This is a genomic window from Nesterenkonia maliinae (genome assembly GCF_051262655.1).
Lineage (GTDB): Bacteria > Actinomycetota > Actinomycetes > Actinomycetales > Micrococcaceae > Nesterenkonia.
The window spans coordinates 1-54317 of the sequence record NZ_JBIMEY010000004.1; the positions used below are offsets into that span (position 1 = coordinate 1).

Genomic DNA, 54317 nt, shown 5'->3' on the forward strand with positions numbered 1-54317 from the left:
GGAACATCTCTGATACTCCACACATTTCGAGAGTGAGGCGGGAGCACCGCATGGCGAATGCACCCCTGCACATCATCACCCTGGTCAAATGGGTCCCCGATGCCCAGCTCGAGCGCCGGTACAACGCCGAGGGGCGCATCGACCGCTCCGAGGGCGTGCTGAGCGAACTGGACGAGTACCCGCTGGAGGCCGCGTTGCAGCTGCGCGAGGCCGCGCAGGACCGGGAGGTGCGGGTCACCGCGCTGACCATGGGTCCCGCCGGATCCAGCACCGCCGTGAAGAAGGCCCTGCAGATCGGCGCCGACGACGCCTACCAGCTCACCGATGAGGCCCTCATCGGCGCCGATATCTGGGCCAGCTCAGTGGCGCTGAAGGCCGCCGTCGAGGCCGTGGCCGGCGCCAGCGAGTTCGACTCCGGCGAGCCGGAGTACCTGGTGCTCACCGGCATGGCCTCCGAGGAGGGGGAGTCCGGCGCGATCCCCGCCCAGCTGGCCGAACGCCTCGGCGCCCACGTGGTCACCTACGCCACCGGCCTCGAGCTCGAGCCCGAGCGTCTGGTGGTCACCCGCTCCGGCGGCACCGAGTCGCAGAAGGTCGCGGTCCGCATGCCTGCCGTCGTCTCGGTCACCGACCAGGCCAACGACCCGCGCTACCCCAACTTCAAGGCCATCATGGCGGCGAAGAAGAAGCCGCTGACCCGCTTCAGCCTCGCCGACCTCGGGCTGCGCGCCGAAGAGGTCACCGCGAAGGTCCGCGTGCTGACCACCACCGCACGCCCACCGCGCACCGCGGGAGAGATCATCACCGACGAAGGGGACGCCGGTCTGAAGATCGTCGAATTCCTGGCGAAGGAGCGTCTGCTGTGAGCAATGCCCTGGTCTTTTTCGATGTGCTCGGCGAGGCGCTGAGCCCCTCCCAGCGTGAGCTGATCGCCCAGGCGCAGTCCCTGGGCGAGGTCCACGTCGCCATCGGCGCCTACCAGGGGGACCCCACCCCGGCACTGGCGATCAGCGGGATCGGGGAGGTCTACCTCGCCGAGACCAGCCTGCCCGCCCCCGAGGTAGCCGTGGTGGACCTGCTCGAGACCGCCGTCGCCGAATGCGACGCCGGGATCATCCTGGGCTCCGCCACCGCGGACATCACCGACGCCCTGGCCCGGCTCGCCGTGCGGCTCGACACCGGGATCATCTGCGGCATCGCGGCGCTCAACGGTGAACTCGTCGCCACGAAGTCCGAGCTGGCCGGCTCCTACACGACCATGTCGCAGCTGATCCCCGCCCCGGGTCGGCCGCTGGTCGCGACCTTCAAGCCGAACAACCTCGACCCGGAGCGGGTCGACGAGCTCCTGGAGACAGGCGATGCGCCCGACGGCACTGTGCTGCCGGTGCGCCCCTCCGTGGGCGGGGTCGAGATCCTCGAGCGCACCGCGCTGGAGGTCTCCGCCCGACCAGCACTGGCCGAGGCGCGCGTCGTCGTCGCCGGCGGCCGCGGTGTGGAGGGCGACTTCACCCCGCTGGAGGAGCTCGCGGACGAGCTCGGCGCCGGACTGGGCGCCTCCCGGGCGGCCACCGACGCCGGCTGGATCGAACACGCCGCCCAGGTGGGCCAGACCGGGGTCACCGTCTCCCCGCAGCTCTACATCTCCGCCGGCATCTCGGGTGCGATCCAGCAGCGCGCCGGCATGCAGACCGCCGGGACCATCGTGGCGATCAACAAGGACGAGGATGCTCCGGTCTTCGAGATCGCCGACTTCGGCGTGGTGGGGGACCTGCACGAGGTCATCCCACAGATGATCGAGGAGCTGCGCCGACGCAAGGGGTGACCCTGTCCGCGCGACCCGCCCCAGAACAGGCTCTCCCACCCGAGAGTCGACACGCCCACCACACTCGGAGCACAGACATGTCTCACCCCACCAAGGCCCGCTTCGGGCTGGGTCCCGCCCTGCTGTTCTGCCCGGCCAGCCGGCCCGAGCTCTTCGCCAAGGCTGCCGCCGTGGCCGACGCGGTGATCATCGACCTCGAGGACGCGGTGGTCTCCGGGGAGAAGGAGATCGCCCGCAACAATATGGTGCAGGCACTGAACTGGGGCGAGGAGTCCATGGACCCCGCGCGCACCCTGGTGCGGGTCAACGCCCCGGCCTCCGGAGAGCTCGAGGCGGACCTCCGCGCCCTCGCAGGCACGGAGATCAGCTACGTGGTCATCGCCAAAGCTGAGCGCACCGAGGTCCTCGACCAGGTCGCCGCCGCCCTGCCCGGCGTCGGACTGATCCCGCAGATCGAGACTCCGATCGGGGTGCTCAATGACCTGGCGCTGACTCAGCACCCGGCCACCGCCGCCCTGCTGTGGGGGACCGAGGACCTGATCGCCGGCATCGGCGGCACCACCTCGCGCAACAACGACGGCTCGCAGCGCGAGATCATCCGGTTCACCCGCAACCGGCTGCTGCTCACCGCGGGCGCCGTGGGCGTGCCCATCATCGACGCGGTGTTCACCCGAGTCCCCGACCTCAATCGTCTCGCGGTGGAGACCGAGGACGCCTGCGCCTCGGGCTTCATCGGCAAGGCCTGCATCCATCCCAAACAGATCGACGCGATCCGGAAGGCCTACACGCCCACCGCCACCGACCTGGAATGGGCCAAGGGCGTCATCGCCGCCTTCGAGAACAGCGCTGGGCTGGCACCGGGCGCCGGGCATCGGGCCGACCCGGAGCTCGCCGGTGCGTTCAGCTTCCGCGGTGAGATGATCGACATGCCGGTGATCATCCAGGTCCAGCGCATCCTCACCCGCTTCGAGTCCATCGGCAAGGTCGCCTGAGCCTCCCGGCACGCCCGCTGAACCCGACTCCGCGTCTCCCGAAAGGTCACCAGCCCCCGATGTTTGCCGGCTTCTACGACGAGATCCACGAGGAGTTCCGCGAGGTGGTGCGCGAATTCGTCGCCCGCGAGATCATTCCGCACTACCAGGCGTGGGACAACGCCCACATGATCGAGCGGTCGATGTGGCTCGCCGCCGCGGAGAACGGGCTGCTCGGACTCGCCGTGGAGGAGGAGCACGGGGGCATGGGTCTCGGGGACTACCGCTTCCGGATGATCCTCGACGAGGAGCTCGCCCGCGCCGACGCGCTCGGCGTCGCCCTCGCGCTGCACCTCCACGACGACTGGGTGCTCCCGGCGCTGCTGAAGTTCGGCTCCGCCGAGCAGCACCAGGCGTGGCTGCCGCGCTTCATGGACGGCTCCTTCGTCTCCTCGGTCGCGTTCACCGAGCCCGGGGCAGGTTCTGACCTGCGCGCCGTGCGCACCAAGGCGGTCAAGAACGACGACGGTGGCTGGACCCTCGACGGGCAGAAGACCTTCATCGGCAACGGCATCTCCGGCGACGGAGCCCTGGTCCTGGCCCGCACCGACGGCTCCGACGTCCGCCAGCGCGGCGCCGAGAGCTCCTTCAGCCTGTTCCTGGTCGAGAAGCAGGACAACCCGGGCTACCAGCCCGGACGCCAGCTGGAGAAGATGGGGCTCAAGGCCTCCGACACCGCCGAACTGTTCTTCGCCGGGGTGCAGATCCCGGCCGCGAACCTGATCGGCGAGGAGGGCCGCGGACTGGCCTACGCCAAGGCGATCCTGCCGCAGGGCCGACTCGGCATCGCGACCTCCGCCGCATCGATCACCGCGGAGGTGCTGCGCCAGACCCTCGGCTACGTCGCGGAGCGGCAGACCTTCGGGCAGCCGGTCAGCGAGTACCAGAACACCCGGTTCCAGCTCGCGGAGCTGCAGGTCGGACTCGAGGCCACCCAGCGCTACGTCGCGGCGGCCGTGGGCCAGTTCAACGCCGGAGAGCTGGACCTGGTCACTGCCTCGAAGGCGAAGCTCTGGGCCAGCGAGCAGGCCAAGGAGTCAGTGGACACCTGCCTGCAGCTGCACGGCGGCTACGGCTACATCCTGGACTACCCGGTCGCCCAGGCCTACCTCGCGGTGCGCCTGCTCACGATCTTCGGCGGCACCAGCGAGATCCTGAAAGAGACGATCGCCGCCGAGCTGCGCTGACGCTGCAACTCGGGAGGCAGCAACCGCCCCGCTCAGCCCAGGGTCCGGGTCATAAACACGCTGTTGGGATCCGGCACGTAGCTGCCGAAGGGCGGACATTCGGTGAAGCCGTGCCGTCGGTAGAGCCGGCGGGCCGCGGCGAAGTAGTCCTCCACGCCGGTCTCCAGGCTCAGCCGAGCGTAGCCGCGGGCACTCGCCACGCCGAGCAGGTGTTCCAGCATCGTGCTGGCCACCCCACGCCCGCGCGCCGCCACCGAGGTGCGCATGGTCTTGATCTCCCCATGCCCCGGGTCCAGCTCCTTGAGGGCGCCGCATCCGGCCAGCACCTCCCCGGGCTCCAGCCACGCGCTCCAGAACGTCATCCCCGGTCCCGCCAGGGCGTCCAGGTCCAGGGCGTGGATGCTCTCCAGAGGCGAGGTCGCATGCATGTCTCGCAGATGCTCCAGGATGAGCTCCCGCACGGCAGGATGGTCCAGGGTCCCCTCGGTGATGCGCATGCTCGATATTCTGCCACCGGTGAGTCCACGGACTAGTCTGATCTGGGTCCATGCGCAGGTCAGCGCCTGGGGCCTGGAACACAGCAGGGGAACGGAACAGCATGAGCACAGCAGCACCCGCCGGCACTCGAGCACGCCGCGGCTCCACTCTGATCTACCTCTTCGGCGCCCTGGGCGGGCTGAACTGGGGCTATGACACCGGCGTGATCTCCGCGGCGCTGGTGTTCCTGCGCCGAGACTTCGAGCTCAGCAGCTGGGCCGAAGGTGCGATCGTCACCGGCCTGATGGTCGGCGCCGCGATCGGCGCCTGCCTGGGCGGGCGGCTCTCCGACCGCTACGGCCGACGGGCGGTGCTGCTGGTGACCGCCGCACTGTTCCTCATCGCCCCGCTGGGCATGGCCTTCGCGCCCAACGCCGAAGTGCTCTTCGCCGCCCGGCTCGTGGTCGGTCTCGGCACCGGCCTGGCCGCCGTCGTCCTTCCGGTGTACCTCTCCGAGATCGCTCCGGCACGGATCCGCGGACGCGTCACCGCCTCCTACGTCCTGGCCATCGTGATCGGGCAGTTCCTCGGGTTCGTGGTCGGAGTGGCCTTCGCCCCGGTGGAGTCCTGGCGCTGGATGCTGGGACTCTCCGTGGTGCCGTCGGTGCTCTTCGCACTGGGACTGACCGTGGTCCGCGAGACCCCGCGCTGGCTGGTCCACCGCGGCCGGGAGGCGGAGGCGGAGCAGATGCTGCTGCGCGACCGGACCCCCGAGGAGGCCCGCCGCGAGCTCGGTGAGATCCACGAGGTCCATGAGGCGGAGAAGCGCGACGGCGTCTCAGGTCTGCGCGCGCTGCGCCGCCCCTGGGTGCTCTCGATCCTCGGGGTGGGGTTCGGCCTGGGCGTCTACCAGCAGGTGATGGGCATCAACGCGGTGCTCTACTACGCGCCCACCACGTTGCAGAACGTCGGCTTCTCGGATGAGGGAGCGATCGGCTCCAACCTGATCATCGGGGCGCTGAACATCGCCGCGGTCTGGATGGCGATCACCTACACCGACCGCTGGGGACGCCGCCCGATGCTGCTCGTGGGCGCCCTGGGCACCTCGCTGGCGCTCGCGGTGCTCGCCGTGGTGAACCTGGTCATGCCCGCTCCCGACGGGCTCGGGGCCCTGGGCATCGCGACCCTGGCCTGCCTCGCGGTGTTCATCTTCATGTTCCAGGTCAGCTGGGGCGCCCTGGTCTGGGTGGTGCTCGGGGAGATCTTCCCGCTGGGCGTGCGCGCGGCCGCCATGGGCGTGGTCACCACCGCGCACTGGCTGGCCAACGGCCTGGTCTCGCTGCTGTTCCCCACCGCGCTCGCCGCCTTCGGCGTGGGCTGGATCTTCGCCGGATTCTCGGTCATCTGCTTCACTGCGTTCGTCTTCACCGCGAAGAAGGTCCCGGAGACCAAGGAGCGCACGCTGGAGCAGATCGAGACCGCGTTCCGCCGCGCCGGCTGAGCCCACCCGACGGCTCAGATCGCGGCGGGCGTTCAGATTCCGGGCTGGTGCGGATTCCCGGGCATGGAGTTGGCCCATGGGACCCTCGGCCCGGAGGAGTCGCTGTTCACCAGCGACTCAAGCACCGAGTCCTCGGCCTCCCCAGAGGCTCGGTCAGAGACCCTGCGGATGTAGGCGCTGCTCGTGCGCGTCCAGAGCAGCACCAGTCCCGCCAGGGCCGGGACGACGGTCACGACCATGATCGGACCGAACATCAGCAGCGCCGGGGTCAGCACCAAGATGCAGGTGGCCAACACGCGCCCCCTCCGAGCGCCGCGGCCCCGGCGAGCAGCTGCACAGTGAAGCTCAGTCGCATCGTCCTGGGCTTCGCGGTGAAGGTCTTCGGCTCGGTCAGTCGCTGCTGGGACATCGTCAGAACTTCTCTGGTCCCGGGGGTCGGTGGATATCTCAGAGAGATGTTTATGTGTTGAGGGTCACTATTCTGCCAGTTGCGCCGTGGTTGGTTCGGGTGGAGGCCCATCGCGCCGCCCTGTGCACCTGCCAGGCTGGACGGCAGCCTCTTGACAGCCCAGGTGTTCCACATCACATAATGTCGTTCGGACAGTTGTCCGCATATTCCGCAGTCCTCGCACCTGCGGTCCTGACTCCGCCGCAGCGCGGGAGGAGAGACATCTATGACCATGAGCTTCAGCCACCAGACGCTGGGTCAGCGGGTCCATTTCGGCGTCGGGAATCTGACCACGGATGTGCGGACCGAGGCGAAGCGGCTCGGGGCCCAGGAGATCCTGCTCATCGCCTCACGCAGCGCGGAGCCCGCGGCCGATGATCTCCATGCGACCCTGCGCATCGCACACCGGCTCGACGGCGCGCGGCAGCACGTTCCCGTGGAGGATGTGGAGCTGGCCTGCGACGCCGCCACCCAGGCTGGGGCGGACCTGATCCTCTGTGTGGGCGGCGGCTCCGCCATCGGCCTCGGCAAGGCGGTCGCGCTGAAGACCCGCGCCCCGATCATCGCGGTGCCCACCACCTACGCCGGCTCCGAGGCGACCAACGTCTGGGGAGTCACCGAAGCGGGCGCCAAGACCACGGGGACCGACGAGGCGGTCCTGCCCCGAAGCGTGGTCTACGACGCCGAGCTGGTCCGTGATCTCCCCGCCGCGCTGGCGGGCGCCTCCGGGATGAACGCGCTGGCTCACTGCATCGACTCGTTCTGGGCGCCGGGCGCGGACCCGCTGAACAGCCTGTGGGCGGAGGAGGCCATCCGAGCCCTGCGACGGGGGCTGGCGCAGCTCGCCGAGGGGTCGATCCACAGCCTGGAGGGGAGCCAGCAGCTCCAGTACGGCGCCTATCTCGCCGCCACGGCCTTCGCCTCCGCCGGCTCGGGCCTGCACCACAAGATCTGCCACGTCCTGGGCGGAGCCTTCGGGCTACCCCATGCGCAGACCCACGCCGTGATGCTGCCCCACGTGCTGGCCTTCAACCTGCCGTCCGCGCCGGAGGCAGGGGAGCGCATCGCTGCGGCGCTGGGTGCCGCGGACTCGACCGACGGCCGGAGCGGCGACCCGCTCGCCGGCCTGGATCGGCTGCGCACCCAGATCGACGCCCCGCGGGCGCTGCGCGACCACGGACTCAAGGAGGCGGACCTTCAGCGCGCCGCGCAGCTGACCCTCGACGTCGTCCCGGACAGCAATCCGCGCCGGATGACCCTCGCGGACGCGACCGCGCTGATCCGCGCGGCCTGGTCCGGAGCGGATCCATCCGCATCGGCCGACAGTCCCCATCAGTCATAGATCGCAGCAGTCACCCCCACAGAAGGGCATCATCATGACGTATCTGCTCGGCTCCCACCACGTGACGCTCTCCGTCGGCAAGGCGCAGGAGGACGTGGACTTCCACACCAAGGTCCTGGGCATGCGGTTCATCAAGAAGACCGTGCTCTACGACGGCTCGATCCCGATCTACCACCTCTACTATTCCAATGCCAACGGTGACCCCTCCGCTGTGGTCACCACCTTCCCCTGGGCCCAGCAGGGGCTTTTCGGCACCCGGGGGACCAATCAGGCCCGCGAGGTGATGCTCGCGGTCCCGGCCGGCTCCATGGACTTCTGGGCGCAGCGGCTGAGCTCGATGCAGATCGAGCACCAGCAGTCGGAGCTCTTCGGCGAGCGGCGACTGGCGTTCAACCACCCCTGCGGACTCGAATATGTGCTGGTCGGAGTGCACGGCGATCCCCGGGTGGGCCATCCTGGACACGGCGTTCCGCCGGAGCATGCGGTGCACGGGATCTATGGGATGGGCATCCATGTCTATGACCAGGACCGGATGGTGGACTTCGCCAAGGATGTCTTCTTCCTCGGTGGCGAGATCGCCGAAGCCGGCGACGTCGCCCGGTTCAAGGTCGGCTCCGACGAGTTCGGGAACTGGGTGGAGCTGCGCGGGAATCGCACCGATGACCAGGGCACCTGGCGGTTTGCAGCCGGGACCTATCACCACTTCGCCTGGAACTTCGACACCCTGGAGAACCAGGAGGCCTCGAAGTTCGCGATCGAGGGCGCGGGCTATACCGACATCTCCGAGCTCAAGGACCGGACCTACTTCAAGTCCCACTACGTGCGCACACCCGGAGGAGCACTGTTCGAGCTCGCAGTGACCCACGCCGACGGCGGTTGGGACTGCGACGAGTCTCCCGAGGAGCTGGGCCGCAAGTTCATGCTGCCCCCGCAGTTCGAGCATGAGCGCGAGCACATCATGTCCCAGCTCGAGCCGCTGAGCGTGGACGACTGATCGCGGTGCCCAACCATGACGAGATGGACCTCGTGCATTACGGCGCCGCCCCCGAGGACGCGCGGCTCGTGGTGTACGGGGTCCACGGTCGCACCCAGAGCCCGCAGTTCTTCATCGACTTCGCCGCACGCCTGGAGCTGGAAGGGATCTGCTGGTGGCTGCCGAGCGCGGCAGAACACTCCTGGTATCCGGGGAAGTTCATGGAGCCGCCCGAGTCCAACCAGCCGCAGCTGGACCAGGCGCTGGGGGTGATCCACGATCAGCTCTCAGGCCTGCTGCAGACCCGCGACGCCGGCGGCGCCCCGGTGGTGGTCTTCGGATTCTCTCAAGGCGCCTGCCTGCTGACAGAGCATCTGCTCACGATCCAGCCAGCGGTCGACGGCGTGGTGCTGCACACCGGCGGATATCTCGGGCCGCGGCCGCGCAGCTTCGCCCCGGCCGCTGCGCCCGGTCTGCGCGGACTCGCGGTGGAGCTCTTCTGCGCCGATGAAGACCCCTGGGTGCCGCTGCACCGGGCGAAGGACACCGCCGCGGCGTTCGAGGGGCTGGCCGGGGTGACCACGCTGAGCGTCTACCGCGACGAGGAGCACCACATCACCGACGACGCCGTCGCCCGGATCCGCCACTGTCTGAGTCGGCTGTCCCGGGACTGAGCCGCCTCCCGGGACTGCGCCGCCCCGAAGGCCTCAGCGCAGCTCGCGGGCCAGACGCTGGATCGCGGCCGGACCCACCAGGTCACCGGCGAGCAGCGGCAGCGTGTCCACCGCGACCCCGGGAAGCAGCTCGGCCAACGACTCGAGGTGGCGCTGCTCCTGCTGTCTGCGCGCGGCCAGATACTCCCCGGCGTCGGTGGGGGAGAGCCGGTTGACCACCAGGCCGCCGACGTCGACGCCGGCCTCGCGCAGCTGGGCGCAGAGCTCCACGGATTCCAGGACCGGGAGTCGCTCCGGGGTGAGCACCACCACGAAGCTGCAGACCTCTGCGTCGGCCAGGACCTCACGCATCATCTCGAAGCGCGCCTTCCGGCGGGTCAGCACCTGCCGGATCCGCTGGTCCCGGTTGGTCGAGGAGGTCTTCGCGGGGTCGTCGTCGCCGTCGAGGACGCGCACCGCTGCACCAAAGCGCTCGGCCTTGCTGCGCCGGGTCAGCAGCCCCGACATCCAGGTGGACATGATCTCGGGCAGCGCCATCAGTCGAGCGGTGTGGCCGGAAGGGGCGGTGTCGAACACGATCAGGTCATGGGAGTCGAGGCCGTATTCGATGAGCACGGCGATCCGTTCCAGGATGGCGGACTCATGGGTGCCCGGCGACTGGGCGGAGAGCTTGAGATGCGCCGCGACCTGCGGGTGGAGGTGTGCGGGCATGAAGTCCCGCAGATTGGCCCCGACCTCGGCGAGGTGCTCGTCGATGGTGCGCTGCGGGTCGATCTCGATCCCGCTCAGCACCCCGCCGGTGGCGTCATGGCGGTAGAGCTCCACCGCGTCATCGCCCACGGCCTGGTCCCATAGGTGGCCCAGATTATGCGCCGGGTCCGTGGAGACCAGCAGCACCCGTCGGCCGGCGGCCGCCTGGTGCAGCGCCAGCGCCGAGGCGGTCGCAGTCTTGCCGACTCCGCCCTTGCCGCCGAGGAAGAGCACTCGGCGTCGTTCAATCAGGTCCAACAACATGCGCGCAGAGTCCTTTCAGCAGCAGCCGAGTCCGTCCATGGGGGAGTGCTCCAGCCCCTGGCGGGTGTGCCATTCATGCATCCGGTCCAGCATCTCCGGCAGCAGCTCCAGCGTCATCCCAGAGGCGGGGTTCGGCAGGCCTAACGCCTCGGAGAGCACCAGCATCATGAACAGGTCCTCCTCGTCGCGCTTGGCGCGGGCGAAGACCCGTCGATACGGGGCGACGTAGAACTCGTGGAGCCCGGCGTTGAACCGCTTCCACAGGCTCGCCGGCTCCCCAGGTCCGAGGCCATCGCTGCCGCGGGAGCCGGGCTGACCGGATCGGGGGTCATGGGCGTGAGGATCGCGCCCGGATGAGCGTGTGACGGGGTCCCCCTTCCCCGCAGAGCGGGTCATCTCCTGTGAGGCACCTCATGTTACGCGAGGCTGGCCGGGCCGTGCTGGAGCCCTTGACGAAGATCGGCTGCCGGGCAAGACTGGTCATAAACGGACATGCGTCCGCTTATTGAAAGGTGATCATGGACATCGGTCTGCTGCTGCTGCGCCTGGTGCTGGCGCTGATCCTCTTCACCCACGCCAGCCAGAAACTCGCGGGCTGGTTCGGCGGCAACGGGCTGCGCCGCCAGGGGGAGATCTTCGCCTCGCTCGGGCTGCGCCCGGGCCGCGGCATGGTCCTCGCGGCGGGACTCTCTGAACTGATCGCCGCGACCCTGCTGCTGCTGGGACTGCTCACTCCGGTCGGCGCGCTCCTCGCGGCAGGAACTATGGTGGTGGCCGGGGTGACCATGCAGCTGAACTCCGGAAAGTTCTGGAACATCGCCGGAGGCGGAGAGTATCCCTACGTGCTCGCGGCGGCCGCCGCCGTGCTGGGCTTCACCGGAGCCGGGGCCCATTCGCTGGACGCCTGGTTCTCCGGAGAGGCCTGGAGCACGCTGATCCATGAGCCGGTGACCTGGGTGGGCACCCTGATCGTGCTCGCAGCGCTGGCGGCCGCGGTGCCCTTCGCCCTGGTGGTCCGCCGCGCGGCCGTCTCCCGCTGATCCCGGAGCCGGAGCCGGAGCCGAGGCGGGGCCGGAGCCGAGGCGGGGCCGGAGCTCGGAGTCGGATCTGCCGCCGCGCGGCCTCTCGGCAGGCCCTCGGCACCGCCCGGGCCGCGGACCCAGGAGGCACGACTGGGGCTGCGCTCCCCTCGAGCGCAGCCCCAGTTCTGCATGCACGTGACCGGTGCGAGGGATCACGTGCAGGTATTCTGCCGGCTCAGGCGTCAGGACCCCGCCCCTGCGCAGCATGGGTCTTCTCCGTGCGGTACTCGGTATAGGTGTAGGGGTTGTCCAGGATCTTGGTCTCGGGCACCTCTGGGCTCATCCCGGCCTCCCACTCCTGCTGACCCAGCTCCGCGGCGATATGGTCCACGGTGGCCTCCACGGTCCTCCGAACCTTGGCCAGGTCCACATCGACCAGCTTGTGCTCGTGCTTCACGATCCTGCCGTTGACCATCACAGTGTGCACATCCCCGCGCTGGGCCTGGAAGACCACGTGGCCGTGCGGGTTCAGGATCGGGAACATCGCCGGGGAGTCGTCGTTCTTGATCAGCACGATGTCGGCCTTCTTGCCGACCTCGAGGGAGCCGATGGACTTCTCCATCCCCAGCGCCTCAGCGCCGCCGTGGGTGGCCCAACCGACCACCTGATCGGCGCGCAGGCCCAGGTTGGTGCAGGTCTCACCGGTGGCATGGTGTTCGAAATGCTCCCGCGCCCGGTCCGAGCTCAGCGTGGAACGCATGGCCGCGAACGGATCCGCGCTCCACCAGACCGAGGTGTCCACCGAGAGGGAGACCGGGATCCCATGCCTGCGCAGCTGCCAGGAGGAGGGGTATCCCTGACCGCAGCTGGACTCGGACTCCGCCGAGACCGAGGCCGCACCTCCTGTGGCGGCGATCCGCTGATAGGAGTCCTGGTTCAGGGTGGCCGCGTGGACGTAGACGGTCTTCTCGTTCATGAACCCGTGCTCGTGCATGAGTCGGATCCCGTCGTCGTTGGTCGCGCCCCAGACGCCGGCGTGGGTGGTGACGCCCACGCCCAGGTCCCGGGCGACCTCGAAGGCCTTCTTCTCCGGGAACTCCGGGTCACCGGTGACGTCGAAGGCCATCTGGAAGCCGAGCATGTCGTCGCCGAGCTGACCGCCTGCGCGGGGGATCCGGCGGTCCACGAAGTCGCGGAACTCAGGGGAGGCGGACCACTCCCAGGGTCCGGCGTGGATGTTGCCGTAGGCGAAGACGAAGCGGCCGGCGACCTCTTCGAGGGCGTCCACCGCGGCGTCGGCGTGGTCCACGGTGGAGAGCCCGTGAGACCAGTCCACCGAGGTGGTGACGCCGGAGTCGATGGCCTCCACGGCGGAGAGCAGGTTGCCGGCGTAGATGTCCTCGGGGCGGAACTTCTTGCCGTGTTCGAGGTAGTTCCAGACGAAGTACTGGGTCAGCGTCCAGTCGGCCCCGTAGCCCCGCATGGCGGTCTGCCACATGTGTCGATGCGTGTCGATGAACCCAGGAGTGATCATCCCGCCCTCGGCGTCGATCACCCGAGCATGCTCGGGGGCCTGGAGATCCGGACCGATGGCCGCGATGGTGTCATCCACCACCAGGACATCACCCCTGGTCAAGACGCTGTGCTGCTTGTCCATGGTCAGCACGATCCCATTCTTGAAGAGAACGGGCGCGCTGGTGCCGTTGGATGCGGCGTCAGAACTCATGTCAGCCTCCTGTGAAGATGTCTGTGATGGCCCTCACAATAGCGCGCGTTCGCACAGTGGACAAGAGTCCGATTACTTTGTGACGCCGATCTCGTCAGGCTCATTCTAGGAAACCGCGACCAGATGCACCTGGGGTTGACTGCCGCGTGTCCCCGGTGTGAAACTGATCACGAGATACGCGGACGACTGTCCGCTTGACGACGCACAGTGCGGAATGCCGGCGGTGCGGAAATCGTAGAAAGAGGACTCCGTGATGAGCCAGAACAGTCCCCATGGCGCCGCCGCCGCGCAGTCTGGACGCGAGACAGGTTCACCCGCCGGCCTGCCGCTGGAGGGGGTCCTGATCGCCGACTTCTCCCGGGTGCTCGCCGGCCCCTACGCCACGATGCTGCTGGGAGACCTCGGTGCCGAGGTGATCAAGGTCGAGAACGCCGGCGGCGATGACACCCGGACCTGGGTCCCACCGCGCCGTCCGGACGGGGTCTCCACCTACTATGCAGCGATCAACCGCAACAAGAAGTCGATCGTGTTGGACTTCAAGGACGCCGATGACCTCGCCGCCGCCCAGCAGCTGGCCCAGCGTGCCGACGTCGTCATCGAGAACTTCAAGCCCGGCGGACTCAAGAAGTTCGGACTGGACTATGACGCGGTGTCGAAGACCAACCCCAGCGTCATCTACTCCTCCATCACCGGATTCGGCACGGAGGGGGAGGGCGCGAAGTACCCGGGCTATGACCTGATCGTGCAGGCGATGTCGGGGCTGATGAGCCTCACCGGCTCCCCGGACGGCCCGCCCTACCGCGCCGGGATCAGTGTGTTCGACGTGATGGCCGGGCTGCATTCGACCATCGGCATCCTCGCCGCGCTGCGCCAGCGCGACCACACCGGCGACGGCGCCCACGTCCAGGCGTCCCTGATGGCCTCGGCCATGTCCGGGCTGGTGAACCAGACCCATGCCTACGTGGGCGGCGGCACCACCCCGATGCGCATGGGCAACGCCCACCCCTCGCTCTACCCGTATGAGGCCATGCCCACCGCCGACGACGACGTGATCATCGCGGCCGGCAACAACACCCAGTTCAGCAGGCTCTGCACAGTGCTGGGGATCCCCGAGATCGCGCAGGACGAGCGCTTCGCCGACGTCGGAGACCGCACCGACCGCCGCGACGAGCTGCGCCCGATCCTGGAGGCCGAGCTGGCCAAGCACACCGCCCAGGAGCTGTTCGAGAAGCTCAACGACGTCGGGGTGCCCTGCGGCCCGATCAACACCATCAAGCAGGGCGTGGAGTACGCCGAAGCGCTGGGATTGGAGCCGGTGGTGCAGGTGGGCAGCGGGGAGAACGCTGTCCCCGGCGTCCGGCACCCGCTGACGTTCAACACCATGACCCCGCGCTACGAGCTGGCGCCGCCGGAGCTGGGGGAGCACACCGAGGAGATCAAGGCCTGGCTGAAGACCGAGGAAGGGGCCCAGCGATGAGCACCGCAGACAACGATGGTCAGGCGCCGAGCTACCCCACATCGCTGGGGACCTCCACCGCCGAGGAGATCAGCCTCATGGGGCAGTCCCTCTCCGAGGACCTGATGGGCAAGGTCGGGTTCGCCGAGCTTGCCTTCTGGATGACCGCCACCCGCCGACCCACCCCCGGTGAGCTGCGGACCTTCGAGGCGGTGCTGGTCGCGCTGGCCGACCACGGCTTCACCCCCACCGCGATCGCCGCCCGGCTGACCTACCTCTCAGCACCAGAGTCCATCCAGGGTGCCATCGCCGCCGGCCTGCTCGGCGGCGGCTCCCGCTTCCTCGGGGTCACCGAGGACACCGGCAAGTTCCTGCACCAGGTGCTTGAGGCCGACGACGGCGAGCGCAGCACCGACGCGGACTATGACGCGTTGGCGCGTGCGGCGATCACCCGGGCACGGGCGGCCAAGCAGATCGTCCCCGGACTGGGCCATCCGGTGCACAAGCAGGGCGATCCGCGCACCCCACGACTGATCCAGATCGCCGAAGAGGGCGGCACCCGCGGGGAGCACCTGCGGCTCTTTGAGGCCATGGGTCGGGTCAGCGAGGAGGTCCTGGGCAAGAAGCTCCCGCTCAACGGAGCCGGGGTCTGCGGGGCAGCCCTGGCCGACCTGGGGCTCCCGGTGGACTTCCTGCGCGGCTTCGCCCTGCTCGCGCGGACTGCCGGGCTGCTGGGACAGATCGCGGAGGAGCGGCGGAACCCGATCGCCAATGACATCTATATGCACGTGGACCGGAATGCGACGTTCGTTCCGCTGGTCCCGGATGAGCCCGCGGACACTGATCCGTCCACGGCGCCAGACCAGAGCGGCCACACCGATCCGGCAAGGGAGAGCTGAGCATGGCAGAGCTGACCGCGGTGCTTGCGAGCACCCACCACCCGTTCTACTACAAGGCCACCACCTCCCCGGAGGATCAGCGCCCGCCCTACGCCGCCGACTGGCAGCGCAAGGTCGAGGCCTACCGCGAGACGCTCACCGCCGCGGAGCCCGACATCCTGGTGATGGTCGGAGCGGATCACTTTCACCAGCTCTGGCTGGACAACTATCCGCAGTTCCTGATCGGCAAGCAGGAGACCTACGACGCGACCTTCTACAACGAGGAGCGCGAGTTCGGGATCCCGAAGTACACCCTGGCCGGCGACATCGAGCTCTCCCGCTACATGCACGAGGAGCTGCTGGGCAAGGACTTCGACTTCTCGGTCAGTCACGAGCTGAAGATCGACCACTCGATCATCTGCCCGATCATCACGGTCCGCCCCGACGCGGACCTGCCGATCGTGCCGATCTACACCAATATCTTCGTGCCCCCGCTGCCCTCACCGCGCCGCTTCTATGCTGTGGGACGGGCGATCCGGGAGATCATCGACAGCTTCCCCAGCGACAAGAAGGTCGCCGCCATCGGGACCGGGCACCTCTCGCTGGAGCTCGGCGGACCGCGCCAGTTCGGCGAGCACGGCCCGGACCCGCTGTTCGACGCCGATGCCATCGAATGGCTCTCCACCGGCAACATCGACGCGATCCTGGACAACGTCACCCACGAGTCCATGGCCGGGGCGGGCAACGCCACCCACGGCTTCATGGACCTGCTGCTGATGATGGGCATCGCCGGCCCCGGAGTCCACGCCGACTACGTCGATCACCTGGACCTGTTCCACACCCGGGAGATGTACATGACCTGGTACCCGAACAAGACCCAGGACCAGCTCGACGCCGCCGCCCGCGCGGCCGCGACCGCGAACGCCAGCACCGGGCCGATCTACGCGTCCGATCCGGCCTGGGAGAAGTTCCGTGTGACCCAGGAGCAAGCATGAGCAAGTACTACGTCAACAAGTTCCTCTTCACCATCGACCGGGACCCCGAATGGGTGGCCCGCTATCGCGAGGACCCTCGGGCCACAGTGGACCGCTGGGAGAAGGAGGTCGGGCGCTGGCTGAACTCCGTGGAACAGACCAGCTGGCTCGAGTTCAGTCCAGAGGAGCGCGAAGCCCTGTCCACCCATGACTACGTGTGGCTCTTCGAGCACGGGGCTCACTTCTTCCTGAACCTCACCCTCTTCATCGCGCTCTTCGACGAGGAGTATGCCGCCGCCAAGGGGCCGCTGGCGTTCCAGACCGAGATGGCGCAGAAGCTGGGCCACTGGACCGGACGGGACTACCCCTCCGTGGCCATGTGAGCCGTCGGGCTCAGCTCAGCGCGTGACCGTATGCCGGGTCGCGTCGAGCGCAGCCCCGAGCAGTGACGTCCCGGGTCTACTCCTCCGGCGAGGCCAGCAGCGGGATGCGTCCGACAGCGTCGGCGTCGCGCTCGCGGACGTCGCTGGGCAGCGACTGCCAGCGCGTCCAGTCCTCGGTGACGGCGTCTGCGGCCTCGCGCAGCGGCGGCAGATGCTTCGTCAGCAGGGTCTCCACGCTGGTCTCGGCCGCATGGACGGTGGTGTTCATCGAGGCGAGCACCCGGCCATGGGAGTCCCGGACCGGGACGGCGATCGAGCGGATTCCGCGGGCCAGCTCTTCATCGGCCAGCGCGTAGCCCTGTTGCTTCACTCGGTCCAGCTCCTCGAGGAACGACTTCTGGTCCCACTGCACCACCGGGATCACCGAGGAGCGTGAGGGGTCGGAGAGCCTCTGCAGGATCTCTCGGCGTTCCATGTCGGCCAGCAGGACCTTGCCCTGAGAGGTCGGGGGCGCCGGGAACCGGGTTCCGATGTCGACCCGCAGCCCGATCAGCTTCGGCACCGCCACGCGGGCCACATAGACGATGTCCGGACCGTCCAGCTGGGACATCGACGCAGACTCGTGGGTACGGGTCACCAGCGCCTCCAGGTGCGGCTTCGCCACATCCCAGAGTCCGAGCGAGCCCACATAGGCCATGCCCAGCTCCATCACCCGGGGGGTCAGCGCGAAGAGGCCCTTGTCGGCGCGCACGTACTCCAGCTCCTGGAGGGTCATCAGGATCCGTCGCGCGGTGGGTCGGGCGAGATCGGTGGCCTTGGCCACCTGGCTCAGGGTCAGGCTGGGGTACTCGGGCGTGAATGCCGTGATGACGGACAATCCGCGTGAGATGGCCTCGATGAATTCGGGACTTCGCTCCGGTGACATCTGATTCCTTTCAGTGGAGCTGGGTCTGGGGCTGGTCGAGGCGGGCTTCGCGCAGTCTGGTCCAGGTCCGGACGAGCTGGCTGAACTCCTTGACCTGCACCAGGACGTGATCGCGTGCGGTGTTCTCTGCGGTCTCGCCGTCTCCGGCGCTGATCGCGTTCACGATCGCGAGGTGCTCCGCCAGCGAGCGGCGCATGCGGTCGGGCGCGCGGAGCTGGAGTCGCCGGTAGGGCTGCAGCACGCGGCGCAGGTGGTGCGCCTGCTGCTGCAGGTAGCCGTTGCCGCAGGAGTCATAGATGATCCCGTGGAACCAGGCATTGGCGTAGTAGTAGCCATCGGCATCCCCTTGAGCTTCGAAGCGCTCACATTCTTTCAGCGCCTGGCCGAGTTCCGCCAGGGCCTCGCGCTCGATCCGCCGGGACGCCAGCCGGGCGGCCATGCCTTCGAGCTCTGCCATGAGCTCGAAGCGCTCGGCGAGCTCAGGGAGGCTCAGCTCGGTGACGTAGGTGCCCTGCTTGGGGCGGATGCGGACCAGCCCGGAGCGCTCGAGCGCCTGCAGGGCCTCTCGCACCGGCGTGCGTGAGCAGCCGAATTCCTGCTGCAGCTTGGCAGGGTCCAGCCGCTCGCCGGGACCGTACTGTCCGTCGACGATGGCGTTCTCCAGCGCATCGCGCACGCGCTGGGATTCCGGGACTCTGACCATGACACCTCCTGCCACGAGCATATCGCCAGCCACCGAATGTGGCGTGGGTCACGTTTATACCCTATAGTCCCTGTTATATACATCACGGTCATTGATATACACGGAGGGAGGGATCATGGCGACCACCCAAGGCTGGCTCCTCGCCGACCTGCTGCGCAGCCTCGGCGGACACAAGGCCCCGCAGGGCATCGAGGCCCACGAGCCCGCGGCCCTGAATCAGCTCACCGCCGCCTGCGCGGTCCTGATGGGGGACCTGGGCGAGGCGTCCATGCGGGCCGTGGCCGAGCGCGCCCTGGCCACCTACCGCGAGCTCGACGATAAGGCGCGCATCCAGTTCTTCACGCACATGCTCCATGCCTACGCGGTGGAGCAGGACGATCTGCGCCGGGCCTACGCGAGGTGGGACGCCAGCGAAGGTCAGGCCGAGCTGGCGGACCTCTTCGAAGCCAGCGAGCCCCGCCGCCAGGCGCTGCTGCGCCGGCTCAACCACGCCCCGGACGGCACCCTGCACCTGGTCAACATGCGCGCCGATCTGCGCCGCGTGATGCGAGATCACACCGCTCTGGCTCCCTTGGACCGGGACTTCCGGCACCTGCTGAGCTCGTGGTTCAACCGCGGGTTCCTGCGCATGGAGCAGGTCGGCTGGGACGCCTCCCGGGAGATGAAGAATCATCTGCTGCGCTATGAGAAGGTCCACCCCATGCGGGACCTGAACGACCTCAAGCGTCGCCTCCGGCCCAAGGACCGCACCTGCTACGCGTTCTTCCACCCCGCCACCGGGGACCTCCCGCTGATCTTCGTCGAGGTGGCGCTGGTGAAGGGGATCCCCGGTGCGATCGAGCCTCTGCTCAGCGCCACCGAGGCGCTCAACCCGGCGAAGACCGACACCGCGGTGCTCTACTCGATCAACAACTCCCTGGACGGTCTGGCCGGCATCTCCTTCGGAAGCCTGCTGATCAAACAGGTCATCGACCAGGTCTCCACCGAGCTGCCCCACCTGGCGAACTTCGTGACGCTCTCTCCGATCCCGGGGTTTCGGCGCTGGCTGCGCGAACAGGCCCGCACCGCGGCGTCCCAGGAGCTCGCCGCGCTGCACATCGACCTGGCGGAACTGGGCGGCCCGGGACAGACCGTGACCGCGGAGCTGCGCGCCCGGCTCTGCACGGCGCTGGCCCGCTACGTCGCCGTCGAGCGCCGCGCGGACGGCCAGCCGCTGGATCCGGTGGCGCGCTTCCATCTGGGCAACGGGGCCACCGCCTGGCAGCTGCACTGGCCGGCCAGCGGAGCGGACTACATGTGGGAGCAGTCCTACGGGGCGATGATCAACTACCGCTATGACCCCTCCCTGGTGGAGCAGCGCCACGAGAACTACGTCCGGCACGGGGTCGTCGCGCTGGGAGACCAGGTCTCCGGCCTGCTTCCGGCCGGCACTGCCGATACAGCCGGCACAGCAGATGTGATCAGCACCCCAGACACCAGCTCAGCAGACATCCGCAGCGAGAAGGGAACCGCACCAGTGGAGAACCACACCGACGGCATCTACCAAGGCTTCATCCAGCAGGCACAGGCTCACCCTGAGAAGCCGCTGTTCCACCTTCCCGAGGGGCGCACGCTCACCTACGCGCAGGTGCTCCACACCTCCCGCCGGATCGCGACGAAGCTGATCGGCGACGGCGTCGTCCCCGGCGACCGGGTCGCCGCGCAGGTGGAGAAGTCCCCCGACGTCATCGCGCTCTACCTCGCGACCCTCCAGGTCGGTGGCGTGTATCTGCCGCTGAACACCGCCTACACCGGGTCCGAGATGGACTACTTCATGTCGGACGCCGCCCCGCGGGTCCTCGTCTGTGACCCGAGCCAGGCCGCCGAGCACGTCAGGCGCGGCAAGGACGGCATCGTCGTCGAGACCCTCGGTGCCGCAGGGGAGGGCACGCTGCTCGCCGCGGAGCAGGAACACACCGAGATCGCCCAGCTGCGCCCCACGGACCCTGGCGCGATCCTCTACACCTCCGGGACCACCGGCCGCTCCAAGGGTGCAGTGCTGACCCAGGGAAACCTGGCCGCGAACTGCGCCTCACTGATCCAGTCCTGGGAGTACACGAGCGAGGACGTGCTGATCCACGCGCTGCCGATCTTCCACATCCACGGGCTCTTCGTCGCGGTCAACATGACCCTGGTCGCCGGGGCCTCCATGATCTGGCTGCCGAAGTTCGACCCCGACGCCGTGCTCGACGCCATGCCCCGGGCCACCGTGCTGATGGGCGTGCCCACCTTCTACACCCGGCTGCTGGGCACGCAGCGGCTCGACGCCGAGGCGTGCGCCGGGATCCGACTCTTCGTCTCCGGCTCGGCTCCGCTGCTGGCCAGCGACCATGAGGCCTTCGAGGCCCGCACCGGGCATGCCATCCTGGAGCGTTACGGGATGACCGAGACCGGGATGAACACCTCCAACCCCTACCGCGGAGGACCGCGCCGGCCCGGCACCGTGGGACACCCGCTGCCCGGCGTCGAGGTGCGGATCGTGGACCGCGAGACCCAGGCGACGCTGCCCCAGGGCGAGGTCGGCATCATCGAGGTCCGCGGAGCCAACGTGTTCGCCGGCTACTGGAACATGCCCGAGAAGACCGCCGAGGAGTTCCGCGAGGACGGCTTCTTCATCACCGGAGACCTCGGGGTGATCGATGACCAGGGCTACCTGAGCATCGTGGGCCGCGACAAGGACCTGGTCATCTCCGGAGGCTTCAACATCTACCCCAAGGAGGTCGAGGGGCTCATCGATGATCACCCCGGCGTCCTCGAATCCGCCGTCATCGGGGTGCCGCACCCCGATCTGGGAGAGGGCCTGGTGGCCGTGGTGGTCCCCGCCGGCGGCGACGCCCTTGATGAGACCAAGATCCTGCGGGCGCTCGCCGGCGAGCTGGCCCGCTTCAAGCAGCCCCGGGCCGTCCGCTTCGTGGACGCGCTGCCGCGCAACGTGATGGGCAAGGTCCAGAAGGCCGAGCTCCGCAAGCAGTACACAGACCTCTTCAGCAGCTGAATGCTCGCTCAAGAGACTTCTATACCAAGTCAGGAGTAGACGATGGTTCTCTATGGAGTCGCAGCGCTGGCGCTGTGCATGCTCGTAGGAATGCTGATCGGTGACGTCCTCGGGGTCGCCGTCGGCGTCGACGCCAATGTCGGCGGGGTGGGCTTCGCGATGATCCTGCTCGTCGTGGCCACCGACCGGCTGCGCAAGCGGGGCCTGTTCCCGAAGCCGACCGAACAGGGAGTCCTGTTCTGGTCCGCCCTGTACATCCCGATCGTGATCGCGATGGCCTCCACGCAGAACGTGGCCGAAGCCATCGGCGGCGGACCCATGGCCGCGATCGCCGGTCTCGGCGCACTCGCCGCAGGAGCCGCCCTGGTTCCGGTGATCGCCCGCATCGGCGGACAGTCTGAACCGCTGCCCGCAATGACCGAAGAAGAGAAGCAGGAGGCCTGAGATGGAAATCATCGCTGATGTGCTCGAACGCAACGGCCTGCTGTTCGCCTTCGTGGTGGTCGGCGCGCTGATGATGATCTCGGGCTGGCTGTCGAAGACGCTGACCCGCGGCCGCCTGCAGGGCTCCGCCATCGCCATCATGCTCGGCCTGGTGCTGGCCTACTTCGGCGGCATCCAGACCGGTGGGGAATCCGGCCTCGCCGATATCGCCATCTTCAGCGGCCTGGGCCTGATGGGCGGCGCGATGCTGCGTGACTTCGCGATCGTGGCCACCGCCTACGGCGTGGACCTCCAAGAGATCAAGAAGGCGGGCGCCGCAGGCGTGGTCGCGCTCATCGCGGGCATCGTCGTCTCCTTCGTGGTGGGCGCAGCCGTGGCCGCCGCGTTCGGCTATACCGATCCGGAGTCGATGGCCACCATCGGCGCCGGCGCCGCGACCTACATCGTGGGACCGGTCACCGGCACCGCGATCGGGGCCAGCTCCGAGGTGATCGCGCTCTCGGTGGCGGCCGGGCTGATCAAGGCCGTGGTGGTCATGGTCTGCACCCCGCTGATCGCCCCCTTCATCGGGCTGAACAACCCGAAGTCAGCCATGGCCTATGGGGGACTGATGGGCACCACCTCCGGGGTGGCCGGCGGACTGGCCGCCACCGACAAGCGCCTCGTCCCCTACGGAGCCATGACCGCGACCTTCTACACCGGACTGGGCTGCCTGCTCGGCCCCTCGGTCTTCTACTTCGCCCTGGTCGGCCTCTTCGGCTGAGCTGCGGAGTCACCGACGAACACGACGACGACGGTGGCCGTTCACCTGCACCCAGGTGAGCGGCCGGCGTCGTCGTATTGGGGGGAGGAGGCCCGGCGCATCGCTGACCGGGTCACAGAATCTGGGCTTCCTGCTCTCCATGAGCGTCGCGGTCGCGGCCATCGCCTCGACGGTGATGACCACCAGCTCGCCCGGGAGCGCCCTGCGGGGTCTACCTGTACCCGTCCACCATGGCCGCGGCGATGTCCATATAGGCCCGACGGGTCTCCTCCTGGAGCATGTCCAGATTGATCCGGTCCCCGTCCACCACGGCGCGGTCGAAGGGCACCACCACCAGCTTGCCGCAGTAGCCCCGCAGACTCTCCTGGATGGCCTGCTTGTCCACCCGGTCCGAGACGGGCTCCTTGTCGGTGATCACCACGATGGATTCCTGGGCCAGCCGCTCATAGCCGTGATTGGCCAGCCAGTTCAGCGTCTGCAGCGCACGCTGGGCGCCGGAGACCGCAAATCCTGCGGCGATCACGATGTTGTCGGCAGTGTGCAGGATCCCCTTCATGGCGTTGTGGGTGACCCCGGTGCCGCAGTCGGTGACGATCACTGAGTAGTACTTGGCGAACTCAGCGTGGATCCGGAGCCACTCCTCGGCGGTGAGGCTGTCTGAGAGTGCCGGATCCTGTTCCCCCGCGAGCACGTGCAGCCGCCCGGCCTGCTGCAGGTAGCCCTGCAGGGCGGTCAGCGAATCGACGTCGTCGAGCTTCTTGAGCAGGTCGGTGATGCTCGGCGGCTGATGTGCCTGGATCGCCCGCTCACCGAGCGCTCGCTCGACCAGGTCTCCGGAATCCGGGTTGGCGTCGATGGCGCAGGGGATGTCGCCCCGGTGCTGGGCCAGAGCCATTCCGATGCCCACGGTGGTGGAGGTCTTGCCGATCCCGCCCTTGAGTGAGAGCACCGCGGTGGTGTGGCTGCCCTGCAGCGGGCGGGAGATCCGCTCGATCAGTTCCTGCTCCTGCAGCTCCTTCTGGCTGGGGCCGATGTTGATCACTCCTCCGCTGGCCGTATAGAGGAATCGGCGCAGACCGCTTTGCGGCTTCTCCGGTGCCACAGAGATGAAGGGTCGCCCCGCTTCGGCGAGGCGTCGACGTTCGGCCCGGGTGGGAAGGTCCCGGGTTTCACCGTTGAGCGGTGGCGGGGCGACGGCACCGGGGTGCTCGGCTGGACTCTGCGACATGGGAAACCCTCCCGCTCAACGATGCGACACCTGAGGATTCCCGGTCAGCGCATGCTGGGAGCTTGCGTCAGCACGCAGTGTGACATCAGGCGGCGACACGGCTTGAACAGTTGCACAAACGCAGTAGACCCTGTCCATACGATACGGGATTTTCTGGTTTCCGGAAGGGTCAGGCGAGGAATTCCGGCCCATCACGGTGTGTGAACGTCGTCTATCCAGCACGACGGCCCGCCGGTGAGAACCGGGCGGGCCGTCGTCGTTCCTATGCTGTTGCTGCCTTCGGGCTCAGACCTCGGCGGGCTGGCGCTGGTGCACTCGTGCGGAGTGCTCCAGCTTCACCGTCCAGGTCTCACCCGGGGCCATGGTCTTGCGGTTGCCCTCGACGTTGACGTCGATCGGCTCCGCCGAGCCTTCGGAGAGCTTGAGCTCCACCTCTGCATGGTTGATCGAGACCACGATGGGCTGATTGCGGTAGCGCATCCGGAAGGTCAGCGCGGGCAGCTCATCGGGCAGCAGCGGGTGCAGCCACAGCGCATCCGCACGGGTCTCCACCCCGCCGTAGCACCGCAGCACCATGTCCACGGTGCCCGCCATCGCGCCCAGGTGCACGCCTTCTCGGGTGGTGCCGCCCTGGGTGTCGGCGAGGTCAGCCTCCAGCGCCTCCTTGAACAGGTTCCAGGAGCCGGAGCGGTCGAATCGGGCCGCCACCCAGCCGTGGACCAGCCGGGAGAGCGTGGAGCCGTGGGAGGACCGGGCCAGGTAGTACTCGACCGTGCGGCCGAAGTCTTCCATGGAGAGCGTGTACCCCATGTGGTCCAGGGTCTCGACGAGCTCATCGGCGGAGAAGATGTAGCAGAGCATCAGCACGTCGGCCTGCTTGGAGAGCTTGTACCGGTTGGTCGAGTCCCCCTCGGCCTGCAGGATCAGGTCGAGCCGGCCGATGTTGCCGTACTTCGCGCGGTAGCCCTCCCAGTCGAACTCCTCCAACGCCTCATAGCCCTCGAACTGGCTGATCACGTTGTCCTCGTGGAAGGGCACGTGCAGCCGCTTGGCGATGTGCTCCCAGTGGTCCAGCTCGTCTTCGAAGATGTCGAGCCACTCCGAGAGCGGGTCATCGCGCCCGTCGAGGTCGCGCACCAGCCGTGAGGTGTGGCGCAGCATCCAGGAGGTCAGCACGTTGGTGTACGCGTTGTCGCGCAGACCCGTCCCGGGCGCCTCGGCGGTGCCGTCGTGGTACTCGTCCGGGCCCATCACGCCATCGATGCTGAACCGGTCGGCCTCGGCGTCGTAGGTGGTCATGGAGACGAAGAACCGGGAGATCTCCACCAGGATCTCGGCCCCATAGTCGGCCAGGAAGGTGTAGTCCTGCGTGGTCTCGAAGTACTGCAGCACCGAGTACGCGATCGCCAGCGAGACGTGCCGCTGCCGGTGGGAGTTGTCCGGCATCCACATCCCGGAGCGAGGGTTCCACAGCTCGCTGGGAGTCTCCTCGCGGCCGTCGGAGCCGGCCTGCCAGGGGAACATCGCGCCGTCGTAGCCCTCGCTGCGGGCCATCGAGCGGGCCTCGCTGAGCCGCCGGTAGCGGTAGAGCAGCAGTCCACGGGTCAGTTCGGGCCGGCGCAGGGTGAGCATCGGGTACATGAACATCTCATCCCAGAAGAGATGTCCCCGGTAGCCCTCACCGGTGAGACCGCGCGCGGGCAGCGTCGCATCCAGATCGTGGCGGGCGCCGAAGGCGGTCTGCAGCACGTGGAAGGTGTGCAGGTTCAGCGCCATCTGCTGCCGGGAGGCGTTCTCTCCGATGGAGACGGCGAAGCGGTGCCAGAGCACGCCCCACATCTCCTCGTGATAGGTGAGCATGGTGCGGAAGCTCGAGGCCCGCTGGACCTTCTTGACCGCGTTGTGCCAGACCGTGGAGATCGCCTGGTCATGGGAGTTCGAGACCGCCGCGATCTTCTCCAGGATCACCGGCTTCCCGGACTCCAGCGCCAGCGAGATGTCGTGGCCCGCCACGAGTTCACCCTCGTGGATCGCCCGGCGCATCGGGTTGCTGGTCCCTGAGGTGGTCACCGTGGTGCGGGTCGCCAGGGCGATGCGCACCTCGGACTGGTTGGTCTGGGTCTCCAGCAGCACCGTCTCGCCGTCGACCTCGCGCGACTGCACCGGTTCCAGGTGGTTGCCGGCAAGCTCACGGTCGGCGTCGACGTTGCGGTTGGCCACCCGACCATCGATCATCGAGCGCACGTTGACGTTGCCGGACCAGTTCTCGGCCTCGATCTTCAGCTCCAGCGCGGCGATCTGCACACCGGCCAGGGACTGGAACTGACGCATGGTCACCTTGGTGCGACGCCCATGGAGGTCCTGGTAGCGGGCGATCCGGGTCACCACGCCGCGGCGCATGTCGAGTTCCTGGTGGTAATGGATCAGCTCCGGCGAGCCCGGCAGCAGCGGGGTCCCGGCATCCGGGGTCACCTGCAGGAAGGTCCAGTCCGGCACATTGACCATGTGCTCGGTCTCCACGGTCTTGCCCATCAGGTCGGTCTTGAGACGGTTGAACACCCCGGCGATGTAGCTGCCCGGGTAGTGCGTCGCATCGGCCGCGGTGCCCGGGTAGTGCCCGCGGGTGCCCCAGTAGCCGTTGGCCATCGCCATCAGGACCTCGCGGGTGGGCTCCAGCTTCGGGTCGAATCCCTCATAGGAGAGCACCCAGTCGGAGTCATACGGGCGGGTGGTGCGGGTGGAGAGGTTCATCACAGCGAGATCGGTGACGACGACGTCGGCGCCCGCCTCCTTCAGCCGGGCCGGGTCATCGCCGCGGTTGAGTCCCACGACCATGCCGAAGTCCCCGGCGCGTCCGGCCTGGACACCAGAGGCCGCATCCTCGATCACGATGGTGTCCTGGGGCTCGACCCGCAGCAGGTCCGCGGCGTGGAGGAACATGTGCGGGTTCGGCTTGCCCGGCAGGCCCAGCTCGAGCGCGTCGGAGCCGTCGACGATCACGGTGAACGCGTCGAGCAGACCGGCGATGGTGAGCACCTCGCGGCCGTTGCGCGAAGAGGTAACCAGCGCGGTGGGGATCCCGTCCTTGCGCAGCTGGGTGATCAGCTCGACGGTGGTGTGGAAGACCTCCACGCCGTCGCGGGCGAGCACCGATTCGAAGTAGCCCTGCTTGCGGGCGGCGAGCCCGTTGACGCTCAGCGTGTCCGGCGCGTCATCGAGGCGGCCCTCGGGGACCTCGAGATTGCGCGCCTTCAGCAGCGACCGCACCCCGTCCTCCCGGGGTCGGCCGTCGACGAAGTTCAGGTAGTCCTCTTCGGTGAACTCCGGCTGTGGGGAGCCGGCGATCTCCGGCAGGGCCGTGTCGAAGAGTTCCTTCCAAGCGCGCGTGTGCACCCCGGCAGTGTCGGTGACGACCCCGTCCATATCGAAGATCACGGCACGGAAATGACGCAGCGCGTGACGCTTGGCTTCAGCGCTGTGTCGGAAGGGGTTCTCAAAGGGGTGCATATCTGCCTCACGCTGAGATAGTTCAAAGGTCGGGTGGCTGCCCATGGACGGGACGCGTCCGGTCGGGCACGGTGCCCCATCCTAGGTCTCTAGGGTCCACGATATACACCCGGCGGGTTACCACCTATGGCGCAGGTCTCCCACGCGGGGGTGCTAGCGTCGTTGTCATGGCGCGGCGAAGCAGCATCGAACTGACTTTTCGAGAGGTGGCAGGCACCTCTCCGGACTCCTATGTGGCCGCCGGCACGGTGGTGGACTGGATTGATAAGACCGCCTACGCCTGCGCGGCCTCCTGGACCCGGACCGACTGTGTGACCTCCTATGTGGGCAACATGCACTTCACCGTCCCGGTCCCGCGCGAGACCCCGGTCACGGTGCAGGCCCGGGTGGTCCACACCGGGCGCACCTCGGTGCACATCCAGACCCGGGTGCTGATCCGCAAGGACGAGGGCTGGGTGGTGTGCACCGAGTGCTTCATGATCTACGTGGCGGTGGGCGACGACGGCGAGCCCGCCGCGGCGGCAGCCTTCGAGCCGCAGACCGAGCTGGAACGACGACGGGACCTCGACGCCTCCCAGCGGATGGTCTACCGCCGGCAGATGGAGGAGACGATCCAGTCGCTGCCCGATGGCATCGGCAGCTCCGAGGCGCTGACCCTGCGCTTCCTGGCCGACACCGACGAGCGCTACCCCGATGGCAAGATCCGCGGCGGTGCAGTGATGAAGTGGATCGACAAGACCGCCGAAATCTGCGCGGAGCGGTACAGCGGCCACGACGTCGCCGCCGTGCTCACCGGCGGTGTCCGCTTCTACCGTCCGGTGACGGTCGGGGATCTGGTGGAGGTCGATGCCCGGCTGGTGCTCACCGGGTCCAAGTCCATGCACGTGCTGGTCCGCGTCCGGGCCGGTGACCGTCGCGAGAAGCATCCCGCGGTGGTGGCCTATGGGCTTCCGGTGATGGTCGCCCCGGACGGCGAGGGCTCGGCCCGGCCGATCGCTCCGTGGGAGCCGATCACCGATGAGGACCACGCGGTGGCGGCCCAGGCCCGGAAGCTGCGCGACCTGCGCAACGCCACCTTGTTGACGCCGAGCCCCCTCACCTCACAGAACTAAGCTGGTACGCGATGACTCAGCCTCCGCAGAGCCCCTATGGCCAGAACCCTTACGGCCAGAACTCCTACCGCCGGGACGCGGGCCACCCGGCGCCCGAAGCCTATGGACAGCCGCCGTACCCCTACGGCCAGCCCCCGCAGGATGCCTGGCCGCAGGGTCATCAGCACGTCCAGCCGCAGCAGGGTGGCTGGCCGCCGGCGTCGCCCCCGCCGCGCAAGCGGCAGAGCGACTCTGAGCCGGGCCGGTTCATCTGGGGTGATCTCATCGCCGTGCTGGCCTATGTGGTCGTGATGCTCGTCGGCGGCGTGAGCCTGCTGGCCCTCGTCCCGCCCTTCTCCACGATGCTCGGCTCCGGGGTCGAGGAGCAGGAGCAGCAGGCGCTGTTCCTGCTCAACGTCATCGGCTATTCGGTGATGGTGGTCCTCGCTCTCGCCTTCTCCGCCAAGGCGCTCATCCGATCGATCCGGGCCTTCGGCTACCTGTGGTGGTTGAAGCTGCTGTTGGTCCCCGTGGCGTGGGTGGGCACGCTGATCATCACCGCGGCGCTGGTGCTCAGCCTCGGCGGAGAGCCGGAGACCTCGGAGAACCAGCTCGCGATCGAGTCGATGCTCACGTTCGTGCCGTTCCTCGCCGCGGTGCTGGTGATGGGTCTGCTGGGCCCCTATGTGGAGGAGTACTTCTTCCGCCACCTGATGATCGGCAAGCTCTCGCGCTATATCAACATCTGGATCTGTGGCGTCCTCTCGGTGATCACCTTCCCGCTGCTGCACTTCATCCCGGCCCTGGTGATGATGCTCGCCGACCCCGGCGCTCCCACGGACCTGACCCTGATCTCGGTGGTGCCATATGTGGTGATGGGCTCGGTGTTCACCCTTGCCTACATCCTCACCGGGCGCTCGCTGGTCTACGCCTGGCTGCTGCATGCCTTCAACAACGTCATGGCCCTGGTCATGGCCTACTTCGTCCAGCCCCAGCTGGAGCAGTTCCTCGAGGACAGCGGCATGGATCAGATGCCAGGTCTCCTCGCGCACACCGGTGCGGTGCTGCGCGTGCTCACCGAGACGACCCTGGCGCTGACCGGCGGCAAGTGAACTCGCAGCGCCCCTGATGTCCCCGCCCCCTGAGCCTGTGCCGTCGCGCGACCCACGCCCGATGGGACGCCAGATCCTCGCCCTGGCGGTCCCCGCCCTCGGGGCGCTGGTGGCCGAACCGCTGTTCCTCCTCGCAGACACCGCGATCATCGGCCGGCTGGGCGTCGATGAGCTCGCCGGAGCGGCCCTGGGCATCACCGTGATGCACACCGTCACCGGACTGATGATCTTCCTGGCCTATTCCACCACCCCCGCCGTCGCGCGCCTGATCGGAGCAGGTCGGCTCTCCCGGGCGCTTGCCGCGGGCCGTGACGGACTCTGGCTGGCGGTGATGCTCGGCGTGGTGCTGGCCCTCGCGGGCCTGGCCTTCGGCGAGTCGCTGCTGATGGCCATGGGCAGCTCCGGAGAGATGCAGGTCCACGCCTGGAACTATCTGCTCTGGTCGCTGCCCGGGGTGCCCGCGATCCTGCTGGTCTTCGCCGCCGTCGGGATGCTGCGCGGACTGCAGGACACCAAGACCCCGCTGGTCGTGGCCGCCGTCGGCTTCGGCGCGAACATCGTGCTGAACCTCGTGCTGGTCCATGTCGTGGGGCTGGGAACCGCAGGCGCCGCGCTGGGCACCTCGATCGCCCAGTGGGGGATGGCGGTGACCTACCTGGTGATGCTCCTGCCCAGGATGCGGGCCGCTGGCGTGCCCCTGGGCGTGGACCCGATCGCGCTGCGCCAGACGGCCAGCGTGGGCTCCTGGATGATGCTGCGCACGGTCTCGCTGCGCGCCGCCATCGTCGCCACCGTCCTGATCGCCACCGACCTGGGACCGCATACCCTCGCCGCGCACCAGGTGGCGTTCACCATCTTCTCCACCCTGGCGTTCGTGCTCGACGCGCTGGCCATCGCCGCGCAGGCGCTGATCGGCAAGGAGCTCGGCGCCTCGCGGGTGAGCGAGGCCAGGGCGATGACCCGCACGATGATCCGCTGGGGGCTCGGGTTCGGCGTGATCACCGGGGGCCTGATCGCGCTCGCGGCACCCTTCGCCCCGGCGCTGTTCACCCCGGACGCGCGCGTCGCCGCCGGCATCACCGCCGCGCTGCTGGTCATGGCGGTGGCCCAGCCGCTCGCCGGTTTCGTCTTCGTGCTCGACGGCGTGCTCATGGGCGCCGGTGATGTGCGCTACCTCGCCGTCGTCGGCCTGGTGAACCTCGCGGTGTACCTGCCGGTGCTGTGGTGGATCTCCAGCGCCGGGTTCAGCGGGACCGAGGCGATTCTCTGGCTCTGGGCCGGGTTCGCCGTGGTCTTCATGGGGGCCCGCGGGGTCACGCTCGGGTTCCGCGCCCGCGGGGACCGCTGGATGGTCGCCGGCGAGCACCGCTGAGTCTCAGCGGTAGACTCTGAGGCGTGTCTGTGCAGAAGATCCCCGCCTCCACCGCCGAAGAGCTGACCCGTCCGGTCTGGCTCCGCGCGGTCGTCACCGTCGTCTTCGCAGTGGTCGCGATCTTCTGGCAGGAGGAGACCGTCACCCTGCTGAAGATCTCCATCGCGGGCTTCTTCGTGCTCGGCGCCACGGCTGTCTGGGACTACGCCAAGGTCGACGCGGTGCCGATCTCGCTGCGCGGTCCGCTGGCCATGGGTGCCGCGGCCTGGGTGCTCTCCGGTGTCGCGGTGATCTTCGTGGACACCGCCGCTGCCGCCGCCGTGATCGCTGCCATCGGATTCGCCGCGATGGGCCTGGCCGAGCTCGTCGGTGGCTTCCGAGCCCGACACGACTTCGTGCCTGCGCGGGACCAGATCATCCTCGGCACCGTGGGCGTGCTGACCGGCCTCGCACTGGGAATCGGCCTGCAGCTGGACCCACACGGGATCCTCGGGGTCGCCGGCATGGGCGTGGTCATCATGGCCGTGGTGCTCTTGATCAGCGGCGCCGGACTGCTGCATGACGCCAAGCGCGGACGGGCGTCGACTCGTTGAGTCGCTGAATCGTCCCGGTTCTACTACAGGACGTAGAATTGATCTGGTGGTGCCACGCCGCAGGCGCGGCCCACCAAAGACCAGATACCGATGCTCAGGAACGAGGAAATCTCAGTGGCTGAAGACGACAAGGGGCGCCGATCTCTGCTCGAGACGGTCAAGGCTCCGCTGATCTTCTCGTTCGCCATGGGGTTCTTGGCGGGCTTCGTCACGCTGATCACCTCTTCCGGCGGCACGGACAACCCGGCCCGGATGGATCTGGGACTGATCGCATTCGGGATCGGGTTCATCGCGACGCTGCTCGTGATCTCGATGCTCCACCTGGCCTCGCGGGAGAACCCGGAGCACCTGGCAGAGGGCTCCGGCGTGAATCGGAACTCCGAAGAGCTCTACCGCCAGCAGGTGGCCAAGCGCCGCGAAGACGCCCGCCGCAAGAAGGCCGACGAGGCCGCCCAGGCCCGGAGAGATGCCGGTGAGCCCGAGGGCGACGAGCCGACCTATGGGCGTCGCGACGACCGCCGCTGACCGGCGCCCGCACTGAGTCTGGGCGCACTGAGTCTGGGCGCACTGATGCTGGGCGCACGGATTTTGGGCGCGCTGATCCCGAGCCCACTGACTCCGGCCTTTCAGCACCAGCACCAGACGACCCGGGATCACGCTCCCTGACTGACAAGCACGTCACAGCCTCCTGTTTCCGTGACGGTCCCTCAGTCATGCGTTCATTTCTTGACCTTCTTCTTCTCTTTCTTCAACTTCTTGGTCGATTTCTTCTCGCGCTTCTCCATCAGCTCGTCCCGCATCCGATCACGGAACTCCTTGGCCGCCCGGGCGGACTGAGAGGTGGGCACTTCGATCTGTGCCGCCTTCTCCGCCGCGCTCGGCTTGACCAGTCGCGGACTGTCCAGCGTGTCCGCGGAGGCTCCCACGTGCCGGGACGAATGCACCGCAGCGGCGGCCGCCTCAGGTGCCGTGGAGAACGTCTTGCGATGCGCCGCCTGGCGTGCCCGGTAGGCCCGCACATGAGCGCGGTTGGCACAGTTGCCGAAGTCGCAGAACAGACGCGAGCGATTGCGTGTGAGGTCGATGATGACCGCGTCACAGCTCTCACCCTTGCAGGTCCGCATCCTCGCCGTCTCATCCCGCACCACCAGGTGCTGGATGGCGGCGGCGACGCTCGCCGTCATCACATCTGCCAGGTCCTTCGACGCCGGGACCGGCTCAGCGCGGTACTCGCCGTCGGCACCGCGCGCGACCTTGAGCCCCACACCGTCCAGCAGCTCGTTGAGCACCTGCACCGGGGCATCGGACTCGATCGGCGTCGAGCTCCAGATCCGCTGAACCTTGTCACGCAGGTGCTGCACCTTCTCCAGCTGCGCGCGATCAGCGCCGGAGGACGCCCACCGCATCCCCGGATCTCGCGAACCCAGATATTCCTTGAGCTGCGTCACCGTGGTGAGCTGGTCCAGACCGGGCGTGGCACTGCGCAGTCCAGCACTGGTGTTGACCAGGTCTGCTGCCGCTACGAGGGTCCGGTCAGTATCAACATCGAACATGCATCTCCTCTCCCGAGGTCATAGCACCCGTCCGAGATCCGCGGCCTCGCGGCGGCGGGCGCTGGTGTGCGCCTAATGCTAGTCCATCGGCGGCGCAGAACCGCGGTTGGTCCACGGGCCGGATGCCGTGCTCAACTGTCAGGGCTGAACCGATTCTGCAGCCTGGAGAGCGAGGCCTCGATCCCATGCCCGTTGCGGGAGTGCACCTTCGAGAGTCTCAGGGCCGCTCGCACGACTCGCAGCTGATTCCGTGCGTCATAGGACTCGGTGACCACTGTGCGGCTCGGGTCCGCCGGGACCGGGGCCATCTCCCAACGCCACCGGTGCCCGGTGGGCTGAGCCCACTCCAGCACGCCTGCCCGCTGCGTCGTCGGCGGCGCTGCAGTCAGCACCCGCAGCGGCAGCCGATACGGAACTCCGAAGACTCGCATGGCCACGCTGAAGCGATCACCGGTCTGCAGCCGATGCGGACCGAAGGCCCGGCTCTGCACGGTGCCCGACCCGTCGAGCTCGTGATGCCGGTGCGGATCCGCGACCAGGGCGAAGAGCTCCTCCGCAGAGGCGGCGACCTCCGCGCTGAAGGCCACGACATGGTCACCTCGATCCACCCGCTGCGGCGGGCCAGGGGCGTCTCGGGGACCGGGTGCCTCAGGTGTCGGAGTGCTCATGAGTGCCCAGTCTAGGGCGGCACTGGCCACCGGAGAGGTCCGTTCGCTGGGAGTTCACCGCACCAGCTTGCCAGAAGCTGTCGCGGCGGCAAGGCTTGAGCGGTGATCAGATCCCCGTCCACCCATGGCACCGCCCGCCGACTTGCGGCGCAGGCCGCGGTGGAGGAGGCCTCCCACCCCGCGGAGACCACCCGTTCCCAGGCCGAGACCCAGGCCCGGCTCCAGGTGCTCATCGAGTCCCGAGCCATCTGGTGCGCCATCGGCGGAGCGCTCATCGGGCTCGGACTGGGATTCTTCGTGTTCGGCGATCACCGACCGCCGCTCGCCGGGGACGAGTCCATCCAGGTCTACGGCTCCGTGGTCGGCGGAGTCACCGCCGGGCTCGCCTTCCTGCTGGGCTTCTCACTGAACACCCGACTGGCAAACATCTGGCTGGGCCAGCGGCCGCGGATCCGGCAGGTCATGGACACTCTCGCGCTGCTGGTGGTCCATGCCTCGATCGCGGTGATGGTCTCACTCGGACTCTTCCGGGTCTTCCAGGAGGCCTTCATCGGGCTGACCGTGGACCACATCGCGGGAGCGGTGCTGCTGGCCATCGTCGGGGGCACCTCCGGATACTTCAGCTTCAACTCGGGCGCGCGGATCAATGCGTTCACCCTCTCCACGCTGCTCGCGATCTTCACCGCCTCCGGCGTGCTGGTCTCGATGATCTTCGCGGAGAATCCGTTCTGGTGGCACGTGATGTTCTCCGAGCTGGGCACCGGCCAGGCCGGGCTGACCTCCTTCTGGACCTTCAACACCACACTCGTGGTCTCCGGAACGATCATCACCACCCTGACCGCGTTCATCACCCGGGATCTGGAGATCTGGTCCGACCACATCACCGTCACCCGCGACGAGGCGCTGGAACAGCGTCAGGAGGACCGGCGTCGGCGCGACGGCAAGCTCCCCCTGGCGGTCCGTTTCACCGGCGCGGTGAGCCGGCACGTCTCCAGCCCGCGGATCGGGATGCTTCGGACGGTGATGATCGCCATGGGCATCTCCCTGGCCGGGGTCGGGCTGGTGCCGATCAGCCTGCACCATGACATCCACGTGCTCTTCACCGCCGGCTTCGGGCTCTCCTTCCTGATCCTGCTGATCGGCATGCCCTACCTACTGCCCGGCTTCCCGCGCACCTTCTACCTGGTCAGCTACCTGGCCGCCGCAGGCGTGATCTTCGCAGGCGCCCTGTGGGAGCCCATCGGCTACTACAACCTGACATCATTGGAGCTCATCGGCGCCGCCGTGCTGTTCTCCTGGATGGTGGTGTTCATCCGCAACATCGCGGCCCAGGTCGCCCAGCTGAAAGGTCCCTTCTCATGAAGCGAGCCGCTGTCGTCGGGTCCGGTCCGAACGGGCTGACCGCCGCCTGCCTGCTGGCCCAGGCCGGCTGGGAGGTGACCGTCTATGAGGCCGCCGACGCGCCTGGAGGCGCGATGCGCTCAGCCGAGCTCTTCGCGGGCGAGCTCGGGCGCGGGGTGCCCGGCGGGGAGGGCGTGATCAGCGACCTCGGAGCCAGCGTGTTTCCCTTCGGACCGCCTCCGGTCCCCGGCGTCGAGCGCCACGGCCTTGAATACGTCCACCCGTCGATCCCCGCCGCTCACGGGCTCGACGACGGCGCACCGCCGGTCCTGCTGCACTCCTCGGTCAGTGACACCGCCGCCGGGCTGGGCCCCGACGGCGCCGCCTGGACCCGGATCTTCGGCCCGGTGGCCCGGGACTGGGACCGGGTGCTGCGCGCAGGGATGACCCCGGTGACCGCACCGCTGAGCAACCTGCAGTCTGACTCCGCCGCGCGTCGGCTACAGTCCCTGGCCCAGATCGGGGTGCGCGGCGCCTGGCCGGCGACCTGGCTGCAGCAGATCTTCACCGAAGCTCCGGCCAAGGCGCTCTTCGCCGGCCTCGCCGGGCATGCCACCACCGACCTGCGAGGGCCCCTGACCTCAGCCTTCGGGCTGCTGCTCGGCACCGCCGCACAGGTCAGCGGCTGGCCGGTGGCTCGCGGAGGCTCCGGCGCGGTGGTGAGCGCACTGGTCGCGGAGCTCGAATCCCATGGCGGCAGGGTGGTCACCGACCGCAGGATCACCGGCCTCGAGGAGCTGCGCCAGCCCGGCGCCACTGGGACCCCGGCGCACATGCCCGACGCGGTGCTGCTGGACCTGTCCCCGCGGCAGCTGCGCAGCTTCGGCGGACTGCGGCTGCCGCGCGGCTACTCACGGGCGCTGAGCCGGTGGAACTACGGCACCGGTATCGTCAAGATCGACTACCTGCTCGAGGGCCCGATTCCGTGGAGGCATGAGTCCATGGGCCAGGCCGGCACCGTGCACCTGGGAGGCGGAGCCTCGCAGATGGCCGCCTCCGAGGCCGCCGCCGTGCGCGGCACGCTGCCCGGGCGGCCCTATGTGCTGCTGACCCAGCCCAGCGTCGCCGACCCCTCCCGAACCCCCGACGAACGCACCGTGGCCTGGGCCTACGCCCATGTGCCTGGCGGGCTCTCCGGGCCTGCGGTGACACGCGCTGCGAAGATGATCGAGGCCGAGATCGAGGCCCAGGCCCCCGGATTCGGCGCAGCCGTGCAGGCGCGCAGGCTCTGGAGTCCCGCGGACCTCCAGGAGTGGAACCCCAATCTGGTCGGCGGTTCGATCAGCGCGGGCGCCCCGACGCTGCGCCAGTTCCTGGCCCGCCCGGCGCTGCGCGCGGACCCCTACCGGGTGCCGCATGTCGACGATGAGGCGCCGGGCGCCCCAGAAGGTCTGACCGCTTCAGGTGCCGGTGGTGTGAGCCCCGGCGGTTCTGGTCCGGATGTCTACCTCTGCTCGGCCTCGGCGCCTCCGGGCGGCGGAGCCCACGGGATGGCCGGGTTCCATGCCGCCCAGTCGGTGCTGCGCCGACACTAGAAGCCGCTGAACGCCAGCAGACCGGCGACCACGAGCATGATCGCCCCGACGAGGATGTCGAGCACCTGCCAGGTCCGCGGCCGGTTGAGCCACTTGGAGAGCGCCGCACCGCCCAGGGCCAGTGCGCTGAACCAGATGATCGAGGCCAGCACCGCGCCGCCGGCGAAGAGCCAGCGCTGATCCCCGAAGGTATTCGCCATGGTGCCCAGCACCACCATCGTGTCCACCCAGGCGTGCGGGTTGAGGATGCTCACGCTGAGCCCGGTCGCGGCGATCGCGGAGATCCGGGTGACCTGGACTCGCTGAGCCTGTTTCACGCCGCTGCCGCCTCCGCCGGAGCCGACGGGTGCGTCGTCGTCCTGCTGGCTGGAGAGCTCGACGTGGACCTCGGGCTTCAGCGCCTGACCCGCGCGGCGGGCCGAGCGGAAGGAGCGGTAGGCGAACCAGGTCAGGTAGGACACGCCCAGCCAGCGCAGCACCTCCATCAGCCACGGCGCGTGATCGAGCACCGCACCAACACCCGCGGTGCCCAGGGCGATGAGCAGAATGTCGCCGAAGATGCAGCAGGTCACCGCCAGCAGCACGCGATCCCGGCGCAGGCCCTGGCGCAGCAGCCAGGCGCTCTGCGGGCCGATCGCGACGATGAGGGCCAGGCAGGTCAGGAGTCCGGTGAGCAAGATGGTCATGGCTCCATCTTGGAACCCGCACCCCTATCCGCACCAGCTCATGATCCTTCACTATCTGAAGCAATGCTTCAGATTTACGACTAGGCTGGACCTATGAACACCGATCACCTGCGTGCCTTCGTCGCGGCGGTGGACGAGGGGACCTTCGAGTCTGCCTCGGCGCTGCTGCAGATCTCCGGTTCCGCCTTCTCTCAGCGCATCAAGGCCTTGGAGAAGGAGGTGGGCCACGTGCTGGTCACCCGAACGGTCCCCGTGGTGCCCACGGAGTCCGGAGCGGAGCTGCTGCGGATCGCCCGGCAGACCGTGATGCTTGAGGATGAGGCGCGACGGAGCCTCGGCTTCCATCGAATTCCCGGGCAGGCGGCGCCCACCGTCACCCTCTCGGTGGCCGTGAATGCCGACTCCCTGGCCAGCTGGTTCCTGCGGGTGCTGCAGGAGGCTGCCACCTGGGACGACGTGGAGCTGCACTTCTACGCCGAGGACCAGGAGCACACCCACGAGCTGCTGCGCAACGGCACGGTGGCCGCTGCGGTGGCGGAGAACCCTGCACCGGTCTCCGGCTGCCGCTCCACCGTGCTGGGGGTGATGCGGTACTGGCCGGTTGCGAGCACCGAGCTGCTCGACCGGCACCGTTCCACCGCCGGGGTGGTGGACTGGCAGCGGGTTCCGCTGGTGGAATACGGCATCCGGGATTCGCTTCAGCGCACCGGCCTGCGCCGGCTCGGGGTCTCCGGGACTCCGACGACTCATATGGTGCCCTCGGTGGAGGCCTATAACGCGGCCGTCGGCTACGGACTGGGCTGGGGGATGATCCCCGAGTCGATGATGCCCGCCGGGGTGATGGAGGGGACTCATCGGGATCTGGCGATCGTCGAGGAGATCGGTCAGCAGGAGACCACCCTGCACTGGCAGCACTGGTCCAGCACGACCTCGGCCATGGACCGGCTGACGGCGGCGGTGCGCCGGGCCGCGGCCCGGATGAGCTGAGCGGGAGTTCGAAGATCCTCAAGTCCTTCAAATTTTGAGGAATGAACTGGGGTGGGTCTGCGTTGCACCGACCATGAGCATCAGCACAGAGCGCCACAGCGACCATTTCGAACTCGGCCTGCACACCTTCGGGGACGTTACCAAGACCCTCGACGGCGAGCAGGATGTCCCACAGCCCCAGGTGCTGCGCAACGTCCTGGCCGAGGCCAAGATGGCCGACGCCTCGGGAGTCGACGTGATCGGCATCGGCGAGCACCACCGCCCCGACTACGCGATCTCGGCACCCGATGTGGTGCTCTCCGCGATCGGCGCCGCCACCGAACGGATCAAGCTCGGCTCCGCCGTCACCGTGCTGTCCTCCGACGACCCGGTGCGCGTCTACCAGCGCTTCGCGACCATCGATGGGCTCACCAACGGCCGCGCCGAGGTCTCGCTGGGCCGCGGCTCCTTCATCGAGTCCTACCCGCTCTTCGGCTACGACCTCTCCGACTATGAGCAGCTCTTCGAGGAGAAGGTCGAGCTCTTTACCCGGCTGCGCTCCGAGGGCCCGATCAGCTGGCAGGGCAACACCCGCGGCTCGCTGAACAACCAGGAGATCTACCCCAAGACCGATCACGAACACGGCCTGCCCACCTGGATCGCGGTCGGCGGCACCCCCAACTCGGTGGTTCGCGCCGCACGCCATGGTCTGGGCCTGGAGCTGGCGATCATCGGCGGCGCCCCCGAGCGCTTCCGCCCCCTGGCCCAGCTCTACCAGAAGGCGCTCGATGAATTTGGTCACAGCGGCAACCGCCGGATCGCGGTGCACTCCCACGGATTCGTCGCCCCCACCGACGAGGAGGCGCTGGACGTGTTCTACCCGTCCTGGGCCGAGTCGATGGCGAAGCTCGGCCGAGAGCGCGGCTGGGGCAACGGCCACCCCTCACGGGCCCAGTTCGAGCAGGAAGTCCACCAGGGGGCCCTGTATGTAGGCTCCCCCGAGACTGTGGCCAAGAAGATCGTGCGCACCCAGAAGCTGCTCGGCAACACCCGATTCGGCATGAAATACGGCAACGCCAGCCTCGCGCATGAACACATGATGAGTGCTATCGAGCTCTACGGCACCCAGGTGAAACCCCTGGTGCTGGACATGCTCAGCGACTCCTGAGCCGCTGGTGAGCAGTGTCAGCGCGGCATCAGTGCGCTGACACTGCTTCGAGTCGCAACGGTACTGTGGTGACATGGCATCGCAGGAGACGCGCGAAGAGACGCATGAGGACCGGAGTCAAGGAACGGCACCAGGGCAGCAGGACACCCAGAACCAGGGTCAGGTCGCCCAGTACCCCGAGACGGACCTGCCTGTCCGCGACGGAAGCATCGTGGTCTACTCTGACCCGGGCCGCACCTCCCTGCTCGTGCGCAAGATGCTCCAGCAGCCGCAGCGCGGCCGCCGTTCCGGCTGGGCCCGCGGCGCCGAGGTCACCCAGCAGCAGGTGCTGATCCCGCTGCGCGATGACGCCACCCTGGACCTCGAGGTGGCCAAGCGCTGGGCCCGCGAGGCCGAGGCCGATATGACGGTCATCGTCACCGAGATCCCACGCATGGCCGGGGAACGCCCCAAGACGGCGGAGCTGCACTTCGCCGACCGGCTCGCGATCATCTCGCTCCCCGCGCTGGGGCCGACGTTGATCATGCATTCGCTGCGCCGCGAGCTGCACCGTGTGGTCACCGCACTGATCAACGAGTCCGTGGAACCGGCGCGCCAGTACGGCGGCTACTACGCCCATGTCGAGGAGCAGAAGGGCGATGACACGTTCTTCATCTCCCCAGGGATGCTGTTCCCGGGGCGGTTCTGGATGACCTTGGGGATGGTCGCGGCGAACGAGCCGTTCTGGTCTCTGCCCAAACTCTCCGGCGTCTTCGCCGCCGCGGCGGCCACCGGCGCCTTCGGCATCTTCTTCACCACGATCTGGGAGATGGCCAGCTTTCTGCCGCACTGGCGACTCGCCATCGTGTCGGTGGCCGCGATCACCATCGTCAGCGCCTGGCTGATCATCAGCAACCGACTCTGGGACAAATCCGCTGCCGTCGGGGGCGCCCGCGAAGCCGCGATGTACAACATCTCCACGGCGGTGAGCCTGCTCACCAGCGTCACGGCGCTCTATCTGGTGCTCTTCGGCTCCATCCTGGTCGTCGGGCTGCTGCTGATCGAACCAGGGTTCATGGCTGACACCCTGGGGGAGGAGACCGGCTTCATCAACTACGTCGAGATCGCCTGGCTCTCAGCATCCTTGGGCACCTTCGCCGGCGCGATCGGTGCGAACTTCGATGACAGCGTGGAGCTGAAGAACCTCACCCAGGGATCCCGCGAGCTTCAGCGCTACCCGAAGGACGCCGAGCAGCGCTGAGCCTGCCCGCGCGGTCTGACTACGCGATCAGCGTGAGTCCCCAGATGGTGAGCAGCGCGAACCCGACGCCCCAGAGAATCACCGAGACCAACATCCATGCCATCACCGCGTGACGTGAGGCGCCGAAGGACACCATCAGCGGGGCGGTGAACTGGCTGGGCAGTGCCAGCGGCCCCAGGATGGACACGCCGGGCACTCCGAAGCGGTCGAAGATCCGGCGGACCTTCTCGCGCTTGGCGGACTTCTGTGGATCCATCTGTTGCGGACGCTTGTGCAGGATCGCGGTGCGCACCCAGTGCGCCACGTAGACGACCAGGATCAGCGAGAGCATGTTGCCCACGACGGCGGCGATGATCGCCACCACGGGGTGCATCCCGGCAAGGATCCCGATCGGAGCGCCGAAGAACGACTCCACGAAGGGTACGGCGGAGATCAGGATGACGCCGAGCCATTGCAGCGCGGCGGGCAGCTCCTGGGTCCAGCTCTGCAGGCCGGCGACCCAGCTGTCCCCGTCCACGGTGGTCGCGACGTCGGTGGCAAGTGTGAGTGATTCTATCATTGCCTCATTCTTTCTGAGGATCACCTCGGGTGCGTCAGCCCGAGGGGTGATCTGCGGCTGAGGTGGGCATCAGGAGATTGGCCCGCTCTGCCGACGCTGGATCAGTCACGCCTAGACGTGGTGAACCCCAGTTACTTGCACTTGTGCAAATTTGTATCAGTGCATAAGATGCACTGGTGCAAGAAAATCTGACGCAGCGCAAGCGCAACCAGCGCGACACCTGGAACGCCATCCACCAGGCAGCCTTCGCCCTGGCTTCTGCCAACGGCCCTGGAGCGGCCACCGTGGATGAGATCTCCGCCCGGGCGGGAGTCTCTCGGCGCACGTTCTTCAACTACTTCCCGGTGAAGGAGGATGCGGTGCTGGGGACCCGGTCAGCGGAGCTCGACCCGGCCGTCGTCGAACGCTTCCATGCCTCCACCGAGGATGAGCTCACCCGCGTGGTGCATCTGTTCGTCTCCGTGGTGCGCACCTGTCTGCCGGAGGAGACCGCCGCGCAGCGCCGCGCGATCATCGCCGAGCACCCGCAGCTGCGCGCCCGGCTCGCCGAGCTGCTCGCCCAGGTGGAACGGCTGGTCTACTCAGCCGTCCACTCCGAGGCGGACCAGGGCGGGATGCACCTGCCCGAGGGGGCCGGCGCCCACGCCTTCGAGGCGCTGCTGGCACTTGCCGGCGGCATCACCAAGTTCGCCTTCTCCCGCTATCACGAGTCCGGCGCGGAGAGCCTGGACCCCTTCATCAGCGAGACCATCGCCCTGTTCAGAAAAGTCGTGGAGACCACCCGATGACCAGTCCAGAGACCTCCTCGGTGCCGAGGATCGACCCATCAGCAGCACATGACGCCGAACCGGCCGCAGACGCCAGCGCCCCGTCTGAGCCGGAGACCGGGCACCTCAGATGGATCTTCAGCGCCCTGATCCTCGCCATGCTGATGGCCTCCCTGGGCCAGACCGTGCTGGCCACCGCGCTGCCCACCATCGTCGGAGAGCTCGACGGGGTGGAGCACATGGCCTGGGTGATCACCGCGTTCATCCTCGCCTCGACCGTGATGATGCCGGTCTACGGCAAGCTCGGAGACATGTTCGGGCGCAAGCCGCTGTTCATCTTCGCGATCATCGCCTTCGTCATCGGCTCTGCTCTCGGCGGCGCCGCGGACAGCATGTCCCAGCTCGTCGGAGCCCGCGTGATCCAGGGCATCGGCGGCGGCGGTCTGATGATCCTCTCCCAGGCGACCATCGCCGACGTCGTGCCCGCGCGCGAGCGCGGCCGCTACATGGGCGTCATGGGTGGGGTCTTCGCGTTCTCCTCGGTGGCCGGCCCGCTGCTCGGCGGCTGGCTCACCGACGGTCCCGGCTGGCGCTGGACGCTGTGGATGAACGTCCCGCTCGGCGTGCTCGCGCTGATCGGGATCGTGCTGCTGCTGAAGCTGCCCGCGCGTGAACCCGAGGCGCGAGGGCGCATCGACGTGTGGGGGATGGCGCTGCTGGGCGTCGCCACCACCGCGGTCGTGCTGGTGGCGACCTGGGGCGGCGGCGAATACGCCTGGACCTCCCCGATGATCCTGGGTCTGCTGGCCACGCTGGTCGTCTCGGGCCTGCTCTTCACGTGGATCGAATACCGGACGCCGGAGCCGATCCTGCCGCTGATGCTGTTCCGCAACCGCAACTTCGTGCTCACCATGGTCGCCGGACTGATCACCGGTGTGGCGATGTTCGGCGCCCTGGGCTACATGCCCACCTACCTGCAGATGGTCACCGGCTACAGCCCCGCGCAGGCGGGCATGCTGATGATCCCGATGATGGGCACCCTGCTGGTGGCCTCGATCATCGTCGGGCGCCGGGTGAGCAAGTCAGGTCGCTACAAGAAGACGATGGTGATCGGCAGCGTGATCACCGCGCTGGGCCTGGGGCTGCTCTCCACGGTCAGCGCCGACTCCCCGGTGATCCTGGAATGCCTCTACCTCGGGGTGCTCGGGCTCGGGCTGGGCTGCACCATGCAGCTGCTGACCCTGGTCGCGCAGAACTCCTTCGCGCTGCGCCATGTGGGCACCGCCACCGCGGGACAGAACTACTTCCGCCAGGTCGGGGCCACGCTGGGCTCGGCCGTGATCGGATCGCTCTTCGCGACCCGGCTCACCGAGATGCTCACCGAGCGGCTGCCCGCCGACGCCGCAGGCGGGGTCGGTGCGAACTCGCTGACCCCGGAACTGGTGCGCGGCCTGCCGGATTCGATCTACACGGTGGTCGTGGAGTCCTATAACGAGGCCCTGGTGCCGTTGTTCCTCTGGATGGTGCCGCTCGCGCTGATCGCGACCGTGATGCTGCTCTTCGTGGAGGAGAAGCCGCTGGCGACGACGCTGGACCGCTGAGCCCGCCGCCGCGCGGCCCCTCGTCTCATCGAGCGGGCGATTTGCGGGATTTTCAGACCCGGATCCGCTCGGAGAATCCCGCAAATCGCCCACTGGATGCGGCAGGCGCCGACTCTCCCTGCTGTGGGCTCACCTTCGCGGGGTGTCAGGCCTCCGTAGTCTCCGGACGAGGCTCTCCGCCCCGCCGGTGACGCCCAAGACGACCCCTGTGCCGAGGCTGCTGCCGATGAGCACCATGATCGCCCCGACGAGCCACAATCCGGTGCTGTCCTGACTGGCCGCGGTCACGCTCCAGGCCACGGTGAGCGACGGCGGCAGCAGCAGCACGGACTTCCAGTGCCGCCCCCACGAGGCGGGCAGGGCGACCGCCAGCAGGGTGATCCCGCAGCCGATCACCTGCCAGGCCTCGTAGGGGCCGTGCTCCAGCCCGGTCACCGGGTCCACCTGATATTCCTGGTCCCACCCCATCCAGGCGAACCACGCGCCGGCGGATCCCAGGACCACAAAGACGGCCCAGGCCGCTAAGTGCGGGCTTCGCCGCGAGTGACCGGGATCCTTGGATCCAGGCTGTGGAGTGGTGGTCATCGCGTCATTATGTTCGAGGCTGTGTCAGTCGCGCAGCGACACGCTGGAGCTGCCGGCGAAGGGGGACCTTGGCAGCGCGTGCTCAGGCCGGGCGAAACGCGTGATGCCCAAGACGATCAGTGTCCCCATGACACTGCCGAAGGCCATGAAGCCTGCCCCGACGAGCCAGAGGCCCGTCATGTCCTCGCTGCTGGCGGTCACGCTCCAGGCAAGAGTCAGCGACGGCGGCATCAGCAGCACCGTGGGCCAGTACCGGTGCCAGGACGTCACCACCGCTATCCCCACGAGCAGGACGCCGCAGACCAGGAACTGCCACGGGATCCACGGGCCATGCTCCACGCCCGTCGCCGGGTCATAGGTGTAACCCAGGTGCCAGGGCAGCGCGGCAAATGTCCCGAACCAGACCCCGACCGTGCCCAGGACGACGAACGCCGCCCATCCCGCGAGGCGCAGAAGCCGCTGGGGCCATGAGTCGCGGGTGGCTGTCGGCGCTGGGGTGATCGTCATAGCGTGATTATGTTCGACCTCAGCGGATTCGGGTCGAGACGCACCGCGACGAGCGCAACCGTTCGATAGACGAGAGTCGACGACGATGGGTTGAACTCAGAAGACCCGTGTCACGCTGTCGTTGCTCCTGGATGGAGACCCGCATTGGGAATGAGTCATCGGGCCCATTGGGTGGTGGCAGCACTTCTCGGTCCAAGGATCTTATTCATCGCAGATCTTCCGCAATGAGCTATAAGCAGCCTTTCTGGGGCCTGCGGTGGAGTCGCTCTTTCTCCGCCACGCGGTCGCCATCCGCTGCCTCAGGGAACAGGCCAACCTTGAGTGGGCCGTCGGGACCTCGCTCCCACCCCGCCCGAGTTCTACACGCTGTAGTAGACTCGCCCGCATCAGCCGAGGGAAGGGGTCTCCAGTGGTCAGTGCCGCGGACTTCACCCCTTCTCCACGCCCCGTCACCGGTGCGGCACGGCTGATCCGTGGCCTGCTGGCCGCGAGTCTGGCCATCGGCTCCGCGACAGTCTCCCATTCCCTCGCCGGACATCACATGCCCCACTGGATCGTCATCGTCCTGGCGTTCGCGGTGAGCCTCCCCGTGTGCGCCTCGCTCTCCGGAGTCCGACTCAGCCGGGCCCGGCTCGGCGTCGCCGTCGTGTTCAGCCAGGCGGTGCTCCACAGTCTCTTCGCACTCCTCCCGGCCGCCGGAGCATCGGCCAGCACCACGGTCTCCCGTGGCTCGGCGTCCAGTGATGCGCTGTCCAGTGGTGCGGTTTCCAGTGATGCCGTGGCCCACGCCGGGCACGCGGCGCATGACCACGCCGTCGTCATCACCGCGGCAGCACAGGCCAGCACGGTCACCCAGGTGCTGCCCGATGCGCCGATGATCTTCGCCCACGTCCTCGCGGCACTTTTCACCTTCGCGGTGATCCGTCGCGGTGAGCTGATTCTGCACGCCCTCAGCGGTCTGCTGCTGCTTCGCCCGGCGCTGCGGCTGTTCCTGCGCCCGGTCTCGCTGGCCGGTCCACGCGCCATTCGTGCACATGATTCCTTCACCACCGTGATCCTGCGGGATCTCTGGTGCGGCAGGGGTGCGCAGACCCTGCGCGGACCGCCGGTCCTCGTGAGCTGACACCGCCACGTGGTTCCCACGGCTCGACGCCGGGGGCGCCAGTCACTCCACGACGGAAAGCACCACTCTCATGTCAACAAGCGTCTCCACATCCCGCACACCCAACACCGGACGCCAGCGCGCCGGCCGCATCACCGCCCTCTCGACCACCGCCGCACTCGGCCTGGCTGTCACCACCATGGCGGCTCCCGCCTGGGCGCACGATTCACTCATCTCCTCCACTCCGGGGGCGGGCGCAGTGCTGGAACAGAGCCCGGAGGAGGTCACCCTGGAGTTCTCCGGCGGAGGACTCACCACCGGGGAGTCCATCGCCAACGTCATCGAGGTCAGCGATGCGGACGGCGAGAACTGGGCGGGTGAGATCGAGATCGAAGGCGCCACCATGTCCACCGAACTCTCCGAGGAGCTTCCCGGCGGTGACTACACGGTGGCCTACCGGGTGGTCTATTCCGACGGGCACGCCGAAGAGAGCTCCTTCGAGTTCGAAGTGGCGGACGCCCCGGCGGAACCGACGCCGGAGCCCTCAACTGCGACCGAGACCGAGCCGGAGAGCGAGCCCACGGCTCCAGAGGACGACGACGCCGCCGACCCCACCACCGCCGATTCTGACCAGGCGGATGAGCCGGTCGCCGGCGACGCCGCTGCGGAGACGCAGCAGAATCCAGGTCTGCCGGTCTGGGCAGTCGTCGTCGGGGGCATCGTGGTGGCCGGACTGCTCGCGGCGATCGTGCTGGCGGTCCTTCGCGGGCGGAAGAGCCCCCGCGCCTGATCCGCGAGGACGCCTGGCCGCCAGCGTCCCCACATCGCAGGTGCACAGCTTCTCGCGCCTGCCCTGCCCCTGAGGTTGCCCCTGATCCGTCGACCCGCCGGAATGTGCCCACCTGGCCTACATGGCCGGGCGTCTCGCTCCGGCGAGGCCGACGACCAGGACCGCGGCGGCGATGAGCAGCAGCGACAGCGCCACTGCCGCATCGGGGTCCGTCTCGCGCTGCAGGTAGATCTCCAGGGGCAGGGTGCGCGTGACGCCCTCCAGACTTCCGGCGAAGGCGATGGTCGCGCCGAACTCCCCGAGTGCCCGGGCGAACGCCAGGATGGCCCCGGAGATCAGGCCGGGCATGATCAGCGGGAGCATGATCGTACGCAGCACCGCGGTGGGGCCGGCGCCGTCCATCACGGCGGCCTCGATGACGTGCGGATCAAGCGCGTGCAGGGCGTTCTCGACCGTGATCACCAGGAAGGGCATGGCCACGAAGGTCTGGGCGAGGATCACCGCCGTCGTCGAATACGCGATGTTGATGCCCAGCGCGCTCATCGACTCCCCCAGGAGTCCCTGGCGTCCGAAGGTGTAGAGCAGGGCGACGCCGCCCACCACCGGGGGCATCACCATCGGCAGGAGCACCAGGGACCGCAGCACGCCGTGGCCGCGGAATCTCAGCCGGGACAGCACGAACGCCATCGGCACACCCAGGATCACGCACAGAACCGTGGACGCGCCGGCGGTGCGCAGGCTGAGCATCAGGGCCGAGATCGAGGATGAGGAGGTGACCAGGGCGGGGAACTCATCCCAGGACACCCGGAGCACGATCGCGAGGATCGGGACCAGGATGAGGGCAATCCCGATCGAGGCGGGAAGGAGCAGCCATCGAGGGCTGGACGAGGCGTGCCGACCGTTCTTCGGGCGAGGCATGACCGGCGAGGCGAGTGTCATGGCCGACCGAAACCGGCCTCGTGCAGAATTGCTTGCCCCTGGTCGCCTTCGACGAACGCCAGGAACTCCTCTGCGGCTCCGGGGTTCTCCGAAGACTCCAGGGTGGCGATCGGGTACCGGTTCACGACGTCCTGGGACTCCGCGAAATCGATTCGCTGGACGTCCGCGCCTGCGGCCGAGGCGTCGGTGACAAAGACGAGTCCGGCATCGGCCTCACCTGCACGGACCTTCCCCAGGACGTCGGTGACGGCCGATTCTTCACTTGCCGGGGAGAGCTCGACGTCGGCCGCTTTCGTGACCTGTGCGGCGGCGGCCCCGCAGGGCACCTGGGGGGCGCAGATCACGGTGATCACGTCGTCACCGGCGAGATCGGTCAGATCCTCCACTGCGGCAGGATTGTCTTCGGGCGTGACGATCGTCAGGGTGTTGGAGGCGAAGATCGCCGGCGTCCTCCGGGTCAGAGCCTCGACGCCGTTCATCGTGACCTCATCCGCGGAGGCGAAGACATCGGCGGGCGCACCCTGGCCGAGCTGAGCCGCCAGGTCTGCGGAGCCCGCGAAGTTGAAGCTGACCTCGACGTCGGTATCTCGCTGAAACTGCTCCCCGATCTCGGTGAAGGACTCGGTCAGCGACGCAGCGGCGAACACCTGGATTGTGTCCGTCGGCTCCTCGGGTGAGGCGCACGCGCTGAGCAGCATCAGGGACAGTGCCGATGCGGAGGCCAGGAGACGCTTCATCAGGGCTCCTTCATCGGCTTCTCCAGCACCACCTGTGTGGCCTTCACCGATGCCGTGGCGATGACCCCGGGCTCCAGTCCGAGCTCGCGCACGGATTCCGTGCTGAGCAGGGAGACCACACGGAATGGTCCGCACTGCAGCTCGACCTGGGACATCACCGGGTTGCTGTGGACCGCGGTGACCAGGCCGGTGAATCTGTTCCGGGCTGAGCTCCGGGTATTGCCGGAATCGCCGGGGGCAGAGGCGCGGGCCTTGGCGAAGTCCGCCAGTTCGGCCCCGTCGAGCACTTTGCGCCCGTGGGGGTCGTCCTCGGCGCGCAGCTGACCCTTCGAGATCCAGCGACGCACGGTGTCGTCGCTGACGCCCAGGAACTGGGCTGCATCAGAGATTCGAATCTGCGGCATCAAGAGAGCGTATCAGCCGCAAAAGCAATCTTCTCGCTTACTTAAAGGCTCAAGTGCAGACCGCGGCGTCCTTTCCGAGGAGGAGGTCGCAGAGCTCCTTGGATCGCTGATCGAGCAGACGGTGCTGCACGGCAAGGCGGGGGAGCATCGGGGTCGCAGCCTCTCCGATGAGCAGCTTCGCGTCTTCGGACCGCGGCTCATCGACTCCGATTCGGGACCGCTTCCCTTCTGAGCGCCGCCGCGAATGCTATTGAATAGAGGCATGAACTCCATGATCTCTACGATTCTCAATGTCATCTGGCTGGTCTTCGGTGGTCTGTGGCTGGCCCTGGGCTACTTCCTCGCCGGGATCATCTGCTGCCTGCTGATCATCACGATCCCCTTCGGACTGGCGTCCTTCCGGATCGGGGCCTACGCGCTGTGGCCGTTCGGTCGCACGATCGTGGACCGCAGTCCCCGGGGTGCAGGCCTGTTCACCACGATCGGCAACGTGATCTGGGTCCTGGTGGCAGGAATCTGGATCGCCATCGGGCACGTGCTCACCGCGATCCCGATGTTCATCAGCATCATCGGCATCCCGCTGGGCATCGCAAACCTCAAGCTGATCCCCGTCTCGCTGATGCCCTTGGGCAAGGTCATCGTCACCTCGAACGCGGTGCTGCCGACCTACCGCCACGCCTGAGCCGACGTCAGCCCTTGAGCAGGATCTTGCGCATGCCCCAGGAGATGGGGGCCTTCGCGAGCCGAGTCGGATCGAACCCGGGCAGCTTGCGCAGCACGCCACGCTCGTGGCTGAAGGTCGCCACGCTGTACTCCCCGTGATAGCGGCCCATGCCGCTGGCGCCCACTCCGCCGAAGGGAAGCGTGGACACCGCCAGCTGCGTCATCACGGTGTTGAAGGTGATCCCGCCGGAGGAGGTCTGCGCGAGGAGGGCCTCGCGCACCTCGGGGTGCTCGGTGAAGGCGTACAGCGCCAGCGGCTTGGGGCGGGCGTTGATGAAGTCGATGGCGGCCTGGTGATCTGCCACCGTGAGGATCGGCAGGATCGGACCGAAGATCTCGTCCTGCATGATCGCCGAGTCGGGGTCTACATCGAGCAGCACAGTGGGTGCGATGTACCGGGCGGCGGGGTCTGCCTCCCCGCCGATGACCGCACGGCCTGAGTCCAGCAGTCCGGCGAGACGCTCGGCGTGGCGCTCATTGATGATCCGCCCGTAGTTCTCAGCCCTGGACGGGTCGGATCCGAAGGCCCGGCGGGTGACCCGTGCGATCTCCCGAGCCAGCGGCTCGGCGAGCTCGGGGGTGGTCAGCAGATAGTCCGGCGCCACGCAGGTCTGGCCAGAGTTGCTGAACTTGCCCCACACCAGAGCCTCCGCGGCAGCGGTGAGATCCGCGGACGCGTCGATCCAGACCGGGGACTTGCCGCCAAGCTCCAGCGTGACCGGGGTCAGATGCTTCGCCGCAGCGGTCATGACGATCGAGGCCACCGTGCCGTTGCCGGTGTAGAAGATGTGGTCGAAGCGGTGTTCCAGCAGTCGGGTCGTCTCCTCGACGCCGCCCTCGACCACCCGCACCGCGTCGGTGTCGAGGTATTCCGGGATCAGCTTCGCCACGGTCGCGGAGACCGTCGGGGCCAGCTCGCTGGGCTTGAGCACCACGGAGTTCCCGGCCGCCAGCGCCCCGATCAGTGGCATCAGCAGCAGATGGAAGGGGTAGTTCCAGGGTCCGATGATCAAGACCGTGCCCAGCGGCTGACGCTGCACGTGGGCGCGAGCGCTGCCCACGATGAACGGCACCGGGGTGCCCCGGTCCCGGGTCCAGCTGGTCAGGTTCTTCAGCGTCGTCTTGACCTCGGACTTCACCGAAAGGACCTCGGTGAGGTGAGAGTCGACGTCGTTCTTCCCCAGGTCTGCGTCCATCGCCGCATGGATCTCCGGCGCCCGCTCCTCAAGCAGTCGCAGGATGCCCCGCAGCTGGTCCCGGCGCCACTGCATCGACCGGGTGCGGCCGGTGGCAAATGCCGCCTGGGTCCCTGTCACGCAGGCGTCGACGGCGGCGAGGGGAGTGGAGAGCTGCTTCGCGGCGGTGCTGCGCACCTCGGCTGGGGAGTAGGGCGTCATGGAGTGAACCTCTCAGGTCAGGGCGTCCTCCCCACACTACAGATCACGAACCATCCCAACCTGGGGCAAAGCGCACGGGCCTGCGGTCAGCCAAAGACCGAGCGGCTGCTGGGGGCGGTCAGCGGATCGGGGAGTCGGCGCGATCGCCCAGCCGCCCGCTGCACCAGGAAGCCCACGCGGGCCCAATATTCGAACCCGCCAATGAGCTCCCGGACCTGTGAGAACCCCAGCGTGCTCAGAGTCAGTGCCGCGCGGGTGCTGCCATTGCATCCCGGACCCCAGCAATAGACGACGACGGCGCGGCTCCGGTCCTTGCCCAGCTCGCCCACCCGGTCCTGAAGTTCAGGCCCCGGGATGTGGAGCGCGCCGGGTATGTGTCCCTGCGCCCAGGCTGTTTCGGAACGGACGTCCACGACCAACGGGGAGGAGCCAGAGGCTCGATCTGCGGCGAGGTCGGCAGGGTCGGTCTCGTGGCGCAGCTTCGCTGCGAAGAATGCGGCGGCAGACAGTGGAGTGCTCATGAGTCCATTCAACGCCGAGGCGTCGTGCGAGAGAATGCCAATTCGTCGAAGAATCTGGAATCAACCCTTCATTTCGACGCTATTCTCGATCCCATGCCGACGAATCCACGTATCGATCTAGATTCCACCGACCATCGAATCGTTGAGCTTCTGCAACGCGATGGCCGGATGAGCATGGCCGAACTGGCACGCAGCATCAACCTCTCCGCCAGTTCCACGGCAGACCGGCTGCGTCGCCTGCGCGACGCCGGAGTCATCACCGGATACTCCGCGACGGTGAACCCAGAGGCGCTGGGCTATTCGGTAAGCGCCTTCGTCCGGCTCGCCTATCCCTCTGGCAACTACAAGCCCTTCCATGACCTCGTGGAGACCACCCCGGAGATCATCGAAGCCCACCACGTCACCGGCGCGGACTGCTTCATCATCAAGGTCCTGGCTCGATCCATGAGGGATCTTGAACGCATCGCCGGTCGGCTGGCCACCCTCGGAAGCATCACCACCAGCGTGGTCTACTCCAGCCCGGTGCCCACCCGGCACATCGCCCCCGCATGAGCGCGACGCCGAGCAGGCGAAGAACTGGGCTGTCGTCGCACGAGGCCCCGCGCATTGGCGCCGCTGGTGGCGAACAGGTCCATCGTCCACCTAGACCATGAGACGCGGCAGAAGTGCATCTCCGTGCTCGTCAGGAGCTAACACCCTGTTCACTGACATTGCGTAGAGGTATTAATAGTTATACGGTCTAACAGTAAGGTTGATGAAGAGGTAGATGTGTGACTGCAACAGGGGGCAGGCACGAGAGGGTACGGAGAGTTCAGATGAGTACACAGGCAGTCCCCAACAGCAGAATCACGCAAGCAGACGCAATGTTCCAGCCCGTCGAGCACCAGACGCACCGCAGTGCGTCCTTGGATGCGGATCAACAGCTTCGATGCACGCGCTTTGACCAGATGGCCAAGGCGGCATCCGCCGGGCTCATGGCTCACCCCCACGTAGAGTCCGCGATCGTGGAGATCTCCGGCGACGACGCCGATCTGGTCTTCCACCTGAACTGCACCATCAAGGCCGAGGCCGACCCCTCAGATCTCATGGAGACCATCTCGCAGGGCGTCATCTCCAACATCGAACGGATGCTCGGCACGGAGTTCGCCTCCCGGAGGCTGCACTTCAACCGCAGCATCTACGCCGCCTGAGCCCGGTCGTCCCGAGCAACAGGCCAGCAGCAACAGATCAACGCACACTTTGAGGAGCCCGCCATGGACATCACCCTGATTCAGACGTTCAATGCCTTCTTCATGGCCGCCGTCCTACTCGCCGTGCCGGTGCTCATCGTCGTCGGCATCTGGGGCGCCCTCGGGCGCCGTGAGCCCCTCCCCGCAACGGTGGAGCTACAACCCGTGCGACAGCCGGCCAACCAGCCCTGAGCTCAATGCAGGAACTCGGTCTGCGCCACGCTCGGGCTGGCCGGGCCGAGCACGTCGATGAGCATGTCGCGATCCGCATAGCTGCCATGGAGATCCCACCCTGGCACGGCCCGCAGGTCTGCCCTGATCTGCTCGGCTGAGCGGAATGCCTGGGCATCAGGATGGCGCCAATGCACCGACACCAGGTGTCCACCGGATTCCAGGGTCTGCGCCGCGCGTCCCAGGACCGTGACCCACTGGGAGTCGTTCAGGTAATAGGCCAGCTCGCTGATCAGGATCAGGTCGATCGTCCCGTCGGGCCAGTCCTCGATGCTCGCCTGCTGGAACGTCACATTCTCTGCCACAACTCGCTGCGCCGCCGCCTGCAGCGCGGAGCCGGAGATGTCGGTGGCGAGGACCGCGTCGCAGCGCTGCGCCAAGAGCTCGGTCACCCCGCCGATGGAACATCCGGGCTCGAACGCTCGGCGGTACCTGGCCTGGGGGAGCACCGCCATGGTCAGCGCGTACTTGCGCTGCTCATACCAACGGCTCGTCACGCCCCACGGATCCGCCCGCCCGGCATGAAGGCCCTCGAAGTCCAACGGCGTCCCGGGAAAGACGATCTGCCGCTCCCGCAGCACGGTGGCCAGCATGGTCTCCGTCAGCACCGGCTCCCCGGGTTCCCGGTCCGCCGGCGTGCCATGCGCAGTCCCCAGCTGGGAGACGAAGCCGACGACGGCGCGGGCCCGGACCCGCGCGAGCTCGGCGTCGATCGGGATGGAGCGCGCCGCGGCCCAGCGCGCCTCCGTCCTGGAGGGTGACGCGGGGGGAGTGCTGTGCAGCCACAGCCACACCGGGTACTGCACCAGCGGGGCGTTGTGCTGTGCCGCGGCGGCCGCTGCGGCGTCCCCACACGCGTCGTGGTCGGGGTGCCCGTCATGGGAGAGCGGGGCGGTCACGAGGGTCCCGCGGGGCAGGTCCTGCAGTGCGGCGCCGATCGCCTCGGTCAGGGATTCGATGTGGGCGTTGAGCTCGCCGTCGGGCAGCTGCAGCCTGATCCGTTCCAGGCTGCCCAGACCGCGCGGGCCCGGCGTGAGCGAGCGCAGCTCCGTCATGGCAGCCTCAGACTCCGCGGTACGGATCTCGGCGAGCTGATCTGCGGGAATGCTGCTGGCTGGGTGTGATCCGGTGCCGTCGGTGGCGGCCAGTACGCGGACTGGGGAGCCGCTGCGCAGCCCGGCGGCGATCAGGGCGGCCGCGCCGAGCACCTCATCGTCGGGATGCGGAGCGACCACCAGCAGCCCGGGCAGCTCGTGCGGGATCCAGCGTCCGGCGTCGTCGATCTCACCGATGCCCCATTCCGGCACGGCGGCGTCGTAATGGTCAAG

55 protein-coding genes (1 of these 55 running past the window's edge) are annotated in these 54317 nt (G+C 68.0%); 34 read left to right on the top strand and 21 right to left on the bottom strand.

The window, feature by feature from the left end; translation table 11 throughout:
* Positions 1 to 50: 50 nt before the first annotated feature.
* The 4 genes from ACHAA4_RS08780 to ACHAA4_RS08795 all read left to right on the top strand — a co-directional run bounded on the left by ACHAA4_RS08780 (position 51) and on the right by ACHAA4_RS08795 (position 4040).
* Positions 51 to 866, top strand: a complete 816-nt coding sequence (locus tag ACHAA4_RS08780) for an electron transfer flavoprotein subunit beta/FixA family protein (RefSeq protein WP_435773794.1) — start codon at positions 51 to 53, stop codon at positions 864 to 866.
* On the top strand, positions 863 to 1822 hold the full coding sequence (locus ACHAA4_RS08785; protein ID WP_435773795.1) for an electron transfer flavoprotein subunit alpha/FixB family protein: 960 nt from the start codon (positions 863 to 865) through the stop codon (positions 1820 to 1822). The genes ACHAA4_RS08780 and ACHAA4_RS08785 overlap by 4 nt, the downstream gene beginning before the upstream one ends.
* Positions 1823 to 1899: 77 nt before the next feature.
* Positions 1900 to 2814 carry an HpcH/HpaI aldolase/citrate lyase family protein gene (locus ACHAA4_RS08790; protein WP_435773796.1) on the top strand — a complete coding sequence of 305 codons (915 nt, stop codon included), beginning with the start codon at positions 1900 to 1902 and terminating at the stop codon, positions 2812 to 2814.
* Between the two features lie 59 nt (positions 2815 to 2873).
* Positions 2874 to 4040, top strand: coding sequence for an acyl-CoA dehydrogenase family protein (locus ACHAA4_RS08795; RefSeq protein ID WP_435773797.1), 1167 nt, complete (start codon positions 2874 to 2876; stop codon positions 4038 to 4040).
* 32 nt (positions 4041 to 4072) lie between these two features.
* Here ACHAA4_RS08795 and ACHAA4_RS08800 read toward each other — a convergent pair whose 3' ends face one another.
* On the bottom strand, positions 4073 to 4537 hold the full coding sequence (locus ACHAA4_RS08800) for a GNAT family N-acetyltransferase (protein WP_435773798.1): 465 nt from the start codon (positions 4535 to 4537) through the stop codon (positions 4073 to 4075).
* Between the two features lie 101 nt (positions 4538 to 4638).
* On the opposite strand from ACHAA4_RS08800, the gene ACHAA4_RS08805 reads away from it, so the two are divergent.
* Positions 4639 to 6018, top strand: coding sequence for a sugar porter family MFS transporter (locus ACHAA4_RS08805; RefSeq protein WP_435773799.1), 1380 nt, complete (start codon positions 4639 to 4641; stop codon positions 6016 to 6018).
* Positions 6019 to 6050: 32 nt separating this feature from the next.
* Here ACHAA4_RS08805 and ACHAA4_RS08810 read toward each other — a convergent pair whose 3' ends face one another.
* A complete protein-coding gene (locus ACHAA4_RS08810; RefSeq protein WP_435773800.1) occupies positions 6051 to 6311 on the bottom strand; it encodes a hypothetical protein in 261 nt (86 codons plus the stop codon).
* A gap of 381 nt (positions 6312 to 6692) precedes the next feature.
* On the opposite strand from ACHAA4_RS08810, the gene ACHAA4_RS08815 reads away from it, so the two are divergent.
* Genes ACHAA4_RS08815 through ACHAA4_RS08825 form a run of 3 tightly spaced genes read left to right on the top strand, consistent with a single transcriptional unit; the run spans position 6693 to position 9455 of the window.
* Positions 6693 to 7808, top strand: a complete 1116-nt coding sequence (locus tag ACHAA4_RS08815) for a maleylacetate reductase (protein WP_435773801.1) — start codon at positions 6693 to 6695, stop codon at positions 7806 to 7808.
* Positions 7809 to 7842: 34 nt separating this feature from the next.
* Positions 7843 to 8802 carry a VOC family protein gene (locus ACHAA4_RS08820; RefSeq protein WP_435773802.1) on the top strand — a complete coding sequence of 320 codons (960 nt, stop codon included), beginning with the start codon at positions 7843 to 7845 and terminating at the stop codon, positions 8800 to 8802.
* A gap of 23 nt (positions 8803 to 8825) precedes the next feature.
* A complete protein-coding gene (locus tag ACHAA4_RS08825) occupies positions 8826 to 9455 on the top strand; it encodes an alpha/beta hydrolase (RefSeq protein ID WP_435773803.1) in 630 nt (209 codons plus the stop codon).
* Between the two features lie 33 nt (positions 9456 to 9488).
* Here the strand turns inward: ACHAA4_RS08825 and ACHAA4_RS08830 are convergent, their stop codons facing one another.
* Both ACHAA4_RS08830 and ACHAA4_RS08835 read right to left on the bottom strand, forming a co-directional pair.
* Positions 9489 to 10469: an ArsA family ATPase gene (locus tag ACHAA4_RS08830; protein WP_435773804.1), complete on the bottom strand. Its 981-nt coding sequence runs from the start codon at positions 10467 to 10469 to the stop codon at positions 9489 to 9491.
* Between the two features lie 15 nt (positions 10470 to 10484).
* Complete coding sequence (locus ACHAA4_RS08835; RefSeq protein ID WP_435773805.1) at positions 10485 to 10865, bottom strand: cory-CC-star protein; 381 nt, start codon at positions 10863 to 10865, stop codon at positions 10485 to 10487.
* A gap of 122 nt (positions 10866 to 10987) precedes the next feature.
* On the opposite strand from ACHAA4_RS08835, the gene ACHAA4_RS08840 reads away from it, so the two are divergent.
* The gene (locus ACHAA4_RS08840) at positions 10988 to 11509 is read left to right on the top strand and encodes a DoxX family protein (RefSeq protein WP_435773806.1); all 522 of its coding nucleotides are present in this window, start codon (positions 10988 to 10990) and stop codon (positions 11507 to 11509) included.
* A 217-nt stretch (positions 11510 to 11726) separates the two neighbouring features.
* Here the strand turns inward: ACHAA4_RS08840 and ACHAA4_RS08845 are convergent, their stop codons facing one another.
* On the bottom strand, positions 11727 to 13217 hold the full coding sequence (locus ACHAA4_RS08845) for an amidohydrolase family protein (protein WP_435773807.1): 1491 nt from the start codon (positions 13215 to 13217) through the stop codon (positions 11727 to 11729).
* Between the two features lie 253 nt (positions 13218 to 13470).
* Here ACHAA4_RS08845 and ACHAA4_RS08850 point away from each other — a divergent pair, with 253 nt between their 5' ends.
* Genes ACHAA4_RS08850 through ACHAA4_RS08865 form a run of 4 tightly spaced genes read left to right on the top strand, consistent with a single transcriptional unit; the run spans position 13471 to position 16908 of the window.
* Positions 13471 to 14694 carry a CaiB/BaiF CoA transferase family protein gene (locus ACHAA4_RS08850; RefSeq protein WP_435773808.1) on the top strand — a complete coding sequence of 408 codons (1224 nt, stop codon included), beginning with the start codon at positions 13471 to 13473 and terminating at the stop codon, positions 14692 to 14694.
* Positions 14691 to 15572: a citryl-CoA lyase gene (locus ACHAA4_RS08855; RefSeq protein ID WP_435773809.1), complete on the top strand. Its 882-nt coding sequence runs from the start codon at positions 14691 to 14693 to the stop codon at positions 15570 to 15572. Before ACHAA4_RS08850 ends, ACHAA4_RS08855 begins: the two co-directional genes overlap by 4 nt.
* A 2-nt stretch (positions 15573 to 15574) precedes the next feature.
* A complete protein-coding gene (locus tag ACHAA4_RS08860; protein ID WP_435773810.1) occupies positions 15575 to 16546 on the top strand; it encodes a DODA-type extradiol aromatic ring-opening family dioxygenase in 972 nt (323 codons plus the stop codon).
* Positions 16543 to 16908: a hypothetical protein gene (locus tag ACHAA4_RS08865; protein WP_435773811.1), complete on the top strand. Its 366-nt coding sequence runs from the start codon at positions 16543 to 16545 to the stop codon at positions 16906 to 16908. Before ACHAA4_RS08860 ends, ACHAA4_RS08865 begins: the two co-directional genes overlap by 4 nt.
* A gap of 76 nt (positions 16909 to 16984) precedes the next feature.
* Here the strand turns inward: ACHAA4_RS08865 and ACHAA4_RS08870 are convergent, their stop codons facing one another.
* Positions 16985 to 17833, bottom strand: coding sequence for an IclR family transcriptional regulator domain-containing protein (locus ACHAA4_RS08870; RefSeq protein ID WP_435773812.1), 849 nt, complete (start codon positions 17831 to 17833; stop codon positions 16985 to 16987).
* A 10-nt stretch (positions 17834 to 17843) separates the two neighbouring features.
* Entirely contained in the window at positions 17844 to 18536 is a 693-nt protein-coding gene (locus ACHAA4_RS08875; protein WP_435773813.1) for a GntR family transcriptional regulator, read from the bottom strand.
* Between the two features lie 115 nt (positions 18537 to 18651).
* Here ACHAA4_RS08875 and ACHAA4_RS08880 point away from each other — a divergent pair, with 115 nt between their 5' ends.
* The 3 genes from ACHAA4_RS08880 to madM are packed head-to-tail and all read left to right on the top strand — an operon-like array spanning position 18652 to position 22777.
* Positions 18652 to 21570, top strand: coding sequence for an AMP-binding protein (locus tag ACHAA4_RS08880; RefSeq protein WP_435773814.1), 2919 nt, complete (start codon positions 18652 to 18654; stop codon positions 21568 to 21570).
* A 42-nt stretch (positions 21571 to 21612) separates the two neighbouring features.
* Positions 21613 to 22014, top strand: coding sequence for a malonate transporter subunit MadL (gene madL, locus ACHAA4_RS08885; RefSeq protein ID WP_083504639.1), 402 nt, complete (start codon positions 21613 to 21615; stop codon positions 22012 to 22014).
* A 1-nt stretch (position 22015) separates the two neighbouring features.
* Positions 22016 to 22777: a malonate transporter subunit MadM gene (gene madM, locus ACHAA4_RS08890; protein ID WP_435773815.1), complete on the top strand. Its 762-nt coding sequence runs from the start codon at positions 22016 to 22018 to the stop codon at positions 22775 to 22777.
* 211 nt (positions 22778 to 22988) lie between these two features.
* Here the strand turns inward: madM and ACHAA4_RS08895 are convergent, their stop codons facing one another.
* Together ACHAA4_RS08895 and ACHAA4_RS08900 are read right to left on the bottom strand one after the other, a co-directional pair.
* Positions 22989 to 24005, bottom strand: a complete 1017-nt coding sequence (locus tag ACHAA4_RS08895; RefSeq protein WP_435773816.1) for a MinD/ParA family ATP-binding protein — start codon at positions 24003 to 24005, stop codon at positions 22989 to 22991.
* Between the two features lie 285 nt (positions 24006 to 24290).
* Complete coding sequence (locus ACHAA4_RS08900) at positions 24291 to 27512, bottom strand: beta-phosphoglucomutase family hydrolase (protein WP_435773817.1); 3222 nt, start codon at positions 27510 to 27512, stop codon at positions 24291 to 24293.
* A 167-nt stretch (positions 27513 to 27679) separates the two neighbouring features.
* Between ACHAA4_RS08900 and ACHAA4_RS08905 the strand changes: the two genes are divergently transcribed.
* The 5 genes from ACHAA4_RS08905 to ACHAA4_RS08925 all read left to right on the top strand — a co-directional run bounded on the left by ACHAA4_RS08905 (position 27680) and on the right by ACHAA4_RS08925 (position 32205).
* On the top strand, positions 27680 to 28624 hold the full coding sequence (locus ACHAA4_RS08905; RefSeq protein WP_435773818.1) for an acyl-CoA thioesterase: 945 nt from the start codon (positions 27680 to 27682) through the stop codon (positions 28622 to 28624).
* Positions 28625 to 28635: 11 nt separating this feature from the next.
* Positions 28636 to 29715, top strand: coding sequence for a CPBP family intramembrane glutamic endopeptidase (locus tag ACHAA4_RS08910; RefSeq protein WP_435773819.1), 1080 nt, complete (start codon positions 28636 to 28638; stop codon positions 29713 to 29715).
* A 61-nt stretch (positions 29716 to 29776) separates the two neighbouring features.
* Entirely contained in the window at positions 29777 to 31087 is a 1311-nt protein-coding gene (locus ACHAA4_RS08915) for an MATE family efflux transporter (RefSeq protein WP_435773820.1), read from the top strand.
* A gap of 23 nt (positions 31088 to 31110) precedes the next feature.
* Positions 31111 to 31680 (top strand): hypothetical protein, encoded by a 570-nt coding sequence (locus ACHAA4_RS08920; RefSeq protein WP_435773821.1) that lies wholly within the window; start codon positions 31111 to 31113, stop codon positions 31678 to 31680.
* Between the two features lie 114 nt (positions 31681 to 31794).
* Complete coding sequence (locus tag ACHAA4_RS08925; protein WP_435773822.1) at positions 31795 to 32205, top strand: hypothetical protein; 411 nt, start codon at positions 31795 to 31797, stop codon at positions 32203 to 32205.
* A 194-nt stretch (positions 32206 to 32399) separates the two neighbouring features.
* Here the strand turns inward: ACHAA4_RS08925 and ACHAA4_RS08930 are convergent, their stop codons facing one another.
* A complete protein-coding gene (locus ACHAA4_RS08930) occupies positions 32400 to 33233 on the bottom strand; it encodes a CGNR zinc finger domain-containing protein (RefSeq protein WP_435773823.1) in 834 nt (277 codons plus the stop codon).
* 131 nt (positions 33234 to 33364) lie between these two features.
* The gene (locus tag ACHAA4_RS08935; RefSeq protein ID WP_435773824.1) at positions 33365 to 33901 is read right to left on the bottom strand and encodes an SRPBCC family protein; all 537 of its coding nucleotides are present in this window, start codon (positions 33899 to 33901) and stop codon (positions 33365 to 33367) included.
* 102 nt (positions 33902 to 34003) lie between these two features.
* Between ACHAA4_RS08935 and ACHAA4_RS08940 the strand changes: the two genes are divergently transcribed.
* Entirely contained in the window at positions 34004 to 35263 is a 1260-nt protein-coding gene (locus tag ACHAA4_RS08940; RefSeq protein ID WP_435773825.1) for a hypothetical protein, read from the top strand.
* Complete coding sequence (locus ACHAA4_RS08945) at positions 35260 to 36837, top strand: phytoene desaturase family protein (protein ID WP_435773826.1); 1578 nt, start codon at positions 35260 to 35262, stop codon at positions 36835 to 36837. Before ACHAA4_RS08940 ends, ACHAA4_RS08945 begins: the two co-directional genes overlap by 4 nt.
* Here the strand turns inward: ACHAA4_RS08945 and ACHAA4_RS08950 are convergent.
* The gene (locus ACHAA4_RS08950; protein ID WP_435773827.1) at positions 36834 to 37523 is read right to left on the bottom strand and encodes a LysE/ArgO family amino acid transporter; all 690 of its coding nucleotides are present in this window, start codon (positions 37521 to 37523) and stop codon (positions 36834 to 36836) included. The genes ACHAA4_RS08945 and ACHAA4_RS08950 overlap by 4 nt on opposite strands.
* A gap of 93 nt (positions 37524 to 37616) precedes the next feature.
* On the opposite strand from ACHAA4_RS08950, the gene ACHAA4_RS08955 reads away from it, so the two are divergent.
* The 3 genes from ACHAA4_RS08955 to ACHAA4_RS08965 all read left to right on the top strand — a co-directional run bounded on the left by ACHAA4_RS08955 (position 37617) and on the right by ACHAA4_RS08965 (position 40897).
* Positions 37617 to 38510, top strand: a complete 894-nt coding sequence (locus tag ACHAA4_RS08955) for an ArgP/LysG family DNA-binding transcriptional regulator (protein WP_435773828.1) — start codon at positions 37617 to 37619, stop codon at positions 38508 to 38510.
* 73 nt (positions 38511 to 38583) lie between these two features.
* Complete coding sequence (locus tag ACHAA4_RS08960) at positions 38584 to 39657, top strand: LLM class flavin-dependent oxidoreductase (RefSeq protein ID WP_435773829.1); 1074 nt, start codon at positions 38584 to 38586, stop codon at positions 39655 to 39657.
* Positions 39658 to 39730: 73 nt separating this feature from the next.
* Complete coding sequence (locus ACHAA4_RS08965) at positions 39731 to 40897, top strand: hypothetical protein (protein ID WP_435773830.1); 1167 nt, start codon at positions 39731 to 39733, stop codon at positions 40895 to 40897.
* 19 nt (positions 40898 to 40916) lie between these two features.
* Here ACHAA4_RS08965 and ACHAA4_RS08970 read toward each other — a convergent pair whose 3' ends face one another.
* Entirely contained in the window at positions 40917 to 41456 is a 540-nt protein-coding gene (locus ACHAA4_RS08970) for a small multi-drug export protein (protein ID WP_435773831.1), read from the bottom strand.
* 176 nt (positions 41457 to 41632) lie between these two features.
* Between ACHAA4_RS08970 and ACHAA4_RS08975 the strand changes: the two genes are divergently transcribed.
* Both ACHAA4_RS08975 and ACHAA4_RS08980 read left to right on the top strand, forming a co-directional pair.
* A complete protein-coding gene (locus ACHAA4_RS08975; RefSeq protein WP_435773832.1) occupies positions 41633 to 42244 on the top strand; it encodes a TetR family transcriptional regulator in 612 nt (203 codons plus the stop codon).
* Positions 42241 to 43824 carry an MDR family MFS transporter gene (locus tag ACHAA4_RS08980; RefSeq protein ID WP_435773833.1) on the top strand — a complete coding sequence of 528 codons (1584 nt, stop codon included), beginning with the start codon at positions 42241 to 42243 and terminating at the stop codon, positions 43822 to 43824. Before ACHAA4_RS08975 ends, ACHAA4_RS08980 begins: the two co-directional genes overlap by 4 nt.
* A 129-nt stretch (positions 43825 to 43953) precedes the next feature.
* On the opposite strand, the gene ACHAA4_RS08985 is transcribed toward ACHAA4_RS08980, so the two are convergent.
* Positions 43954 to 44409 (bottom strand): hypothetical protein, encoded by a 456-nt coding sequence (locus tag ACHAA4_RS08985; RefSeq protein ID WP_435773834.1) that lies wholly within the window; start codon positions 44407 to 44409, stop codon positions 43954 to 43956.
* 24 nt (positions 44410 to 44433) lie between these two features.
* Positions 44434 to 44916 (bottom strand): hypothetical protein, encoded by a 483-nt coding sequence (locus ACHAA4_RS08990; RefSeq protein WP_435773835.1) that lies wholly within the window; start codon positions 44914 to 44916, stop codon positions 44434 to 44436.
* 409 nt (positions 44917 to 45325) lie between these two features.
* Between ACHAA4_RS08990 and ACHAA4_RS08995 the strand changes: the two genes are divergently transcribed.
* Positions 45326 to 46039 carry a hypothetical protein gene (locus tag ACHAA4_RS08995; RefSeq protein ID WP_435773836.1) on the top strand — a complete coding sequence of 238 codons (714 nt, stop codon included), beginning with the start codon at positions 45326 to 45328 and terminating at the stop codon, positions 46037 to 46039.
* A 70-nt stretch (positions 46040 to 46109) separates the two neighbouring features.
* On the top strand, positions 46110 to 46808 hold the full coding sequence (locus ACHAA4_RS09000; protein ID WP_435773837.1) for a copper resistance CopC family protein: 699 nt from the start codon (positions 46110 to 46112) through the stop codon (positions 46806 to 46808).
* Between the two features lie 117 nt (positions 46809 to 46925).
* Here ACHAA4_RS09000 and ACHAA4_RS09005 read toward each other — a convergent pair whose 3' ends face one another.
* The 3 genes from ACHAA4_RS09005 to ACHAA4_RS09015 are packed head-to-tail and all read right to left on the bottom strand — an operon-like array spanning position 46926 to position 48888.
* Positions 46926 to 47747, bottom strand: coding sequence for an ABC transporter permease (locus tag ACHAA4_RS09005; RefSeq protein ID WP_435773838.1), 822 nt, complete (start codon positions 47745 to 47747; stop codon positions 46926 to 46928).
* Positions 47744 to 48484: a molybdate ABC transporter substrate-binding protein gene (modA, locus tag ACHAA4_RS09010; protein WP_435773839.1), complete on the bottom strand. Its 741-nt coding sequence runs from the start codon at positions 48482 to 48484 to the stop codon at positions 47744 to 47746. The genes ACHAA4_RS09005 and modA overlap by 4 nt, the downstream gene beginning before the upstream one ends.
* Entirely contained in the window at positions 48484 to 48888 is a 405-nt protein-coding gene (locus tag ACHAA4_RS09015) for a TOBE domain-containing protein (RefSeq protein WP_435773840.1), read from the bottom strand. Before ACHAA4_RS09015 ends, modA begins: the two co-directional genes overlap by 1 nt.
* Before the next feature lie 274 nt (positions 48889 to 49162).
* Here ACHAA4_RS09015 and ACHAA4_RS09020 point away from each other — a divergent pair, with 274 nt between their 5' ends.
* Complete coding sequence (locus ACHAA4_RS09020) at positions 49163 to 49570, top strand: YccF domain-containing protein (protein ID WP_106122688.1); 408 nt, start codon at positions 49163 to 49165, stop codon at positions 49568 to 49570.
* Positions 49571 to 49577: 7 nt separating this feature from the next.
* Here ACHAA4_RS09020 and ACHAA4_RS09025 read toward each other — a convergent pair whose 3' ends face one another.
* Positions 49578 to 51008: an aldehyde dehydrogenase family protein gene (locus ACHAA4_RS09025; RefSeq protein WP_435773841.1), complete on the bottom strand. Its 1431-nt coding sequence runs from the start codon at positions 51006 to 51008 to the stop codon at positions 49578 to 49580.
* Positions 51009 to 51094: 86 nt separating this feature from the next.
* Positions 51095 to 51529, bottom strand: a complete 435-nt coding sequence (locus ACHAA4_RS09030; protein ID WP_435773842.1) for a rhodanese-like domain-containing protein — start codon at positions 51527 to 51529, stop codon at positions 51095 to 51097.
* Positions 51530 to 51622: 93 nt separating this feature from the next.
* On the opposite strand from ACHAA4_RS09030, the gene ACHAA4_RS09035 reads away from it, so the two are divergent.
* The 3 genes from ACHAA4_RS09035 (at position 51623) to ACHAA4_RS09045 (ending at position 52950) form a co-directional block, all read left to right on the top strand.
* Positions 51623 to 52081: an Lrp/AsnC family transcriptional regulator gene (locus ACHAA4_RS09035; RefSeq protein ID WP_435773843.1), complete on the top strand. Its 459-nt coding sequence runs from the start codon at positions 51623 to 51625 to the stop codon at positions 52079 to 52081.
* A gap of 311 nt (positions 52082 to 52392) precedes the next feature.
* A complete protein-coding gene (locus ACHAA4_RS09040; protein ID WP_435773844.1) occupies positions 52393 to 52719 on the top strand; it encodes a hypothetical protein in 327 nt (108 codons plus the stop codon).
* A 63-nt stretch (positions 52720 to 52782) separates the two neighbouring features.
* Positions 52783 to 52950, top strand: coding sequence for a hypothetical protein (locus tag ACHAA4_RS09045; protein ID WP_435773845.1), 168 nt, complete (start codon positions 52783 to 52785; stop codon positions 52948 to 52950).
* Positions 52951 to 52952: 2 nt separating this feature from the next.
* Here the strand turns inward: ACHAA4_RS09045 and ACHAA4_RS09050 are convergent, their stop codons facing one another.
* Positions 52953 to 54317 carry the 3' portion of a PIG-L family deacetylase gene (locus ACHAA4_RS09050; RefSeq protein ID WP_435773846.1) on the bottom strand. It continues 66 nt past the right edge of the window, so 1365 of the gene's 1431 nt are visible here — the last part of the coding sequence; its start codon lies beyond the right edge, outside the window; its stop codon occupies positions 52953 to 52955.

Coding starts and splice junctions, on each gene's coding strand:
- ACHAA4_RS08780 (WP_435773794.1), top strand. CDS start 51: ATGGCGAATGCACCCCTGCACATCATCACCCTGGTCAAATGGGTCCCC.
- ACHAA4_RS08790 (WP_435773796.1), top strand. CDS start 1,900: ATGTCTCACCCCACCAAGGCCCGCTTCGGGCTGGGTCCCGCCCTGCTG.
- ACHAA4_RS08795 (WP_435773797.1), top strand. CDS start 2,874: ATGTTTGCCGGCTTCTACGACGAGATCCACGAGGAGTTCCGCGAGGTG.
- ACHAA4_RS08800 (WP_435773798.1), bottom strand. CDS start 4,537: ATGCGCATCACCGAGGGGACCCTGGACCATCCTGCCGTGCGGGAGCTC.
- ACHAA4_RS08805 (WP_435773799.1), top strand. CDS start 4,639: ATGAGCACAGCAGCACCCGCCGGCACTCGAGCACGCCGCGGCTCCACT.
- ACHAA4_RS08815 (WP_435773801.1), top strand. CDS start 6,693: ATGACCATGAGCTTCAGCCACCAGACGCTGGGTCAGCGGGTCCATTTC.
- ACHAA4_RS08820 (WP_435773802.1), top strand. CDS start 7,843: ATGACGTATCTGCTCGGCTCCCACCACGTGACGCTCTCCGTCGGCAAG.
- ACHAA4_RS08825 (WP_435773803.1), top strand. CDS start 8,826: ATGGACCTCGTGCATTACGGCGCCGCCCCCGAGGACGCGCGGCTCGTG.
- ACHAA4_RS08830 (WP_435773804.1), bottom strand. CDS start 10,469: ATGTTGTTGGACCTGATTGAACGACGCCGAGTGCTCTTCCTCGGCGGC.
- ACHAA4_RS08835 (WP_435773805.1), bottom strand. CDS start 10,865: ATGACCCGCTCTGCGGGGAAGGGGGACCCCGTCACACGCTCATCCGGG.
- ACHAA4_RS08840 (WP_435773806.1), top strand. CDS start 10,988: ATGGACATCGGTCTGCTGCTGCTGCGCCTGGTGCTGGCGCTGATCCTC.
- ACHAA4_RS08845 (WP_435773807.1), bottom strand. CDS start 13,217: ATGAGTTCTGACGCCGCATCCAACGGCACCAGCGCGCCCGTTCTCTTC.
- ACHAA4_RS08850 (WP_435773808.1), top strand. CDS start 13,471: ATGAGCCAGAACAGTCCCCATGGCGCCGCCGCCGCGCAGTCTGGACGC.
- ACHAA4_RS08855 (WP_435773809.1), top strand. CDS start 14,691: ATGAGCACCGCAGACAACGATGGTCAGGCGCCGAGCTACCCCACATCG.
- ACHAA4_RS08860 (WP_435773810.1), top strand. CDS start 15,575: ATGGCAGAGCTGACCGCGGTGCTTGCGAGCACCCACCACCCGTTCTAC.
- ACHAA4_RS08865 (WP_435773811.1), top strand. CDS start 16,543: ATGAGCAAGTACTACGTCAACAAGTTCCTCTTCACCATCGACCGGGAC.
- ACHAA4_RS08870 (WP_435773812.1), bottom strand. CDS start 17,833: ATGTCACCGGAGCGAAGTCCCGAATTCATCGAGGCCATCTCACGCGGA.
- ACHAA4_RS08875 (WP_435773813.1), bottom strand. CDS start 18,536: ATGGTCAGAGTCCCGGAATCCCAGCGCGTGCGCGATGCGCTGGAGAAC.
- ACHAA4_RS08880 (WP_435773814.1), top strand. CDS start 18,652: ATGGCGACCACCCAAGGCTGGCTCCTCGCCGACCTGCTGCGCAGCCTC.
- madL (WP_083504639.1), top strand. CDS start 21,613: ATGGTTCTCTATGGAGTCGCAGCGCTGGCGCTGTGCATGCTCGTAGGA.
- madM (WP_435773815.1), top strand. CDS start 22,016: ATGGAAATCATCGCTGATGTGCTCGAACGCAACGGCCTGCTGTTCGCC.
- ACHAA4_RS08895 (WP_435773816.1), bottom strand. CDS start 24,005: ATGTCGCAGAGTCCAGCCGAGCACCCCGGTGCCGTCGCCCCGCCACCG.
- ACHAA4_RS08900 (WP_435773817.1), bottom strand. CDS start 27,512: ATGCACCCCTTTGAGAACCCCTTCCGACACAGCGCTGAAGCCAAGCGT.
- ACHAA4_RS08905 (WP_435773818.1), top strand. CDS start 27,680: ATGGCGCGGCGAAGCAGCATCGAACTGACTTTTCGAGAGGTGGCAGGC.
- ACHAA4_RS08910 (WP_435773819.1), top strand. CDS start 28,636: ATGACTCAGCCTCCGCAGAGCCCCTATGGCCAGAACCCTTACGGCCAG.
- ACHAA4_RS08915 (WP_435773820.1), top strand. CDS start 29,777: ATGGGACGCCAGATCCTCGCCCTGGCGGTCCCCGCCCTCGGGGCGCTG.
- ACHAA4_RS08930 (WP_435773823.1), bottom strand. CDS start 33,233: ATGTTCGATGTTGATACTGACCGGACCCTCGTAGCGGCAGCAGACCTG.
- ACHAA4_RS08935 (WP_435773824.1), bottom strand. CDS start 33,901: ATGAGCACTCCGACACCTGAGGCACCCGGTCCCCGAGACGCCCCTGGC.
- ACHAA4_RS08945 (WP_435773826.1), top strand. CDS start 35,260: ATGAAGCGAGCCGCTGTCGTCGGGTCCGGTCCGAACGGGCTGACCGCC.
- ACHAA4_RS08950 (WP_435773827.1), bottom strand. CDS start 37,523: ATGACCATCTTGCTCACCGGACTCCTGACCTGCCTGGCCCTCATCGTC.
- ACHAA4_RS08955 (WP_435773828.1), top strand. CDS start 37,617: ATGAACACCGATCACCTGCGTGCCTTCGTCGCGGCGGTGGACGAGGGG.
- ACHAA4_RS08960 (WP_435773829.1), top strand. CDS start 38,584: ATGAGCATCAGCACAGAGCGCCACAGCGACCATTTCGAACTCGGCCTG.
- ACHAA4_RS08965 (WP_435773830.1), top strand. CDS start 39,731: ATGGCATCGCAGGAGACGCGCGAAGAGACGCATGAGGACCGGAGTCAA.
- ACHAA4_RS08970 (WP_435773831.1), bottom strand. CDS start 41,456: ATGATAGAATCACTCACACTTGCCACCGACGTCGCGACCACCGTGGAC.
- ACHAA4_RS08980 (WP_435773833.1), top strand. CDS start 42,241: ATGACCAGTCCAGAGACCTCCTCGGTGCCGAGGATCGACCCATCAGCA.
- ACHAA4_RS08985 (WP_435773834.1), bottom strand. CDS start 44,409: ATGACCACCACTCCACAGCCTGGATCCAAGGATCCCGGTCACTCGCGG.
- ACHAA4_RS08990 (WP_435773835.1), bottom strand. CDS start 44,916: ATGACGATCACCCCAGCGCCGACAGCCACCCGCGACTCATGGCCCCAG.
- ACHAA4_RS09000 (WP_435773837.1), top strand. CDS start 46,110: ATGTCAACAAGCGTCTCCACATCCCGCACACCCAACACCGGACGCCAG.
- ACHAA4_RS09005 (WP_435773838.1), bottom strand. CDS start 47,747: ATGACACTCGCCTCGCCGGTCATGCCTCGCCCGAAGAACGGTCGGCAC.
- modA (WP_435773839.1), bottom strand. CDS start 48,484: ATGAAGCGTCTCCTGGCCTCCGCATCGGCACTGTCCCTGATGCTGCTC.
- ACHAA4_RS09015 (WP_435773840.1), bottom strand. CDS start 48,888: ATGCCGCAGATTCGAATCTCTGATGCAGCCCAGTTCCTGGGCGTCAGC.
- ACHAA4_RS09025 (WP_435773841.1), bottom strand. CDS start 51,008: ATGACGCCCTACTCCCCAGCCGAGGTGCGCAGCACCGCCGCGAAGCAG.
- ACHAA4_RS09030 (WP_435773842.1), bottom strand. CDS start 51,529: ATGAGCACTCCACTGTCTGCCGCCGCATTCTTCGCAGCGAAGCTGCGC.
- ACHAA4_RS09035 (WP_435773843.1), top strand. CDS start 51,623: ATGCCGACGAATCCACGTATCGATCTAGATTCCACCGACCATCGAATC.
- ACHAA4_RS09040 (WP_435773844.1), top strand. CDS start 52,393: ATGTTCCAGCCCGTCGAGCACCAGACGCACCGCAGTGCGTCCTTGGAT.
- ACHAA4_RS09045 (WP_435773845.1), top strand. CDS start 52,783: ATGGACATCACCCTGATTCAGACGTTCAATGCCTTCTTCATGGCCGCC.